General features: G+C 68.5%; 50 protein-coding genes and 2 tRNA genes (2 of these 52 cut by a window edge). 34 read left to right on the top strand and 18 right to left on the bottom strand.

Annotation, left to right across the window (positions count from 1 at the left end; genetic code table 11):
• The 7 genes in view from DMC64_RS00525 to DMC64_RS00555 are tightly spaced (at most 40 nt apart) and all read left to right on the top strand, a layout consistent with a single transcriptional unit that may run on beyond the window.
• Nucleotides 1–2,968, top strand: partial view of a toxin glutamine deamidase domain-containing protein gene (locus DMC64_RS00525; RefSeq protein WP_125732763.1) — the 3' portion only. 4,277 nt of this gene lie to the left of the window's left edge; the window shows 2,968 of its 7,245 coding nt (coding positions 4,278–7,245); its start codon lies off the left edge, out of view; its stop codon occupies nt 2,966–2,968.
• Complete coding sequence (locus DMC64_RS00530) at nt 2,965–3,411, top strand: hypothetical protein (protein WP_037334040.1); 447 nt, start codon at nt 2,965–2,967, stop codon at nt 3,409–3,411. Before DMC64_RS00525 ends, DMC64_RS00530 begins: the two co-directional genes overlap by 4 nt.
• A gap of 5 nt (nt 3,412–3,416) precedes the next feature.
• On the top strand, nt 3,417–4,886 hold the full coding sequence (locus DMC64_RS00535) for a TNT domain-containing protein (RefSeq protein ID WP_125731342.1): 1,470 nt from the start codon (nt 3,417–3,419) through the stop codon (nt 4,884–4,886).
• Nucleotides 4,887–7,133 (top strand): ADP-ribosylglycohydrolase family protein, encoded by a 2,247-nt coding sequence (locus DMC64_RS00540; protein WP_125731344.1) that lies wholly within the window; start codon nt 4,887–4,889, stop codon nt 7,131–7,133. It abuts the gene before it with no gap.
• Between the two features lie 5 nt (nt 7,134–7,138).
• On the top strand, nt 7,139–9,163 hold the full coding sequence (locus DMC64_RS00545) for a YrhB domain-containing protein (protein WP_233629522.1): 2,025 nt from the start codon (nt 7,139–7,141) through the stop codon (nt 9,161–9,163).
• Between the two features lie 4 nt (nt 9,164–9,167).
• On the top strand, nt 9,168–10,256 hold the full coding sequence (locus DMC64_RS00550) for an ADP-ribosylglycohydrolase family protein (RefSeq protein WP_037334028.1): 1,089 nt from the start codon (nt 9,168–9,170) through the stop codon (nt 10,254–10,256).
• A gap of 40 nt (nt 10,257–10,296) precedes the next feature.
• Nucleotides 10,297–12,222: a TNT domain-containing protein gene (locus tag DMC64_RS00555; protein ID WP_125731346.1), complete on the top strand. Its 1,926-nt coding sequence runs from the start codon at nt 10,297–10,299 to the stop codon at nt 12,220–12,222.
• A gap of 60 nt (nt 12,223–12,282) precedes the next feature.
• Here DMC64_RS00555 and DMC64_RS00560 read toward each other — a convergent pair whose 3' ends face one another.
• The 4 genes from DMC64_RS00560 to DMC64_RS00575 form a co-directional block, all read right to left on the bottom strand.
• Nucleotides 12,283–13,269, bottom strand: coding sequence for an LLM class flavin-dependent oxidoreductase (locus DMC64_RS00560; RefSeq protein ID WP_125731348.1), 987 nt, complete (start codon nt 13,267–13,269; stop codon nt 12,283–12,285).
• Nucleotides 13,270–13,288: 19 nt separating this feature from the next.
• Nucleotides 13,289–14,140: a class I SAM-dependent methyltransferase gene (locus tag DMC64_RS00565; protein ID WP_125731350.1), complete on the bottom strand. Its 852-nt coding sequence runs from the start codon at nt 14,138–14,140 to the stop codon at nt 13,289–13,291.
• A gap of 16 nt (nt 14,141–14,156) precedes the next feature.
• Nucleotides 14,157–15,464: a sensor histidine kinase gene (locus DMC64_RS00570; RefSeq protein WP_125731352.1), complete on the bottom strand. Its 1,308-nt coding sequence runs from the start codon at nt 15,462–15,464 to the stop codon at nt 14,157–14,159.
• 79 nt (nt 15,465–15,543) lie between these two features.
• A complete protein-coding gene (locus DMC64_RS00575) occupies nt 15,544–16,962 on the bottom strand; it encodes a CCA tRNA nucleotidyltransferase (protein WP_038522033.1) in 1,419 nt (472 codons plus the stop codon).
• Nucleotides 16,963–17,109: 147 nt separating this feature from the next.
• On the opposite strand from DMC64_RS00575, the gene DMC64_RS00580 reads away from it, so the two are divergent.
• The 9 genes from DMC64_RS00580 to DMC64_RS00625 all read left to right on the top strand — a co-directional run bounded on the left by DMC64_RS00580 (nt 17,110) and on the right by DMC64_RS00625 (nt 28,263).
• On the top strand, nt 17,110–17,634 hold the full coding sequence (locus DMC64_RS00580; RefSeq protein WP_037334014.1) for an NUDIX hydrolase: 525 nt from the start codon (nt 17,110–17,112) through the stop codon (nt 17,632–17,634).
• Complete coding sequence (locus DMC64_RS00585; RefSeq protein ID WP_125731353.1) at nt 17,631–19,772, top strand: DUF6049 family protein; 2,142 nt, start codon at nt 17,631–17,633, stop codon at nt 19,770–19,772. The genes DMC64_RS00580 and DMC64_RS00585 overlap by 4 nt, the downstream gene beginning before the upstream one ends.
• Nucleotides 19,773–20,185: 413 nt before the next feature.
• The gene (gene murJ / locus DMC64_RS00595) at nt 20,186–22,135 is read left to right on the top strand and encodes a murein biosynthesis integral membrane protein MurJ (RefSeq protein WP_125731357.1); all 1,950 of its coding nucleotides are present in this window, start codon (nt 20,186–20,188) and stop codon (nt 22,133–22,135) included.
• A 120-nt stretch (nt 22,136–22,255) separates the two neighbouring features.
• Nucleotides 22,256–23,815, top strand: a complete 1,560-nt coding sequence (locus tag DMC64_RS00600) for a protein kinase family protein (RefSeq protein WP_199754909.1) — start codon at nt 22,256–22,258, stop codon at nt 23,813–23,815.
• A 31-nt stretch (nt 23,816–23,846) separates the two neighbouring features.
• Entirely contained in the window at nt 23,847–24,506 is a 660-nt protein-coding gene (gene sigM, locus DMC64_RS00605; protein ID WP_037333997.1) for an RNA polymerase sigma factor SigM, read from the top strand.
• On the top strand, nt 24,503–25,291 hold the full coding sequence (locus DMC64_RS00610; RefSeq protein ID WP_125731361.1) for a hypothetical protein: 789 nt from the start codon (nt 24,503–24,505) through the stop codon (nt 25,289–25,291). Before sigM ends, DMC64_RS00610 begins: the two co-directional genes overlap by 4 nt.
• Before the next feature lie 215 nt (nt 25,292–25,506).
• On the top strand, nt 25,507–26,502 hold the full coding sequence (gene trxB / locus DMC64_RS00615) for a thioredoxin-disulfide reductase (RefSeq protein WP_125731363.1): 996 nt from the start codon (nt 25,507–25,509) through the stop codon (nt 26,500–26,502).
• 37 nt (nt 26,503–26,539) lie between these two features.
• Nucleotides 26,540–26,863 (top strand): thioredoxin, encoded by a 324-nt coding sequence (gene trxA / locus DMC64_RS00620; protein WP_007032253.1) that lies wholly within the window; start codon nt 26,540–26,542, stop codon nt 26,861–26,863.
• Nucleotides 26,864–27,114: 251 nt separating this feature from the next.
• On the top strand, nt 27,115–28,263 hold the full coding sequence (locus DMC64_RS00625; protein ID WP_037333990.1) for an N-acetylmuramoyl-L-alanine amidase: 1,149 nt from the start codon (nt 27,115–27,117) through the stop codon (nt 28,261–28,263).
• A gap of 287 nt (nt 28,264–28,550) precedes the next feature.
• Here DMC64_RS00625 and DMC64_RS00630 read toward each other — a convergent pair whose 3' ends face one another.
• Nucleotides 28,551–29,195 carry an N-acetyltransferase gene (locus DMC64_RS00630; RefSeq protein ID WP_125731365.1) on the bottom strand — a complete coding sequence of 215 codons (645 nt, stop codon included), beginning with the start codon at nt 29,193–29,195 and terminating at the stop codon, nt 28,551–28,553.
• A 194-nt stretch (nt 29,196–29,389) separates the two neighbouring features.
• Between DMC64_RS00630 and DMC64_RS00635 the strand changes: the two genes are divergently transcribed.
• On the top strand, nt 29,390–30,709 hold the full coding sequence (locus DMC64_RS00635) for a PLP-dependent aminotransferase family protein (protein WP_037336121.1): 1,320 nt from the start codon (nt 29,390–29,392) through the stop codon (nt 30,707–30,709).
• A 34-nt stretch (nt 30,710–30,743) separates the two neighbouring features.
• Nucleotides 30,744–31,694 carry a D-alanine--D-alanine ligase gene (locus DMC64_RS00640; RefSeq protein WP_125731367.1) on the top strand — a complete coding sequence of 317 codons (951 nt, stop codon included), beginning with the start codon at nt 30,744–30,746 and terminating at the stop codon, nt 31,692–31,694.
• A 48-nt stretch (nt 31,695–31,742) separates the two neighbouring features.
• Here DMC64_RS00640 and DMC64_RS00645 read toward each other — a convergent pair whose 3' ends face one another.
• From DMC64_RS00645 to rpmH, 10 genes are all read right to left on the bottom strand, one after another.
• A complete protein-coding gene (locus DMC64_RS00645) occupies nt 31,743–32,129 on the bottom strand; it encodes a hypothetical protein (protein WP_125731369.1) in 387 nt (128 codons plus the stop codon).
• Nucleotides 32,126–32,818, bottom strand: coding sequence for an HAD family hydrolase (locus DMC64_RS00650; RefSeq protein ID WP_370323651.1), 693 nt, complete (start codon nt 32,816–32,818; stop codon nt 32,126–32,128). Before DMC64_RS00650 ends, DMC64_RS00645 begins: the two co-directional genes overlap by 4 nt.
• A gap of 64 nt (nt 32,819–32,882) precedes the next feature.
• The gene (locus DMC64_RS00655) at nt 32,883–33,899 is read right to left on the bottom strand and encodes a ParB/RepB/Spo0J family partition protein (protein ID WP_037333982.1); all 1,017 of its coding nucleotides are present in this window, start codon (nt 33,897–33,899) and stop codon (nt 32,883–32,885) included.
• Entirely contained in the window at nt 33,896–34,825 is a 930-nt protein-coding gene (locus DMC64_RS00660; RefSeq protein WP_016338354.1) for a ParA family protein, read from the bottom strand. The genes DMC64_RS00655 and DMC64_RS00660 overlap by 4 nt, the downstream gene beginning before the upstream one ends.
• 64 nt (nt 34,826–34,889) lie before the next feature.
• A complete protein-coding gene (rsmG, locus tag DMC64_RS00665) occupies nt 34,890–35,570 on the bottom strand; it encodes a 16S rRNA (guanine(527)-N(7))-methyltransferase RsmG (RefSeq protein WP_125731373.1) in 681 nt (226 codons plus the stop codon).
• Nucleotides 35,571–35,781: 211 nt separating this feature from the next.
• Nucleotides 35,782–36,339: a R3H domain-containing nucleic acid-binding protein gene (locus tag DMC64_RS00670; protein ID WP_007032243.1), complete on the bottom strand. Its 558-nt coding sequence runs from the start codon at nt 36,337–36,339 to the stop codon at nt 35,782–35,784.
• 30 nt (nt 36,340–36,369) lie between these two features.
• Entirely contained in the window at nt 36,370–37,470 is a 1,101-nt protein-coding gene (gene yidC / locus DMC64_RS00675) for a membrane protein insertase YidC (protein WP_125731375.1), read from the bottom strand.
• Between the two features lie 4 nt (nt 37,471–37,474).
• The gene (gene yidD, locus DMC64_RS00680) at nt 37,475–37,780 is read right to left on the bottom strand and encodes a membrane protein insertion efficiency factor YidD (RefSeq protein WP_016338357.1); all 306 of its coding nucleotides are present in this window, start codon (nt 37,778–37,780) and stop codon (nt 37,475–37,477) included.
• Between the two features lie 4 nt (nt 37,781–37,784).
• Complete coding sequence (rnpA, locus tag DMC64_RS00685) at nt 37,785–38,168, bottom strand: ribonuclease P protein component (RefSeq protein ID WP_037333978.1); 384 nt, start codon at nt 38,166–38,168, stop codon at nt 37,785–37,787.
• A gap of 23 nt (nt 38,169–38,191) precedes the next feature.
• On the bottom strand, nt 38,192–38,335 hold the full coding sequence (gene rpmH / locus DMC64_RS00690) for a 50S ribosomal protein L34 (protein ID WP_005154511.1): 144 nt from the start codon (nt 38,333–38,335) through the stop codon (nt 38,192–38,194).
• A 602-nt stretch (nt 38,336–38,937) separates the two neighbouring features.
• Between rpmH and dnaA the strand changes: the two genes are divergently transcribed.
• The 15 genes from dnaA to DMC64_RS00765 all read left to right on the top strand — a co-directional run bounded on the left by dnaA (nt 38,938) and on the right by DMC64_RS00765 (nt 54,128).
• Nucleotides 38,938–40,572 carry a chromosomal replication initiator protein DnaA gene (dnaA, locus tag DMC64_RS00695; RefSeq protein ID WP_037333976.1) on the top strand — a complete coding sequence of 545 codons (1,635 nt, stop codon included), beginning with the start codon at nt 38,938–38,940 and terminating at the stop codon, nt 40,570–40,572.
• A 900-nt stretch (nt 40,573–41,472) separates the two neighbouring features.
• Nucleotides 41,473–42,606 carry a DNA polymerase III subunit beta gene (dnaN, locus tag DMC64_RS00700; protein WP_020632653.1) on the top strand — a complete coding sequence of 378 codons (1,134 nt, stop codon included), beginning with the start codon at nt 41,473–41,475 and terminating at the stop codon, nt 42,604–42,606.
• A gap of 39 nt (nt 42,607–42,645) precedes the next feature.
• Nucleotides 42,646–43,536, top strand: a complete 891-nt coding sequence (gnd, locus tag DMC64_RS00705) for a phosphogluconate dehydrogenase (NAD(+)-dependent, decarboxylating) (protein WP_037333975.1) — start codon at nt 42,646–42,648, stop codon at nt 43,534–43,536.
• Nucleotides 43,537–43,545: 9 nt separating this feature from the next.
• On the top strand, nt 43,546–44,700 hold the full coding sequence (gene recF, locus DMC64_RS00710) for a DNA replication/repair protein RecF (protein WP_125731377.1): 1,155 nt from the start codon (nt 43,546–43,548) through the stop codon (nt 44,698–44,700).
• A 274-nt stretch (nt 44,701–44,974) separates the two neighbouring features.
• Complete coding sequence (locus DMC64_RS00715; RefSeq protein ID WP_037336115.1) at nt 44,975–45,466, top strand: DciA family protein; 492 nt, start codon at nt 44,975–44,977, stop codon at nt 45,464–45,466.
• Between the two features lie 206 nt (nt 45,467–45,672).
• Complete coding sequence (gene gyrB / locus DMC64_RS00720) at nt 45,673–47,640, top strand: DNA topoisomerase (ATP-hydrolyzing) subunit B (protein WP_037333973.1); 1,968 nt, start codon at nt 45,673–45,675, stop codon at nt 47,638–47,640.
• Nucleotides 47,641–47,690: 50 nt separating this feature from the next.
• Nucleotides 47,691–50,216 (top strand): DNA gyrase subunit A, encoded by a 2,526-nt coding sequence (gene gyrA, locus DMC64_RS00725; protein ID WP_037333972.1) that lies wholly within the window; start codon nt 47,691–47,693, stop codon nt 50,214–50,216.
• Nucleotides 50,217–50,252: 36 nt separating this feature from the next.
• The gene (locus tag DMC64_RS00730; RefSeq protein ID WP_037333971.1) at nt 50,253–50,939 is read left to right on the top strand and encodes a DUF3566 domain-containing protein; all 687 of its coding nucleotides are present in this window, start codon (nt 50,253–50,255) and stop codon (nt 50,937–50,939) included.
• Nucleotides 50,940–50,986: 47 nt separating this feature from the next.
• Nucleotides 50,987–51,060 (top strand) — tRNA-Ile (locus DMC64_RS00735).
• 237 nt (nt 51,061–51,297) lie between these two features.
• Nucleotides 51,298–51,486, top strand: a complete 189-nt coding sequence (locus tag DMC64_RS00740; protein ID WP_034321928.1) for a DLW-39 family protein — start codon at nt 51,298–51,300, stop codon at nt 51,484–51,486.
• Nucleotides 51,487–51,523: 37 nt separating this feature from the next.
• Nucleotides 51,524–51,596 (top strand) — tRNA-Ala (locus tag DMC64_RS00745).
• Nucleotides 51,597–51,659: 63 nt separating this feature from the next.
• Entirely contained in the window at nt 51,660–52,100 is a 441-nt protein-coding gene (locus DMC64_RS00750) for a hypothetical protein (protein ID WP_125731379.1), read from the top strand.
• Between the two features lie 97 nt (nt 52,101–52,197).
• A complete protein-coding gene (locus DMC64_RS00755; protein ID WP_037333970.1) occupies nt 52,198–52,569 on the top strand; it encodes a hypothetical protein in 372 nt (123 codons plus the stop codon).
• A gap of 5 nt (nt 52,570–52,574) precedes the next feature.
• On the top strand, nt 52,575–53,606 hold the full coding sequence (locus DMC64_RS00760; RefSeq protein ID WP_125731381.1) for a hypothetical protein: 1,032 nt from the start codon (nt 52,575–52,577) through the stop codon (nt 53,604–53,606).
• Nucleotides 53,607–53,615: 9 nt separating this feature from the next.
• Nucleotides 53,616–54,128 carry a YbaB/EbfC family nucleoid-associated protein gene (locus DMC64_RS00765; RefSeq protein ID WP_233629524.1) on the top strand — a complete coding sequence of 171 codons (513 nt, stop codon included), beginning with the start codon at nt 53,616–53,618 and terminating at the stop codon, nt 54,126–54,128.
• Between the two features lie 15 nt (nt 54,129–54,143).
• Here the strand turns inward: DMC64_RS00765 and DMC64_RS00770 are convergent, their stop codons facing one another.
• Nucleotides 54,144–54,995, bottom strand: a complete 852-nt coding sequence (locus DMC64_RS00770) for an ADP-ribosylglycohydrolase family protein (protein ID WP_125731383.1) — start codon at nt 54,993–54,995, stop codon at nt 54,144–54,146.
• Nucleotides 54,996–55,048: 53 nt separating this feature from the next.
• On the opposite strand from DMC64_RS00770, the gene DMC64_RS00775 reads away from it, so the two are divergent.
• Nucleotides 55,049–56,242 (top strand): DNA glycosylase AlkZ-like family protein, encoded by a 1,194-nt coding sequence (locus DMC64_RS00775; RefSeq protein WP_125731385.1) that lies wholly within the window; start codon nt 55,049–55,051, stop codon nt 56,240–56,242.
• On the opposite strand, the gene DMC64_RS00780 is transcribed toward DMC64_RS00775, so the two are convergent.
• Nucleotides 56,223–57,500 (bottom strand): M14 family metallopeptidase, encoded by a 1,278-nt coding sequence (locus DMC64_RS00780; protein ID WP_125731387.1) that lies wholly within the window; start codon nt 57,498–57,500, stop codon nt 56,223–56,225. The genes DMC64_RS00775 and DMC64_RS00780 overlap by 20 nt on opposite strands.
• 94 nt (nt 57,501–57,594) lie before the next feature.
• Nucleotides 57,595–57,671: the 3' portion of a pyridoxal 5'-phosphate synthase gene (locus DMC64_RS00785; RefSeq protein ID WP_037333959.1), read on the bottom strand. The gene runs 565 nt beyond the window's last position; 77 of the gene's 642 nt are visible here — the last part of the coding sequence; the start codon falls outside the window, past its right edge — the gene reads right to left on this strand; the stop codon is at nt 57,595–57,597.

Consider the following 57,671-nt stretch of genomic DNA (forward strand, 5'->3'; position numbering starts at 1 on the left):
GCTCGCGACGCTGCCCGACGATCCGACGTCGATCAAGGCGATGCCGATGGGCGGCGGCGACGCTCCGCACGTCCACTCGCCGGAAGCACCGGAAACCACCCACACCGACAAGACCGACGAGGCCGAAACCCCGGTCCAGGAGCAGGCGCCCAAGACCGAGGTCGACATCGCCGAGCGGCTCAAGGGTCCGGAAGAGACGCCGGCGCGACTCGACGAGAGTTACCTCGGCGACGAGAACTTCCGTGGCACGCCTGAGGATCACAAGAGCCTCCGTGACCGCTACGACTCCGCCGACCTCGCCGAGCAGGCCCGCGAGAAGGCGCTGAGGCGTCTCGAAGCCAGTCCGCTGAAGGATCGCGTCTCGCCCGAAGCGGCCGAAGCGATCTACTCGTACTCGCGCGAACACGCCTACGCGATCAACGAAGCGAACCGTCGCGGCGAGTCGCACCCCGACTTCGAAAACGCCCAGCGCAGCACCCGGGCGATCGTCGGCGCGCTCAACGAGCTGCCGGACTTCCACGGCGAGGCCATCCGCGGCATCGACACCAAGGGCGACATGCAGGCCGCCGCGATCATGGCGGCGCATTACGAGCCGGGGCAGACCGTCCCCGAGCCGACGATGACCAGCTCCACGATCAAGACGTCGCCGGACACGAAGTCGAAATTCGGCCAGGACGTCGAGATCCACATCGTCTCGAAGACGGGCAAGGACGTCTCGTCGCTCGCCGAGAACCCCGGCGAGCACGAGGCCATCAACAAGCCGGCCACGCAGCTTTACGTGCACAGCAAGGAGTTCAAGACTCCGCCGCTGGTCGACCGGCCGAAGTGGGTCATCCACGCCGAAGAGGTCACTCCCGGCGACCCGCGCTACCTCGACCCCGACACCGCCAAGCAGAAGATGGACGAGCGGCGGGCCCGGCACGCCGCGGAGGCACCGGAACTCGCCCGGCTCGCCCAGGCGCAGTCGATGGCGCGCCTCGGTGGCTTCGACGAGCCGCAGACTCCGCATCTCACCGCGGAAAACCCGGCGGAGCACGGGGTCGCGGACGCCGACAAGGGTCCCGAGTACGGCGAGCAGCCCGCTCAGGACCACTCCGCCACCGACGACACGGCCGAACTGCCGGTCCCGGAGCGCGACTACTCGTCGATGGCGGTCGCGACCAACCCGCCGAGCGAACCGGCGATCCACGCCGGTTCGGCGAGCCCCGAGCAGCAGGCCGCGTACATCGCCGACCGGCACCCGCGGCTCGGCGAGGTCAACCCGCAGTTCAACGATCCCGACGCGCTGGCGAACGGCTACCGCTCCAACTGCACCCGCACGCCGGGCGCGTACATGGACCGGCTGAACGGCATCGATTCGACCGCCGATCCGCTGCTCATGCACGAGATGGACAGCCGCGGCACGCTGGAACACGTTGAAGAGCGGTTCGGCGGGCAGTTCTCCGACCGCGCCGACTACGACGCCGTCATCCGCGAGATGCGGGGCATGCCGACCGATCACCACGCGGTCGTCGCGGTGAAGTACCTCGACGAGAACGGCGTCGAACGCGGGCACGTCGCGATGGTCGCGAACACGCGTGACGGCGTCGCGTTCCTCGACCCGCAGTCGGGTGCGCTGATGAACCTGCCGCATCCGCCGCTGGGCGTGAAGCTGATGCACGTCGGCGTCCCGGAGGGCCCGGACGGCCACACCACGCGGACGGAGACCTCGTCGACGCGGCCCATCGACCCGCGGATCGCGTTCGCTCGGCCGGATCAGCCGGCGGTGGACCCGCGGATCGCGTTCGCCAGGGAAGACACGCCCGACGTGCAGCCGTCGCGGATCGGGCCGGACGGCCGTCCGATCGTCACGCCGCCGCGCGACGCGGGCTACGGCATGGCGTCCGACGAGCCGTCGCACGGAGGCCGGGCCGACGTCGAGCGGTTCCTGAACGATCCCGAGGTCGCGGCCGCGGTCGACGGACTCGACCCGGACAAGAAGCGGGCCGTCCACGAGGACGAAAACGGCGTCAAGCACGACGTCGGCCCGATGCGGGACTTCATCCGCGAGCACCTGCCCGCGCATCCGGAACTCGTCCGGCTGATGGAGCACCCCGACAACGCGTACCTGCGGGCTTCGCTGCTGAACAACCCGATGACGATCGGCAGCCTGCTGCTGCACCCGGAAGCCATCCCGATCCTCGAAGACGCCCTGCGTGACGTCGAGGAACGCGGCCACCAGATGATCGACGACGTCCACCAGGACGGTCCTGGCGACACCCCGCTGACGCAGGAACAGCGGGACCTCGCGAACGCGGCGGCGGACATCGCCGCCGACGTGGAACCGGGCGATCAGTACCACGCCGGCTTCGATCGCGCGGACAAGGGCGACACCGCGAAGATCCAGGAATTCCTGGACGCCGAGCGGGCGGCGTGGCCGCAGAACCAGGGCGATCTCAACCGGATCGCCGAGCGGATCGCGGCCGACAACAACGGCGAGTCCTCGGGGCGTCCCGGCCCGAAGGACGACGACCGCGCGAAGGCGAAGATCGAGGGCTACGACGGCGACGCGTCGAAACTCACCGACCTGGTGGGCGTGAAGATCCAGTTCGACACGCTGGCCGACGTCTACAACGCGCTCAACGCGGTGATGGCCGATCCGGATCTCCGGATCGTCAGCTTCGACGACCGGTTCGCGAATCCGCAGGACAGCGGGTACCGCGATCTGCAGATGAACGTCCGGCTGCCGAACGGGCACGTCGCCGAACTGCGGCTGCACCTGCGGCATATCGACACCGTCTCGGCCTACGAACACGCCCTGTACGAGGTCCGCCGCGACTTCCCGACGTACAACCGGACACTGGACGCGGACAACAAGAAGCGGTTGTCCCCGGAGCAGGCCCTGCTGGAAGCGGCGCTGATGGACCGGGTCCGGGAGAAGTTCATGGCCGGTCTCCGCAAGGGCCTGCCGCCGGAGGAGAGCACGTGATCCAGACACCGTCCTTCTACACGTACTTCGGGAAGACGTACCGCGTCGAGTCGACTCCCGACGGGGGCCTGACGGGTTACCTCCTCAACCTGAGCTCCGGCGAGTTCGACGAAAAGCCGGAGCACGTGCGCGAGGTCCTGCGGGCGATGGCGAGTTCGGACATCAGCAAGGTGCCCGAGGAGAAGTTCGTCCAGGAGACCGAACGCGCCCGCGCGTACGAGCTCAAGGGCGACGGTCCGATCTTCGCGCTGTACGAGACCATCGACGGCCTCTACCAGCAGGCCAAGAGCGAGAACCGGCGCGTGGAACCGCAGGAATCGGCGTTGATCAAGTCGCTGCGCAAACGCACCTTCAAGATGTGGGAGGACGAGCTGGCCCGCCGCGCCGCCGGTGAGCCGCCGTCGTTCCGCGCGGAGCCCCGTTTCCCGAACCGGGCGCGATGATTCACGTGGAACAACTCACTCCGGAACACCAGCGCGGACTGCTGGTCCAGATCGGCAGGCTCATCCTGGCGGGGATCACCGACCCCGCCCACGCCGCGGTCGCCGATTTCCGGCAGATCGGGGAGCACACCGAACTCGAAGGCCACAACCTCGCGCCCGCGCCCGAGCTGAACGAGCTCTTCGGCAAGCTCCGCACCGGGATGTACGCGACCGGCCGGGGGACCTGGCTGCAGTCGCGGTTCACGCTGAAGCCCGATGGCACCTTCGACTTCGACTTCACCCTCGACGACGAGCCGTCGTGGACCGAGGCACCGCCGTCTTCGGCGTACCCGGACGAGCTGGCCACGTTCCCGCGCGAGGACGAGCACGTGCCGGACTGGTGGCGGCTGCGCGCGCAGCTTCCGTTGCGCGTCGAGTTCCGGCACGCCCGGATCGTCGACGCGTACACCGAGGGCGAGCCGCCGGTGGTCGACAGACCGGAGCTCGACGAGTCCGAAGCGCCGCTGGTCGCGCAGTACCTCGAACGCGAACCGGCGATCCTGTCCGGCAGCGGCCTCGGCAAGGACATCTTCGATCCGGAGGCCGACGGCGACGTCCCGGAGAGCTACCACACCGACGGCACCTGGATCTGGCACGCGTCCGTGCCGCACTACCTGCGGAAATACGGGATCCCGCCGGAGCCGGAGCTGGTCGCGCACATCCGCGGCCAGCGGTTCCAGCCGCCGTACGTCGAGCATCTGGTGCGGCGGACCGCGGAAGCGGATCTGCTCGGGAAGCCGAGGCCGAGACCGGGCCGCTCCGACGTCAAGAAGACCGAGGGCGACATCGCCGCGGAGCTGGAGACGTCGCCGAATCCGGAGCTGACCGACGAAGAACTGCTGGTCGTGCTGGTCAGCAGGCTCGGCGAGCACGCCGTGTGGCCCGAGGCCTACCGCATCGGCGACCGCGCGGACGGCGCCTGGTGCCTCAACTTCACCGAGAAGGGTTGGGAGGTCGCGGCCTATTCGGACGGCGCCGCGGTCTCGCCGAAGTATTTCGACAAGCTCGAAGACGCGTCGCATCAGCTTCTCGGCGCGGTTCTGCTGCATCCGGCGCGGATGACCGCCGGACACGAGACGCCGCTGGAGACGGCGAAGGAACTCGCGGACTGGCCGGTGCAGGCGGCGCCGGGTGAGCCTCCCCTCACCTTGCTCCGCAACAAGCGCGTCAGCCGGATGGTCGCCGGTACGGTCGTACTGCGGTTCGGCGAGGAAACCGGCAATCTGGTTCACCACGGAGGGGTACGGTTCGCCACGACGTCCCTGCCGCTGGAACGGGAGCGCGTCGGTGGGACCTACCGGCTGCGACGCCCGCTCCACGTGATCATCGGTGTCACCGTCCCTTGGGCGAACATGCCTGGTGGGGCGGTGGCCTACGTGCTCCCGAGGACCATCGCCGAGCACGTGTCCGACGGCAGCCTGGAGAGGATCGAGTAGGTGGAATCGGCGGAAGCGGTAGCCAAGGTCGAAGAGTGGCTGCGCGCGGTCCACGGTCCGGACGTGTCCGAACCGGGCGGCGCCGGCCTGCGCGTGAACCACGAGAAGGTCCTGCGCATCCCTGAGGGCTGGTCGGTCCCCTACAACACGATCGCCTTCCTCGACGAGGGTCACGCCGAGAAGGAGATCTTCCCGCCGCCGTCGGTCATCGTGCGCGAGCCGGACGGCGAGCTGCGCCAGGCTCATCCACAGCCCGGCGGGCTCAGCGTCCCGGTCGCGTTCCCCGGCCAGGAGGCCTGGCGCGAGGTCGTCGACCCCGAGTACGCCAAGTCCGGTCTCGGTGACCTCGGTGTCCCGCCGGCGGTCGTCGCGGGCTGGGTCAAGGTCAACGCGGACGGCGTGCAGACCGGGGAGGAACGGGAGAACCCCGAGTACAAGGCCGGGCCGGTCCGCCGCGGTTACCCGAAGCCGGAGAACAAGCTCGAAACGCTGCTGTCGTTCGCCAGCGTCGGCTGGCTGACCAGGGAACAGCTGCTCATCGGGCTGCTGCGCTGCGAGGTCTACGTCCCGCTCGACCTGGCCTCAGGCAAGACGGAGCGGTTCTACTTCAACGAGGAACGCGCCGAGCTGCGCGTCTTCAGCTCGACGAGGAATCTCCCGTCCCGCGAACACGGGTACTGGAAGGTCGACATCGCCACCCTGGCCGGGTACGAGAGCCCGCCGAACCTCGTGATCAACGGCGGTCCCGCGACGTTCGAGGACGTCAGCGGCGCCGAGCTCGCCGAGACCGCGCAGCGATTCCCCCGCCGGGGCCCGGGTGTCGACGTCAACGAACGCTGCCCGGAAGCGGAACCGGAGCTGGAGACACTCGCCGCCGAAACCGCCGCGAAATTGGGCCTGTCCGAGCCGGTGAAGCCGCCATTGGCCGCGGCCGAGCGGGCACGCCGTCGCGGCTTCGAGCTGAGCGCCGAGGAATGCCAGAAGACCGTCCTCGGCCAGTCTTGGCTGGCCAGGCTGAAGCAGCCGGAGCCGCCCCGCGCCCGTCCGAACGACCTTCGGGCGAACGGCTTGGCGCCGGGCTACGACAACGAAGGCCAGATCCAGCCGCGTCTGGACACCTTCGGCAAGTACTTCGACCGAGACCGTTCCAGCTCGCGTTACGGCTGGCAGCGCGTCACGGGCGCGTACGTGGGCTTCGCGCTCGGTGAGGCACTCGGGGCGGCTGTCGACCGGATGCGGCTCGACGAAATCCACAACACGTACGGCCCCGAGGGCGTCACGGATCTGACGGTCGCCTTCGATCTGCCCGGTCGCGTCGGGCCGCTCACCCAGCGGCTGCTGTTCTACACCGAGGCCGTGATCCGCAGCCCGCATCGCGAGCAGCCGGAGAACCGCGACGCCGAAAAGGCGCTCGGCACGGTCGCCCGCAACTCGCTGATGCGCTGGCTGCACACGCAGGGCGCGCCGCTGGACAACGCCGACGGCTGGCTCGTGAAGGTGCCGGAACTCCGTGTCCGCCGCACCCCCGACGACGCCGAACTGAACGCGTACCACGCGCTGGCGACCGTCTCGCCGACGGCGATGCCGATGAGCGGGCCGGACGCGCTGGTCGCGGCGCTGCCGGCGGCGATGACCGCGGCCGGACCGGGGAGCGCGATGAGCGGCGGCGTCCGGCAGGCGGTGCGCGACCTCGTCGCGGTCACGCATCCCGGCGAGGTCGACGTCGAAGCGGCGACCTACCTGACCTGGTTGTTCGAACCGGCGCTGACCTCGGAGGCGTTCAGCTACCCGATCTGGAACACCTCGCGTGAGATCTTCAACGACCAGAACCCGTACCAGCGAGGGCCGGTCTGGGCGGATCTCAAGGCGATGGTCGCGGAATCGGTGCCGTTCTTCGGCAAACACGGCCTGCCCGACCTGCGGGTCCCGGAGCTGATCGGGGACGGCAAGGGCACGCTTTCCGTGCTGGGCCGCGCGTTCGCGGCGCTGTCCGGTTTCGAGAACTACCCGGAGCAGGCGTTGTTGCGGGCGGTCAACCACTCGGGCCGCAGCGCGATCACCGGCGCCATCGCCGGCGCCCTGCTCGGCGCCCGCACCGGTATCCCGGGGCTGCCGCAGAAGTGGGTCGAGCAGCTGGAACTGCGTTACCTGCTGGAGAACATCGCCACGGACGCGTTCTGGCACTTCGACCGCCACTCGGCGCTGCACGAGGTCGACGGCTGGTCCCAGCGGTATCCGCGCTGGTGAACGAAATGGGGACGATGAACGAAGAGGAAGCCGTCAGCCGCGTCGAGGAATGGCTGACGGACCGAGGCGGGGAGGGGACCGGCGCGCTGCGGGTCCGTCGCGAGTACGTCGTGCGCGCGACCGACGGCTGGAACGTCACCTACAACACCGTCGGCTGGCTCGACGGCACCGATCCCGGCGCGGGCCTGTTCCCCAGCCCGGTCGCGTTCGTCCCGGACGACGGCGGCGAGATCCGCCTCGACCTGGAGCTGATGGCCGTTTCGGCGGCGGGCGACGACCCGGACGCGTTCACCCGGTGGGCGGAGGTCGTCGATCCCGAGTTCGATCCGGACGCGGTCCCCGGTCTGCCCGTGCCGAAGGCGGCGATCCTGCGCTGGGAGCAGCACACGCTTCTCGGCGAGCCGACCGGCGCGGTCCGCGCGAACCCGGAGCACCGCCCCGGACCTCGATTCTCCGGCCGCCCGGCGCCCGAAAGCCCGGTCGAGACGCTTCTCGGGTATCTCCGCGTCGAGTGGATCACGCCGGAGGAGTTCGTCCACTGGATGCTCGACCTCGACGTGCTGGCCCCGGCGAAGGACGGCCACCTGCAGGTCCGCGACTTCGGTGACGCGGGCGTGCGCTTCGTCGTGTACACCTCCGAGGCCCAGGTCCCGTCCGAGTACACGGTGTGGCAGCGGATCCAGCCCCGCGTGCTCCTGCGCCGGGGCAAGGACAACCCCGGCGTCGGTCTGCTGGTCAACCCCGGACGTCCGGAGACGTTCAACGTCTACCCGGAGACGCTGCGGCAGGTCGCCGACCTCGAACTCCCGGCCGGGACCGAGCGCCCCGAGTCCGTCGGGCGTCCCGCCTACTTCAGCGGGGAGTACGACACTCCGGCCGTCGCGAACCTGCGGAGCCTCGTCGACCAGGCGCGCGACAACGGCTACCCGCTGAGCGGTGAAGAGCTCACCCTCTTCACGAAGGCCGCGACGCTGTCGTTCGAGCGCTCGCGGGCGAAGTACGACGGCCGTCCGCTGCCCGAACTGCCCGAAGACCTGTTCGCGAACGGGCTGGTCACGCACTACTACGACAACGGTGAGCCGCGTCCGAGCGCCTGGACGTTCGGGAAGTTCTACGACCCGACGCTCCCCGTCGGCAGCTTCGCGTACCCGCGGCTTCTCGGCGCGTACGTCGGCTTCGCGCTCGGAGACGCACTCGGCTCGGGCGCCGATCCGGCCGATGGCTTGCCGCTCGGTGGCCTGACCCGGCAGCTGCTGTTCCACACCGAATCGGTGATCCGCGGCCTGGACCCGACGCCGGACAAGCCCGAGATCCCGGCCTCGCTGCCCGCGGGCGGACGGCCGGACGGCTGGGTCGCCAAGGCCACCGCGACCGCCGGACCGGCACCCGCCGAGTTCTCGGCCATGCTGGCGACCGCGCTGGCCGCGACGGTGACCGGTGGCGTGCAGGGGCCCGCCGACAGCACCTTCTACGCGATGAAGGTGGTCCGCGAACTGGTCGGTTCCGCGGCCGGTCACGAGGTCGTCCACGGCGCCGAACTGCTGGTGAACGTGTTCCGCGCCCAGCTCGCCGCCCAGAACGGCGAACCGGCGGTCGCGAATTTCCTCGAAGGCTTCGACGAGTACAGCGGCGAGGTCGGCGAGCTGGTCAAGACGGTGCTCGACCTCCGGAACGACATCGACGGAGACGACGTCGAGCAGTTCGACAGCATCGGCGACGGCCGGACGCCGCTTTCGGTGCTCGGCCGGGCCCTGTTCGCCGCCGCCAAGCGCGGATACGACGCCGAAGCGGCGCTGACGCTTGCCGCTCGCGGCGGTTTGGTGACGGCCGCGCTGACCGGGGCGATGGTGGGCGCCAGGCTGACCGTGCCCGGCCTGCCGGCGGCCTGGCTCGCCGCGTACGCCGACCTCGGTGTCATCGACAATCTGGCGGGCGACGCCTATTACTACTTCAACCGCTTCGGCCTGCCCCGCGAGCCCGAAGAGCGACGGCGCTGGGACGCGAACCGGTATCCACGAGGAGATCAGTAGAGCAATGCGCGAGTGGCTTCAACATCCGGCGACCAGGTCGCGGCTGCGCGGCAGCCTGTTCGCCGGGGCGATCGGCGACGCGCTCGGCGCGAAGACCGAGTTCGACTCGATCGACCGCATCCGCGAGATCGCCGGCCCCGCCGGGATCACCGACCTCATCCCCGCGTACGGCGGCGTCGGGCGGATCACCGACGACACCCAGATGACGCTGTTCACCCTCGAAGGCCTGATCCGGGCCCACCACGGAACGGTGCCCGTCGAACAGTCTCTCCAGCTGGCCTACCAGCGCTGGCTGCACACGCAGGGCGTCTCGTGGGAGCGGGCCCGCGGCCCGCAGGACACGAGCACGGAACCGGACGGCTGGCTGATCACCAACCGCGAGCTGTTCAGCCGTCGCGCGCCCGGGCTCACCTGCTTCAGCGAGCTGGAGGCGTACGGCAAGACGGGCGTGCGCGCCGGCATGGACAAGCCGGTGAACAACTCGAAGGGCTGCGGCGGGATCATGCGCGCGGCACCGGTCGCGTTGTGGTCCGACGACCTCGCCGAGGTGTTCCGGCTCGGCGCCGAGAGCGCGGCGCTGACGCACGGTCACCCGAGCGGGTATCTCTCGTCGGGCGCCTTCGCGGTGATCGTGCGCGAGCTGCTGCTCGGGAAACCGCTGCTCGACGCCGTCGCGACCGCACGTATCGAGCTGGAGAAGTACCAGGGGCACGAAGAGCAGAGCGTCGCTCTCGACCAGGCACTCGCCCTCGCGAAGGAAGGTGCCCCGACGCCGGAGAAGCTCGAAACCCTCGGCCAGGGGAACATCGGCGAAACCGCGCTTTCGATGTCCGTCTACGTCGCGCTGACCACCACGGACGCGAACGCCGCGCTGCTCGCGTCGGTGAACCACAGCGGTGACAGCGACTCGACGGGGTCGATCTGCGGAAACCTCGTCGGCGCGATGTACGGCGAGGAAGCACTCAACACGGACTGGCTCGCGAAGCTGGAGCTGGCCGAGGTCATCGGAGGGCTGGCGGACGACGCGCTCGCGGAGTTCGGCGGGAGCGCACCGGGTGACGACCGGTGGTACGCCCGCTATCCGGCCCACTAGATTTACCTCCGGTTTGGGGTACTTGGGGAGGGGACACATAGTGCGTTACCGGGTTCAAGCGGCGGAGCGGCCGGATGGCCTGTACGCCGTCTGGGGGGACACCGTCTTCGCGGCCCAGCGGTCGACCGAAGACGGCACACTGCTGCTCATCGCGCCGCCGGGGGAAGCGGCGCCCGAGGGCTTCGACCGCGACTGGAACGGCCGTCCGGCCAGGGTCGTGCTCAACGGCGAGGCGGGCGCGACGTTCAGCCTGCAGTCGTACGGCCGGTTCGACGACGAGCACTTCCAGATCGCGCCGAGCACCGGCGGCGGCGATCTGACGTTGCGCTGGGCGGGCGAAGACGCGGCCCGCGCGGCCGAACTGGGCCTGACGGACTTCTCGACCACGGCCGCGCCGACGCGGCTGACGGCCCTGTGGCAGACCAGGCACGACTTCGTCGAGACGCCGGAGGCCCGGCTTCAGCCGGGTACGGGCGATCAGGGCGCGCTGCTGCGTGCCATCGGCCGGACGCTGCTGCGGGTGCTACCGCCGGGCTGGCAGCGGGTCGGCGCCCAGTTCCGGCAGGTCGGCGACTACTCCGAACTCGAGGTCCGCTCGGTCGGCGACGAGGGCAACGGCCCGGTGTCGGTGTCGATCGCGGCCCCGCCGGAGCTCGGCTCGCTGTTCGCGCGGCTGCGCGCGGCGATGCACCAGCCCGAGACCGGCACCTGGTTCCAGGGCACGTTCACGCTCGACTCGGAGTCGCACTTCGACTTCGATTTCGACGCCGACCAGGAGCCGACGTGGCGGCTCGCGCCGAACGAAGGCGGGAAGCCGTCTCCGCGCGCGTACGCGACCGAGCTCGCGATCTTCCCGCGCGACCAGAAGCACGTCCCGGCCTGGCTGTCGGCCAAGGCCGGTCTGCCGCTCGACGTCGTGTTCCGGCACGCGCAGGTCGTCGACGCGCACAACGAGGGCGAACGACCGGTCGTCAACCGGCCGCCGGTGCCGCCGGACATGATGCGTGGCGTCCTGGACTACCTCTTCCGCTCGCCGGTGGCGCTGACCCGGCCGGGCCCGCAGCCCGACATCTTCACCCCGAACGGCCCGCCGGACGTGCCGAACGCCTTCCACACCGACGGCGTCTGGATCTGGCCCGCGGCCGTCCCGCACTACCTGCGCAAGTACGGGGTGCCGCCGGAGCCCGAGCTGGTCGAGCACATCCGGGCCGCCGGTTTCCGGCCGCCGCTGATCGGCGAGCTGGTGCGGGCGACCGCCGAAGCGGAGATCGTCGGCAAACCGCGGCCACCGCAGACCGCCGCGGACCTGCCGGACGAAAGTGCCCGCACCCGCGTCGAACGCGACGGCGAACCGGCCCGCGACATCCGGGCCGTCGAGGTGCTGGACGTCCTCTACCAGCGGCTGGCCGAGCACGGCGTGGCGCCGACGGCCTACCGGATCGGCGCGAACGCGGTACCCGAACCGGGGCTGTGGACCTTGCGCCGCACCGAAAGCGGCTGGGAGGTGTCCCGTCCGCCGACCGACGAGCCGGTGGCGTTCGCCAAACTCGAAGAAGCGGCGCGGTTCTTCCTCGGCACCCTGCTGCTGTATCCGGCACGGGCCGCGGTGGGCGCGAGCGAGGAGGCCGACAACCCGGCCGACTGGCCGATCCTGCCGCTGCGGGGCGAGCCGCCGCTGAACTTCTTCCGGCGCAAGCGGATCGTCGTCCTCCCGGCGGGCACCACGGTGCAGCGGTTCGGGAACGAGACCGGGAACCTCGTGCACGCCGAATCGGCGCGGTTCATCGAGACGTCGCTGGCCGCGGACCGCGAACGGGAGCGCCGTCTCTACCGCGTCCTGCGGCCGCTGCGCGTGGTCACCGGCATCACTGCGCCGTGGAACGGGACGCCGGGCGGGGCCGTGGCCTACGTGCTGCCGCGGCCGATCGCCCAGCATCTCGAAACCGGCGCGCTTTCCCGCGTCTGACCACCCGCATTTCGTCCTCTGAATGCGATTGATCGCATTCAGAGGACGAAATGCGGGGCGCTAGAAGGCCTTCGCGACCAGCTCGTAGGAGCGGGCCCGCGCGGCCGCGTCGTACACCGGTGCCGTCAGCATCAGCTCGTCGGCACCGGTGGCCGCGGCGAGATCCTTCAGCGACCGCACCACCTTCTCCGGTCCGCCGTGCGCCTGCGCGGCGGTGAACTGCGCGATCAGCTCCTTCGACTCCGGCGTGAACTCGTGCGCGGCGGCCTGCTCCCTGGTCGGGAAGGCGAGGTCCTCGCCTTCGCCGTTGAGCAGGTACGACTTGATCACCGCGCACGGTCCGGCGACGTAGGCCGCTTCGGCGTCCGTGTCCGCGCAGATGGTCTCGACGCAGAGGATCACGTACGGCTCTTCACGCCACTGGGACGGCTTGAAGTTCTCCCGATACGCCTGCAGGACTTCGGCCGTGTTCTGCGGCCGGATGTGGTGTGCGACCGCGATCGGCAGGCCGAGCTCGGCGGCGAGAAGGGCGCCGGCCGCACTCGAGCACAACAGCCACGGCTCCGGCGTCGGCACCTCGCCGGGCAGCACCCGGATCCCGCTCTCCCCGGCGAGATGACGCAGCAGCTCGGCGACGTCGGCGCGGTAGTCGTCGTCCGTCGCCGGATCCGCGCCCCGCCGCAACGCGCGGACGATCTTCTCGTCGAACGTGCCGGGACCGCGCCCGACGCCGAGGTCGATCCGGCCGGGATGCAGTGCCGAAAGCGTCGCGAACTGCTCGGCGACCGCCAGCGGGGCGTGGTTCGGCGCCATCACCCCGCCGGAGCCGACCCGGATCGACGACGTCACCGCCGCCAGATGCGCGGCCAGCACCGGCGGCGAAGCCGTGGCGATGGCGGGCGAGCCGTGGTGCTCCGCGATCCAGACGCGGTGGTACCCCAGTTCCTCCAGTTTCGTGGTGACGGTGGCTGTCGAAGCGAGTACTTCGGTGGCCGCGCGGCCGTCCTCGACGATGGCGAGTTCGAGCGCGGAAAGCAGGATCCCCATGCCCCCAACGTAGCCAAACTCAGGACGCGGTGATCAGCACCGCGGGCGACCACCAGTAGTCCGCGAGCGGTTCGATCCGGATGCCGGTGAAGCCCGCTTCCTTCAGCTGCGAAGCCCAATCGGTGGCGGGCTGCTCCCAGTTCGTCCGGCCCGTCCCAGGTTCGACGAGGCCGAGCAGGACCGGCAGCAGGAACCCCTGCGCCACCAGCGACGCCTCCTTGCCGTACTCCGCGATCCCGCGTTCGTAGCGCGTGACCAGGGAAAGCAGGTACTCGGCGGAGTCTTCGTCGTACTCGGGCACGTCGAATTCGGCCAGCACCAGACAGGAGGTGCGGGGCCGGAGCGCCCGCAGGACCTCGGTGCGTTCCTCGGTCGGGATCGACTGAAGCGCGAAGGTCGACTGCGTCAGCTGCCACTGCTGGTCGTCGTCGCGGCCGAGGAATTCCTGCGCGGTGGCCTCCCAGGTGCGCAGGCCGCGGGTGCCGTCGAGATGCTTGCGCGTTTCCGCCAGCAGCGCGCTCGACGGCTCGACGAGATCGATCCGGCCGGGCTGCCGGTCCGCCTGTTCCAGGGCCGGGACGACGGCGAGCCCGTCTCCGCAACCGAGGTCGAGCAGGGAACCGACGGTGCCGTAGCGCCGGGCGAGCATCGCGCTGAGCTGCCGGTAGAGCTTGACGTTCCCGCCGCCGCGGATGAACGCGGTGAACGCGGCGGGCCGGTCGTAGACGGCACCACCGCCGCCCTCGGTCAGATATCGGTGCAGTTCGATGCCGAGCGTGGACCCGGCCCGCTCGGCGAGGTCCGCGGCCTTGGCCCGGTCACCGTCGCGGTACGCGGTGAGCGCTTCGGCCAGGACGTCCGTTTTCTTCATGTTCCCCTGTTTACCGTCAGAAAGGCACCCAAAGGGTGACTCTGGTGCCATTGCCCGGAGCCGACTCCACCCGCGCGGTCCCGCCGACCTCGTTCAGGCGGGCGGTGATGGACTCGCTGATGCCGAAACCGGCGGGCCGGGTGTCGAGGCTGAACCCGGCGCCGTGATCGCGCGTGATCACCGCGACGCCGCCTTCCTGCTCCTCGACCCGGACCACGACCTTGTCCGTCCCGGCGTGTTTGAGGGTGTTGCGCAGCGACTCGCGGACGGCGTCACGGATGGCGATCTGCCGCACCTCGGAAAGCGTGTCGTCGTCGAGTTCGGCGATCACGAGCTGGGCGCGCAGCCCGTCCCGCGCCATCTCCGCCGCCAGCGACGCGAGCTTCTCGCCCAGCGGCCGCGAACCGGCCTCCGACCGGTCCGAAGCCTCGTTCTCGATCGTCCGCCGCAGCTCCATCGACTGCGCCCGCGCCAGCCGCTGCACCTCGGCGAGCCGCGTGGCCGGGTCGCCCTTGTTGGCCAGCGCGATCGCTTCGAGGGTCTGCAGCACGGAGTCGTGCAGCATCCGGTGCTGGCGGGCGCGTTCGGCGATCCGGCCGTTGCGGATGCCGTACGCGAGGGCGAGCCGGGTGCCGAGGCCGATCAGGACGAGGGCGCCGCTCGCGGTGAAGAGGACACCGAGGATCGCCGGGAAAGTCGCCATGGCGTCGCCGGGCGCGGCGTGACCGGTGCCGAACACCGACGCCAGCATCCGCACCGGGAAACTCACGACGGCGAGCGCCGCCGCGGCGGGCATGCCCAGTGCCAGCGCCAGCAGCGCGACCTCGCCGAGCAGGTGTTTGCCGGGCACCGCCATCGCCTCGGTGAAGACCGAAGCCGGCACCAGCGCACCGACGGCCAGCGGCGCGAGCAGGGTGAACACGAGGTCGATCGCCAGCAGCCGGGCGGCGTGCTGCGGGCGAAACGGCGCCGAGCGCAGCATCCACCGGATCCCGTACAGCGAAAGCCCGACCGAACCGAGCGACACCAGCCCGACCGGGCCGATCCCGATCATGCCGTGGGTGGAGACGTAAACGCCGAACGCGCCGGGCACCGCGAAGAGCCGGTAGACCAGCGGGACGAGGGCGACGTAGCGGGCGGCTCTGAGCAGCAGGTTGTCGCGATGAGCCGTATCGATGGGACCGGACATCTGCTGGATCCGCCGCAGCGCGCGCATCGGTGTCGGGTCGCCGACCTCGTCCGACAGCTCGCTCGTCGCCGTCGCCAGCGCGGGCGCGCCACGGCGCAGCAAAGTCACCAGAAAACTGGGCGGCCGCTTCGCCATGGATTTTCCCCCTGCCCGGAGCACCGGCAGGAGTATCTCCGGTTACGCCGTGTGGATCCAGAGACCAACGGGGTTTATCTCAGCCTATGCCGTTCTCGGCGGCCCACTTCTTCAGTTCGGCCACCGCCTCGTCGTGCTCCAGCGGACCGCGGTCGAGCCGCAGTTCCTTCAGGTGCTTCCACGCCTTGCCGACGTCCGGCCCCGGCTTGAGGCCGAGGATCCGCATGATCTCCTCGCCGTTGAGGTCCGGCCGGACCCGGTCGAGGTCCTCCTGCGCCTGGATCGCTTCGATCCGCCGCTCGAGGTCGTCGTAGGTCGCCTGCAGCGCGGCCGCCTTCTTGCGGTTGCGCGTGGTGCAGTCGGCGCGCACGAGTTTGTGCAGCCGGGGCAGCAGATCGCCGGCGTCGGTGACGTAGCGCCGCACCGCCGAATCCGTCCATTCGCCCTTGCCGTAGCCGTGGAACCGCAGGTGCAGGAACACGAGCTGGCTGACGTCCTGGACGATCTCCTTCGAGAACTTCAGCGCCCGCAAACGTTTGCGCGCCATCTTCGCGCCGACGACCTCGTGGTGGTGGAAGCTCACGCCGCCGCCGGGCTGGAACTCGCGCGTCGCGGGCTTGCCGACGTCGTGCAGGAGCGCCGCGAGCCGCAGGATCAGATCCGGCTCGGAGGTCGGTTCGTGCGATTTCTCCAGGTCGATCGCCTGGGCCAGCACGGTCAGCGAGTGCTGGTAGACGTCCTTGTGCTGGTGGTGCTCGTCGATCGCCAGCCGCATCCCCGGCACCTCGGGGAGCACGCGATCGGCGAGGCGGGTGTCCACCAGCAGCTCGATACCGGGCCGGGGGTCGTCCGCGAGCAGCAGTTTCGACAGCTCGGTCTGGACGCGCTCGGCGGTGATCCGGTCGATCTCCTCGGCCATCGACGCCATCGCGTCGACCACGCGCGGCGCCGCGGTGAACCCGAGCTGCGCGGAGAACCGCGCGGCCCGCAGCATGCGCAGCGGGTCGTCGGCGAAGGACTCCTGCGGCGTCGCGGGCGTGTCGAGCACCTTGTCCTGCAGCGCCTGGAGACCGCCGTGCGGATCGACGAAGGTCTTGTTCGCCAGGTCGATCGCCATCGCGTTGACCGTGAAGTCGCGACGGAGCAGGTCGCCCTCGATGCTGTCGCCGAAGGTGACCTCGGGATTGCGGCCGACGCGGTCGTAGCTGTCGGCGCGGAAAGTGGTGATCTCCAGGGTCATGCCCTGTTTCGTCACGCCGACCGTGCCGAACGCGATGCCGACGTCCCACACCGCGTCGCCCCAGGCGCTGACGATCTTGAGCACCTGGTCCGGCCGGGCGTCGGTGGTGAAGTCGAGGTCGCTCGACAGCCTGCGGAGCATCATGTCGCGGACGCTGCCGCCGACCAGATACAGGCTGTGCCCCGCCTTCGCGAAGAGCTTCGCGAGCTCGTCCGCCAGCGGGGAGATGCGCATCAGCTCCGTCACAGCGTTCTGCATCGCAGTGCTCTTCCCCGCAATCGCCTGCCCGGCGACCACCTTGTTCACGACAATCCCACCACGATTTGGATGTACTACTACGGCCCGGCCCAACACGGGCACGGTGAGCCAGCGTACCCGTACCGCCGTTTGCTCTAGCATCGCAGCATGTCTGGATCAGCCGGCCGCTCCGGCGCTTCGAAGCCGGGCCGCCGGCGGAGGCGCAGGCGGGGGCGGCGGCTGACCACGGTCGACGAAACCTCGGCCGGCGGACTCGTCGTCGACGCCGAACGGGCGAACGCCGCGCTGATCGGGCGGCTCGACCGGCACGGCAGACTGCTGTGGTCGCTGCCGAAGGGCCACATCGAGGACGGTGAGACGGTGGAGCAGACGGCTGTGCGCGAGGTGAAGGAGGAGACCGGCATCTCCGCGCGCGTCCTGCAGCCCCTCGGCACCATCGACTACTGGTTCGTGGCCGAGCGACGGCGCGTGCACAAGACGGTGCACCATTTCATCCTGGAATCCACCGGCGGCGAACTTTCGGACGAGGATGTCGAGGTGACCGAGGTCGCCTGGGTACCGCTCGCCGACCTGGAGACCAAACTCGCCTACTCCGACGAGCGCAAGCTGGTCCGGAAGGCCAAAGAACTCTTCGCGCAGCAACAGCACACCGCCGAGGGAGCACCTGAGTGAAGCGGCTTGCCGCCACTGTCCTGTCGATCCTGTTCCTGGCCATGGCCGCCTCGCCCCTCGCGGTCGCGCAGGCACAGGAACAGCCCCGGCTGCGCGTGGACCTCGACCAGCTGAACCCCCGCGTGATCAGCACGACCTCCGCTTCGCTCACGGTCACCGGCCGCGTCACCAACATCGGCGACCGGCGGATCAGCAAACTGGGCGTCCGGCTGCAGCTGGGCACCAGGCTGCAGAGCGAGCAGCAGATCGGCGACGTCCTCGCCGGTGACAAGTTCAAGGACCTCGGGGCGACCGAGTTCGTCGACCTCGAACCGGACGAACTGGAGCCGGGGCAGAGCGCCGCGCTCAACCTGTCCGTCCCGCTCGGCCAGTCGTCGAAACTGCAGTTCCCGCGGCCCGGCGTGTATCCGCTGCTGGTCAACGTCAACGGCACCCCGGATTTCGGCGGCCCCGAACGGCTGGCGGCGGTCACCCTGCTGATGCCGGTGCTCGGCGTCCCCGGCAAGGCCCCCGCGTCGCGTCCCACGTCGGCGCCGTCGACGAGCCTGCTGTGGCCCATCGCGAACAGCACCGTGCACGTCGTCTCGTCCCCGCTCGGCGGCCCGCTGACCCTGGCGGACGAACGGCTCGCCGGTGAACTGGCCGCCGGTGGACGGCTCGACTCGCTGGTCGAAGCGGCGCGGGCGGCCGAGGCGGACACGAAGGTCTCGTCGTCGTTGTGCCTGGCCATCGACCCCGACCTGGTCGCGACCGTCGACGGGATGACCCGCGGCTACCAGGTCGCGGGCGGCGCTCCAGGCAAGGGCGTCGAGACCGCGAAGAACTGGCTCGGCAGGCTGAAGGCGCTGGTCGCGGGCCGGTGCGTGGTCACCCTCCCGTTCGCCGACGCCGACCTCACCGCGCTGACGAAGGTCCGCGCGGGCGACGCCACCGACACCGCGCTCATGGCGAGCGCGCTGGGCGGTGCCGGGACGATCAAGAACCTGCTCGGCATCCAGCCGCAGGACGGCGTGCTCTGGCCGGGCGGCTCCCTCGATTCGCAGACCGTCGAAGCGATCGGCAAAGCCGGCGTCAAGACCGTGCTGACCGATTCGGGCAGGCTCCAGTCCGGCTCGCCGCTTTCGGGCGGGGTGTCGATCGAGGGAACGGACCTGCGCGCGCAGCCGATCGACGCGCTGATCTCGTCGGCGCTGAACGGCTCGGGCTCCACGCAGAACGGGCTCGGCGCCATCGCCTTCCGGGCGGGGCTCGGCGGGCAGGCCGAGGGGCCGGCGCGCTCGCGGCTGCTGATCGCGCCGCCGCGGCACTGGGCCGCGAGCGGCACGGAACTCACCACGTTCCTGGAGCGGATGGGCGACTTCTACACCGCCGGCCTGATCAAGCCGGCGCCGTTGCCCGAACTGCTCGGCGACAGCCCGTCCGGGACGGCGTCGATCAACTACGACCCGCAGGATCTGACGGCCGCGACCAGCGGTGACGTCACCGCGAAGATGTCCCAGATCGACAACGAGACGCTGGGCCTGTCGTCGGCGATGACGATGGATGCCACCAAACGAGTGAATCCGGCCGACGTGATCGCCCCGGTCCGGTTCGCCCTCATCCGGGCCGCGTCGACCTCGTGGCGCGGCGCGGACGCCGCGATCGTCACCGCCAACGCCCGCGGCGACCTCGAAGCGATCCGCGGCCAGGTCACCGTCGAGCGGCCGAAGCAGACGATCGCGCTGGCCTCCGGCGCGTCGCCCCTGCCCGCGTACATCACCAACGGCCTTCCGGTCGGCATCAACGTCCGCACGGTGCTCAAGAACAACGTGGGCCTGCGTCCCACCGAAGCCGTCCCGGAGCGGACCGTCCCGGCGAACGGCGCCATCAACCAGCTGCTGCCGGTCGAGGCGCTGCGAGCCGGCCGGTTCAGCGTCGACGTGGCGCTGACCACGCCCGACGGGACCCCGCTCGGTTCCGACGCGCGGTTCGAGCTGACCTCCACGGAGTACGGCGCGATCACCATCATCATCACCATCACCGCGGCGGGTGCGCTGCTGCTCCTGTCGTCCCGGCGGATCTACCGGAGGATCAAGGACTCGCGGGCCGATCGGACGAACGAAACCGCCCAACGTGTGACCGAGGACGCACAGGTTTAAGTGTTTCCGGCCGTTCCCGATTACCCTGGGTCGAACGATGCCGCCGGGCATCACGTAGTCGAGCACCGAGGATTGGGCGCACGTTGGAAAGAGAGCCGGGTGTACCGCCCGAGCGTGCAGGCCGTCCCCGGCGCGAAGGTACTCCGCCACCGCCCCGCCGCACCGACGGACCGGCACGTCGTCCGGAGCGTCGCCAGCCGCCCCCGCAGCAGCCCCCGCCCGAACGCGGTGAGCGACCGCGGCGGGCCGTGCCGCCACCTCCCCAGCAGCCGCCGCCGGACGGCCGCCGTCAGCGGGTGGCGGGCCGTCCCGACGACGAGACGCGACGGCTGAGGCCGCCACCCCAGGGCGCGCCGCCGCGGAAAACGCCCCCCGGACAGGGGACGCCGCCTCCGCCGACCCGTCGGCAGCCGGTGCCGCCTCCGCAGGGGCCGCCGCTTCCGCAGCCGTCGCAGAACCAGGCGGCGCGCCGCCCGGCACCTCCCCAAGCACAGCAGGCCCTCCAGCAGACACCGCCCCCGCCGCATCGCGGGCGCCGCCAGCCGCCACCGGTCCGCCCGTGGCAGGTCGACCGGCGCGACGAAGCCGACGCGACGCGGTTCATCCCGCGCACCCCCGGTGTCCCCATGGGTTCGCGCTGGCCGGTCGCCGACCCCGACGTCCTCCGCCCGTACGACCAGCTCGCCACGCAGGTCATGCCGGCGATCAAGGACGCGCCGCTGGTCAAACCGCGGCCGGGGGACACCGGCGAACAGGATGTCGCCGCCCCGGCGAAGGCGCCGTCGCTCGCGAAGTCCAGCGGCCGGATGGCGATCGCGTCGCTCATCAGCCGCATCACCGGCTTCGCGTGGAAGCTGCTGCTGGTCGCGGCCATCGGCGCCCAGGTGGAGAACGACTCGTTCAACGTCGCCAACACGATGCCGAACATCATCTTCGAACTGCTGATGGGCGGCGTGCTGTCGAGTCTCGTGGTCCCGCTGCTCGTGCGGTCCCAGGACGACAAGGACGGCGGCGAGGCCTATACCCAGCGGCTGGTCACGGTGGCGGGCACGCTGCTCGTCGTCGGGACGACGATCGCCGTGATCGCGGCGCCGCTGATCACCAAGCTCTACGTCGACGACAAGGGCCAGGCGAATCCCGAGCTGGTCACCGCGTTCGCGTATCTGCTGCTGCCGCAGATCTTCTTCTACGGCGTGTTCGCGCTGCTCTCGGCGGTGCTGAACGCGAAGAACATCTTCGGCCCGACGGCGTGGGCGCCGGTGATCAACAACCTCGTCGTCATCTTCACGATCCTCGTCGTGTGGATCATGCCGGGGAACATCTCCACCGATCCGGTGTCGATCACCGACCCGAAGCTCCTGACCCTGGGCATCGGCGTGACCTCGGGCATCGTGGCGCAGTCGGTGCTGCTGATCCCGCCGCTGCTGCGGTCCGGGTTCAAGTTCAAATGGCGCTGGGGCATCGACAAGCGCATGAAGGAGTTCGGCGGGCTCGCGCTGTGGACCGTCGGCTACGTCGCGGTCAGCCAGGTCGGCTACACGATCACCACCCGCGTGCTGACCAGCGGTTCGCAGGGCGGTGTGACCGCGTACAGCAACGCGTGGCTGCTCTTCCAGCTGCCGTACGGCGTCATCGGTGTCTCGCTGCTGACCGCGATCATGCCGCGGATGAGCCGCGCGGCCGCCGACGGCGACCACAAGAAGCTGATCGGCGACCTCTCCTACGCGTCGCGGATCTCGACGGTGATGCTCGTGCCGATCTCCGCGGTGATGACCGTGGTGGGTGGTTCGGTCGGTATCGCCCTGTTCACCCTGGGCAAGGGCACCGTCGAGGACGCGTCGAGGATGGGCGAGGCGCTGGCCATCTCGGCGTTCGCGCTGCTGCCGTACGCGCTGGTCATGCTGCAGATGCGGGTGTTCTACGCGATGAAGGACGCGCGGACGCCGGTGCTGATCATGATCGTGATGACCGTGGTCAAGGTGCCGCTGCTGTACCTGTGCCCGGCGCTGCTGTCGCCCGACAACATCGTGCTCGGCGTGATGATGGTCAACGGCCTCACGTTCGTCGTCGGCGCGATCCTCGGTCAGGTCTGGCTGTGGGTGACCCTCGGAAACCTCCGGAGCAAGCGAGTGCTCGGGGTGATCCTCTTCACGGTCGTCGCGAGTGTGCTCGGGGTCGGCGCGGCCTGGCTCGCCGGGCAGATCGTGCCTGACTCGTTCGGGCCTACTTTCCATGCCTGGGTGAAACTTCTCCTGCAGACGGTGGTCGGCATCGCGGTGTCGTTCGGCGTGCTCATCGCCTTGAAGGTCGAGGAATTGAAGCCCGCCACGGCGAGGATCACCCGGTTGATCAAGCGCGGATAACGATTCACGTACGGATGGCGCGCGTTCACGGGTCGTATTCTGGGTACCCTCGGGGCGGGAGCTACGCGGGAGAGTGCGGTGGATACGAGACGGAGCGAACAGGCAGGGGAGGCGAGCCAGGTGGGCATCCGGGCCCAAGGCGGGTCGCTGGCCCCTGGCCGGGTCGTCGGTGACGGCCGGTATCGCCTGCTCGCACAGTTCGGGGTGGACGAACGGGCGGCAGCGCATCTTTGGCGTGCCCGCGACGGGCAGCTGAAGCGGGATGTCGCGCTGACGCTGCTGGTCGGCGACCCCGCGGACGCGGAAGCCGCCCGGCTCGCGCGCCGGACGCTGGAGCGTGCCGCGCACGCCTCGAAGTTCGGCCACGGCGGGGTCGCGCGTGTCCTCGACGTGCTCAGCCTCGGCAGCGGCGTCACCTCGAGCGAAGGTCTGCTCGGTGTCGTCGTGGCGGAATGGACCAAGGGCAGCGACCTGGTCGACCTCGTGGCGCAGCGTCCGGTGGCGCCCGCCGCGGCGGCCCGGATGGTGCAGGCGCTGGCGGAAGCCGTCGACCACGCCCATCAGAACGGTCTCGTCCTCGGCCTCGACCACCCGCAGCGTCTGCGGCTCACCCCGGACGGCGCGCTGAAGCTCGCCTTCCCTGGTCCGTTGCCTGAAGCGACCCTCCGTGACGACGTCAAGGCGCTCGGCGCCGTGCTGTACCTGCTGCTGACCGGCCGTTGGGCCCTTCCCGGCGGTCCGGCCGCGATCCCGGCGGCGCCGCACGCGCCGACCGGCAGGATCATCCCGCCACGTTCGCTGGTCGGAGGCGTCCCGGTCGAGCTGTCCTCGCTCGCCGTCCGCACCATCGAGGACGGCGGCCATGGCGGCATCCGCACCAGCGCGGCCATCCTGCGCGTGCTGGACCAGGTCGCCGAAGCCGAAGAACGCACCCAGCTGATCAAGGCCGTCGGCGAGGAAGAGGCCGTCGCCGAATCGGACGGCACGGTCTGGACGACGAAGAAGCCGGTCAAGGACGTCGCGCGGCGCAAGAAGCTGGCGTTCGGCGTGACCGTGCTGGTCGTCGCGACCGTGGTCATCCTCGCCTGGGGCGGGATGATGCTGATCAACCTGTTCCAGGGCGAGTCGAAGTCCAGCGGCCCGAAGATCAACGTCGCCGCGTCGTCCTCCCAGGTCGTGCCGCCTTCGGGCGAGCAACAGCCGCCGCCCGAGCAGAAGCCGCCGGCCCCCGCGGTGGGTGCGGCGGTGAAGCCGTCGGCCGTGGCCGTCTACAACCCGGGCAGCAAGGGCGACAGCCCCGGCAAGGCCAGGAACGCCACCGACGGCGACGCGGTCACCTCGTGGAAGACCGACCAGTACGACGAGCAGTTCCCGGTGCTCAAGGACGGCGTCGGGCTGGTCGTGACCTTCAAGGACCCGATCAACCTCAGCCAAATCAAGATCGACGCGGCGAGTGCCGGTTCGAAGGTCGAGATCCGCTCCGCCGACAAGAAGAACCCGAAGCTCGACGAGACGAAGGTCGTCGGGAGCGGGGACCTCGCGGCCGGTGAATCGACCATCGCGTTGCAGCAGCCTCAGCAGGGTCAGTACTTCATCATCTGGATCACTCAGCTGGGTGAAGATGACAAGGGAAAGTTCATCACCGAACTCAAAGAGCTGACGTTCCTGCCTGCGGGGTGACGTCAGACACCGGGTCAGTAGGCTCTCCCGGGTGACAGCTGCAGCTCCCACGGACGCGGATCTCATAGCGGCGCATGCCGCTGGGGACCCGCACGCGTTCAGTGAACTGGTCCAGCGACATCGAGACCGCATGTGGGCGGTGGCCCTGCGCACCTTGCGGGATCCCGAAGAAGCCGCGGACGCCCTGCAGGACGCCTTTATCTCCGCGTTCCGAGCAGCGGGCAACTTCAGAGCGGAATCGCAGGTCACGACGTGGTTGCACCGCATCGTCGTGAACGCGTGCCTCGACCGCATCCGGCGGGGCAAGGCCAGACCGACCGTCCCGCTGCCCGAGACCGGGCAGTTCAACGAGCCCGCCTCGCCGCGCGACTCGATGTCCGAGCGCGAGACGAGCCTGGTCGTCAAGGAAGCCCTCGACCAGCTCCCCGAAGAGCAACGTGCCCCGATCGTGTTGGTCGACGTCGAGGGATACTCCGTCGCCGAGACGGCGAAGATGCTCGGCATCGCCGAAGGCACGGTCAAGAGCCGGTGTGCCCGAGGTCGCGGAAAGCTCGCGAAGGTTCTCGGACATCTACGGAACCCCGATGCTATTGCGAACGTCCCAACTCACGAAAGCAAACGAGAGCGCGCTACCCCGCAACGGGGTGCCAGGCGTCCTCAGGGCACGCCGGGTGACGGGGAGGGACGATGACAGACGAGAGCAGGGGGATCGGTGGGACCGTCGGTCCACCGTGGTCTGTCGATGTGCTCGCCGACCTGCACGCAGGTGTGCTGGACGAGCGTGAGGCGGCCGAACTGTGGCCGTTGGTGAACGCCGACCCCGAAGCACTGGCGATCATCGAAGCACTGGAAGCGACCACGGCCGACCTCGCGGAACTCGCGAACGAGCCGGTCGCGCCGATGCCGGCGGAGTACGCAGCACGGATCGACGCCGCGCTGGCCGCCGAAATGCGGGCGACGCCTGCGTTTCAAGGCGCATCTGAAGGGCGGCAGGAACAGGTCGCCCCGGTGGTGGACCTCGCGGCCGCACGGCGGCGGCGGAACAAGCGGATCGGCTGGGGCGCCGGGATAGCGACCGTGGCCGCGGCGGCCATCGCGGCCGTGGCGATCGTCGTCCCGACCACCCGGGAGCCGGATTCGGGCGGTATCGCCCAGCCCGCGCCTTCGGCTCCTTCCGGACCTTCGCTCGGCGGAGACGGCGGCGGGGCCGAAGCCCTCGTCGGCAGGGCGATCGGCGTCCGCGACTTCGGCTCGCTGAAGACCGAAGAGCGCCTCGACGCCTGTGTCGCCGCGGCCGGAATGGACGCCGACGTGCGCCCTGAAGGCATCCGGCCGGTGAACGTCGCGGGCAAGGACGGCGTGATGGTGATCTACACCACAGGAAAGCTCGCCCAGTTCCGCATCGTCGCCTTCGGTGCCGACTGCGGTCCGGGCAACCCTTCGGTCCTCTTCGACAAAATCATCGGACCGAAGTAACCGGCCGAAACCTCACTGGTCCCTCGCTCCCCACCAGCCCCATTTCGGGGGGAGCGAGGGACCTTTGCTACCACGCTAGGTTTTCTAGCGGCGCTAGAGGTCGGATCTCCGCCATGGCGCAAGGCGGGAGAAAGTAGCGCCGGTCACCCCGGGAACACCGGCCCTTACGATCGTGTTGAGCCTGGTGAACAGGTCACTACGAGCGGAGGTCACGGGTGGCTGCCGAGGAGATCAGGAACCTGATCATTGTGGGATCGGGTCCTGCGGGATACACCGCCGCTGTCTACGCGGCACGAGCGCAGCTCGAACCGCTGGTGTTCGAGGGCACTCAGTTCGGCGGTGCGCTGATGACGACGACGGAGGTCGAGAACTTCCCCGGCTTCCGCGAAGGCATCCAGGGTCCCGACCTCATGGAAGAGATGCGTGAGCAGGCGAAGCGTTTCGGCGCCGACCTGCGCCAGGAGGACGTCGAGTCCGTCGAGCTGACCGGTGACGTCAAGTACGTCGTCGCGAACGGCAAGCGCTACGCGGCCCGCGCGGTCGTGCTCTCGATGGGTGCCGCCGCCCGCTATCTGAACGTGCCCGGTGAGCAGGAGCTGCTCGGCCGCGGTGTTTCGGCCTGCGCCACCTGCGACGGCTTCTTCTTCCGCGACCACGACATCGTGGTCGCCGGCGGCGGCGACTCCGCGATGGAGGAGGCGACCTTCCTGACGAAGTTCGCCAAGTCCGTCACGATCGTCCACCGCCGCGAGGAGTTCCGCGCCTCCAAGATCATGCTGGAGCGTGCCCGCGAGAACGAGAAGATCAAGTGGGCGCTCAACAAGCAGATCACCGCGGTCGAGGGTGAAGGCAAGGTCGAGGGCCTGACGCTCAAGGACACGGTGACCGGCGAGGAGTCCAAGCTCGACGTGACCGGTTTCTTCGTGGCGATCGGGCACGACCCCCGCAGCGAACTGGTGCGCGGTCAGGTGGACCTCGACGAGGACGGTTACGTGCTCACCCAGGGCCGGACCTCGTACACGAACCTTCCCGGTGTCTTCGCGGCCGGCGACCTGGTCGACCGCACGTACCGGCAGGCGATCACCGCCGCGGGCTCGGGCTGCGCCGCCGCCATCGATGCAGAACGATGGCTGGCGGAGCACGCCGGTGTCGAGACCGCCCAGGAGACGCCTGAGCTGGTCGGCGGCGGCTACGGCGCCTCCACCAACTGACTTTCCCCAGCCCGTTCACCACCCAGAAGGAGACACCATGGCCAACACCGTGACGGTGACCGACAAGACGTTCGTCGACGACGTGCTGACGAGCGAGAAGCCCGTCCTGGTCGACTTCTGGGCGACCTGGTGCGGCCCGTGCAAGATGGTCGCCCCGGTGCTCGAGGAGATCGCGGCGGAGAACGGCGAGAAGCTGACCATCGCGAAGCTCGACATCGATGCCAACCCGAACACTGCGCGTGACTACCAGGTGATGTCGATCCCGACGCTGATCCTGTTCCAGGGCGGCAAGCCGGTGAAGCAGATCGTCGGCGCCAAGCCGAAGGCCGCGCTGCTCTCGGACCTCGCCGACGTCCTCTGATCTCGCGTTTCACCTGCCGAAACCCGGGGCCCGCCCAGGCTCCGGGTTTCGTCGTTCTCCGGAATGGGTAAAACTCCCTGTCACGGGAACGCCTGGACGAGTTCCACGAACGGCGACTTGACGCACCGGCCGGGCCTCCGCGCTCACCGAGAGTTCACAGGGCACAATAGAGCACCGGGGTTCGCCCCGCAGGGTTTTCATAGTCGTGCATCGAGCTCGATCGGTGCCCCAAAGGGAAGAGCGAGGAGTGCATGCGGGTACTCCGCCGCGGTGACGCCGGACCGGACGTCGCCGAGATCAGGTCCACGCTGGCGGCGATGGAGCTGCTCCCGCCGGTGACCGAATCCGGGGAGTACGAGGTCTTCGACACGGCGATGGAACACGCCGTTCGAGCGTTCCAGCAGCGCCGTGGGCTCATCACCGACGGTCTGGTGGGCCCGGCGACCTACCAGGCGCTTCGCGGCGCGGGCTTCCATCTGGGCAGCCGCCCGCTGACCTACATGTTCTCCGCCCCCATGCAGGGTGACGACGTCTTCGCACTCCAGGAGCGGCTGACCGAGCTCGGTTTCGACGCCGGCCGCCCGGACGGGCATTTCGGCCCGCAGACCGAACGCGCGCTCAAGACCTTCCAGCGCGACATGCGCCTGGTCGCCGACGGTATGTGCGGCCCGGCCACCATCCGTGAGCTGCACCGGCTCTCCTCACCGCGTGCCCGCGGCGGCCGCCCCGTTTTCCTGCGTGAGCAGGAGCAGGTGCGGCAGGCGGGCCCCCGGCTGCGCGGCAAGCGCATCGTGATCGACCCGGGCCACGGCGGCGAGGACCTCGGTGTCGTCGCGGGCGGCCTGCGTGAGGCGGACATCGCCTGGGACCTGGCGCGGCGGCTCGAAGGCCGGATGCAGGCCACCGGTATGGAGGCGCTGATCTCGCGCGGCCCGAACCAGAGCCCGACCGAGGGCGACCGGGCGAAGTTCGCGAACGAGGCGGGCGCGGACCTGTTCCTTTCGCTGCACAACGACAAGAACCCCTCGCCCAAGGCGCAGGGTGTCGCGAGTTTCCACTTCGGCACCGGCAACGGCACCACCTCGACCGTCGGCGAGCTGCTGGCGGGTTTCATCCAGCGTGAGCTGGCCGCCCGCACCGGCATGCTCGACTGCCGCACGCACTACAAGACCTGGGAGATCTTCACCCGTACCCGCTGCCCGGCGGTGCGGATCGAGATCGGCTACCTGACCAACCCGGAAGACAGCCGCAAACTGGCGGACCCGGCTTTCCGCGACGTCGTCGCCGAAGGCATCCTGGTCGCCGTGAAGCGGCTGTATCTGCTCGGCGAAGGGGACCAGCCGACCGGCACGTTCACCTTCGCGGACGTCCTGGCCCACGAACTCGCCAAAGCGGAGTAGCCAGTCCTCCACACCCGCACGCGGGCGCACATCCCTCTGCCGACGCCCTCGGCACAACCGGTTGTGTGCCCCCTCGGCCGACCACGCCACCCCTAGATCCACCCGGCGCGCAGCCCCCGCCCTTCCCGGGGGGCGTCCCCAGGTCCAGCCTACCCATCCACAGATTTTCCACCGCTCCTAGCAGCGATCTGTGGATAACTCGGCGGGTTACCCACAGCTGTCCCCAGGCCGGGGGATGGCTGCTGCGCGCGCTCGAAAACTCTGCTAAATGGCGCCGGCGAAGAAGATCAGGCGCGGCCCAGGCTCGGCTCGGCCGTCGTGATGGAGACCTGGCCGAGCAGCCGCTCGAGGGCCGCCTCCACGTCTTCCTTCCACGAAATCGCCGACCGCAGTTCCAGTCGCAGCCGCGGCCACCGCGGATGCGGCCGCACGGTCTTGAACCCGACGCTCTGCAGGAACGCGGCGGGCAGCACACAGCTGTGCCCGCCGTCCGGATCGGTCTCGTCGGGCTTGGCGTCACCGAACGCTTCGATCGCGCGGACACCGCGTTTGGTCAGATCCTTCGCGACGGCCTGCACCAGCATCCGGCCGAGACCGCCACCTCGGAATTCGGGAAGCACCTGGAAAGCGGTCAGCAGAACCGCGTCCGGGCCGGGAGGCGAAGTCGGGAAGGCCAGCGAACGCGGCACGGCGTTCGGCGGCGCGTAAAGCACGAAACCGACGGGCAAGGTGTCGCTGTAGACGATCCGGCCGCAGGAACCCCACTCCAGCAGCACGCTGGAGACCCAAGCTTCCTTTTCGACCTCGGTCGCGCCGTATTCCTCGGCCTGCGCCTTCATATGCGGCGCCAGCTCCCAGTACACGCAGCGGCGGCAGCTCTTGGGCAGGTGCTCGAGGTTGTCCAGGGTTACGCCCACGACGCGACGCGACACAGACAAACCTCCCTGAATGACGACACCCGACGCAGCCTTGTCCCGAGCAGGGCTCACCGAAGGGGTCCGAACCGAGGATAGGCCGATGTGATGAACACCGGAAGGCCAGGGCCCCTAGAGGGAGGGTGGTTACACTCGATGGAACTACCAGTCGGTAGCGACTATGTCCACTTCGAAGCCGGGTGAAGCGCCTGATGACCGAGAATCGCCCTGTCCGGCCGGAGCCCGGCCGCCACAACCTCGACCCTCATCTCGACCGCTACGCCGCGCGTACGGCCGGGATGACTGCTTCCGAGATCAGGGCGTTGTTCGCGGTGGCCAGCCGCCCCGAAGTGGTATCGCTCGCCGGCGGGATGCCGAACCTCGCCGCGCTTCCGCTGGACACGCTGTCCGCGCAGGTCGGCGAGCTCATCGCCGAAGACGGCCTGGTCGCGCTCCAGTACGGCTCAGCGCACGGCGTCCCCGCCCTGCGCGAGCAGATCTGCGAAATCATGGCCCTCGAAGGCATCAAGGCCCACCCGGACGACGTCGTCGTGACGGTCGGCTCCCAGATGGGGCTCGACATGGTCACCCGGCTGTTCTGCGATCCGGGCGACGTCATCATCGCCGAGGGCCCGTCGTACGTCGGCGCGCTCGGCTCGTTCGCCGCGTATCAGGCGGACGTCGTCCACGTGGCGATGGACGACCACGGCCTGGTCCCCGACGGACTGCGCGCCGCGCTCGCGGAAACGCGGAAGGCCGGCCGCAGGGTCAAGTTCCTCTACACGATCCCGAACTTCCACAACCCCGGCGGCGTCACGCTGGCCGTCGAGCGGCGCGCGGAGATCGTGGAGATCTGCCGCGAGAACGACATCCTCATCGTCGAGGACAACCCGTACGGTCTGCTCGGCTTCAGCGGTCAGACGTACCCGGCGCTCCGCTCGATCGACCCCGACAACGTCGTGTACCTGGGCTCTTTCTCGAAGACGTTCGCCTCGGGCCTTCGGGTCGGCTGGGTGCTCGCACCGCACGCCGTCCGGGAGAAGCTCGTGCTCGCGGCCGAGTCCGCGACCCTTTGTCCGCCTACGCTTAACCAGTTGATCGTGTCGCGATACCTCTCGACTCACGACTGGATGGGTCAGATCAAGACCTTCCGCGAAAACTACCGGGAGCGCCGGGACGCGATCCTGTCCGCGCTCGAACAGCACATGCCCGCCGGCTGCAGCTGGACCAAACCCGACGGCGGTTTCTACGTCTGGATGACCGTCCCCGAAGGCGTGGACACGAAGGCGATGCTGCCGAGAGCCGTCACGGCCCGGGTCGCGTACGCCTCCGGAACCGGTTTCTACGCCGACGGATTCGGCAGCAGACAGCTTCGTCTTTCCTACTGCTACCCGACGCCCGAACGGATCCGCGAAGGCGTCCGGCGGCTTGCCGCGGTGCTCGAGTCCGAAATGGACCTGGCGCGTACCTTCGGTAACGCGAGCCCACGCTCGATCTCGGGGCCGCAGAACCCCTCTCCGGACACGGTCTGATCGACCGGACGTCCCCAAGCACAAAGGAGTCTCGGTGGTCGACCGCACCGTTGCCGTACTCGCAGGCGGCCTTTCCCACGAACGCGACGTCTCTCTCCGCTCCGGGCGTCGGCTCTCGGTCGCGTTGCGGGCGGAAGGCCTCGTCGTCGAAGAGTGGGACACCGACGCGGGTCTGCTCGAACGCCTTCGTACCCAGCGGCCCGACGCGGCCATCGTCGCCCTTCACGGTGGTGAAGGGGAGAACGGCGCGGTGCAGACGATCCTGGAGATGCTCGACGTGCCTTACGTGGGCACCAGTTCGCGGGGCTGCCGTCGCGCGTGGGACAAGCCGACGGCCAAGGCTCTCGTCGCCGACGCGGGCTTCACCACGCCGGACTGGGTGGTGCTGCCGCACAGCACCTTCCGCGAGCTCGGGGCGCAAGCCGTGCTGGACTCGATGGTCGACACGCTGGGCCTGCCCATGATCCTGAAGCCCGACCAGGGCGGGTCTGCGCTGGGCGCCCAGGTGGTCAAGGACGCCGCGGAAATGCCCGGCGCGATGGTCGGCTGCTTCGCTTACGGCGACACCGTCCTCGCCGAGAAGTTCGTTTCGGGCGTCGAGGTGGCCGTCACGGTCATCGAAGGCGAAGATGGACCCGAAGCCCTGCCCGCGGTCGAGATCGTGCCTGAGAGCGGCGTGTACGACTACACCGCCCGCTACACCGCCGGACTGACCGATTTCTTCACCCCGGCACGGATTCCCGATGACGCGGCCAAGGCGGTCGGTGAGCTGGCCGTCGCCGTGCACCGGCAACTCGGCCTTCGCGACATCTCCCGCACCGACGCGGTGATCACCGAAGACGGCACGGTCCACTTCCTCGCGGTGAACCCCTCGCCTGGTCTCACCGAGACGTCGATCGTGCCGGTGGCGATCGAGGCGGCCGGTTCCACCCTCGGCTCGGTCTTCGCCGACCTCGTCGGACGGGCGATTTCCCGCAAGAGCTGAATCGGATTCAAAGAAGGGGACTTGCCCACGGCGGGCGAGTCCCCTTTTCTATTTCCGGGCCACGACGACGATCTGGTGCTCATCCTCGTAGATGACCTGTCCCGGGTTCGCCGACCAGACGGTTTCGCACGGAACGTCGTGCGTCTCCAGGATCGACAGGTAGCCATCGACTCGGTCGATGAAGACACGAGCGGTCGCTTTGAACCACGCCGCGGCGCCGGGATTGACTTCCGCGTCGTAGACGCTCGGGTCGGCGTGCGCTGGGTTGGTGAAGTTCGCGTCGTACCAGTCGTTGTTCGTCCGCCGGAACGCTTCCTGCTCGACGGTGAGGCGTCCGGCGCGGGCGAGCCCGTTGACGAGACCGAAGACCCCGGTGAAGTTTCCTCGTGCGTCGCGGGTCGGGCTCTGGAAGCGGACGAAGGGGAGCACGGTCATCGGCGAGGCCACCCGCGCACCCAGGACAACAGCTCTTCGTCGCGCAGGGATCCGATCACGACGTCCGCGGGGAAGTCCTGGTGCTTCAACGTGGGAACCCCGATGACGGGCACGCCGGCCGCTCGCGCGGACCGAAGGCCGGTCATGGAGTCCTCGAACGCGAGAGCGTCGGCGGGCTCGACGTCCAAGAGGGCACAAGCGGTCAAGTACATCTCGGGGTCCGGCTTCGGCGCGGTTACCTCGTCGGCGGCCAGTTTCACGGGAAACATTGCCGCCAGGCCGCCGCGAGCGAGTGCGGCGTCCAACAGGGCTCGGGGCGAGTTGCTCGCGACGGCGACCGGGACGGCGGCGGCCGTCAGTTCGACCAACTCGCGCGCGCCGGGCATCGCCTCCGCCTTCGCGGTGACGACCTCGGTCACCAACCTCAGCAACTCGTCCGCGATCTCGGCGCCGGCGTCCGGTTCACCGAACGCCTCCGCCATCGCGTCGGCGGCGGCCGGGAGCGACTTGCCGATCACCAACGCCTTCTCGTCCGCGCCGAAGGGGAGCCCGCGCCGCGCGAACAGTTCGGTCTCGGCGACGGACCAACACGGTTCGGTGTCCATGAGCAATCCGTCGCAGTCGAAGACGACCGCGCGCGGATTTCGACCGCCGAAGAGCCCCTTCACACTTGCCCCCAGTTCAAGCACTTAGCGTCACTGATTCATCAGCACTCAGCTATCGTCACCGTGACAAAACGACCCGGGATGATCCCTAATCGGTTTCCGGTGTCTGATTTGCCTGATTTTGATCCATGAGTGCCACGATGCGTTCAAGATCGTCAACCGAGCCGAATTCGAGGGTGATCCGCCCCTTGCGGCGCCCCAAGTCGACCTTCACGCGGGTGTCGAACCGATCCGAAAGCCGGTTCGCCAGTTCCTGGAGACCGGGCGCCTGGATCGGCTTGCGGGGAGCGGGCTTCGGCTTGGCCGGCTTTTCACTCTTCTTGAGCGTGACGGCTTCCTCGGTCGCGCGGACCGACATGCCCTCCGCGACGATCCGCGCGGCCAGCTCTTCCTGACTGTCGGCGTCCTCCAGAGAGAGCAGCGCCCGCGCGTGGCCCGCCGAAAGCACTCCGGCAGCGACCCGGCGCTGGACCGCGAGGGGGAGTTTGAGCAAGCGGATCGTGTTCGTGATGACCGGGCGGCTGCGCCCGATCCGGCTCGCCAGCTCCTCGTGTGTGACCGCGAATTCGTCGAGCAGCTGCTGATACGCGGCCGCCTCTTCGAGCGGGTTGAGCTGAACGCGGTGGATGTTCTCCAGCAGCGCGTCGCGCAGCATCGCCTCGTCGGCGGTCTGCCGGACGATCGCCGGGATCGCCTCCAGCTCCGCCAACTGGGAGGCGCGCAGCCGCCGCTCGCCCATGACGAGTTCGTACTCGTCGTTGCCGAGCTCCCGGACCACGATGGGCTGCATGAGCCCGAACTCGCGGATCGAGTGCTCCAGCTCGTTGAGCGCGTCCTCGTCGAAGACCTGCCGCGGCTGCTTCGGGTTCGGCTTGATCTGGCTGACCGGCACCTCGCGGTAGACCGCGCCGGCGACCGATCCGCCGTGCGAACCGGCCGCGCCGTTGGCCGCGAACCAGCCCTTGTCGTCCGGCCCCGCGGGCTTGCTCGCGGGAGCGGAGGGGACCGGGGAGCCGTTCTCGGCGGGAGCCGCCGAACCCGCCGGAGGGCCGGTGGGGATCAGGGCGGCGAGCCCGCGCCCGAGCCCTCCTCTGCGCTCGCTCATGCCGTACCGCTCCTTTCCTTCATCTCCACACCGCGCTGGGCGATCTCCTTCGCCGCGTCGACGTAGCTCATCGCGCCCCGTGAACCCGGGTCGTACGCGAGGACGGTCTGCCCGTATCCGGGCGCCTCCGAGACCTTCACACTGCGCGGGATCACCGTCTTGAGAACAGTGTCCCCGAAGTGGTTCCGGACCTCGTTCGTCACCTGATCGGCCAGCTTCGTCCGGCCGTCGTACATGGTGAGCAGGATCGTGGAGACGCTGAGTTCGCGGTTCAGGTGCGCCTGGACGAGCTCGATGTTGCTCAGCAGCTGTCCCAGACCTTCGAGCGCGTAGTACTCGCACTGGATCGGGATCAGCACCTCCTGCGCGGCGACCATCGCGTTGACGGTCAGCAGACCGAGCGACGGCGGGCAGTCGATGAAGACGTAGTCGACGCCGATCTCGTCGAGGATCTCGGACGAGAGCGCCTCCTTGAGCCGCATCTCGCGGGACGCCATGGAGACGAGTTCGATCTCGGCACCGGCGAGGTCGATGGTCGCGGGCACGCAGTAGAGGTTGGGCGACTGCTCGCTCTGCGCCGCCGCCTCGGCCAGCGACACCTCACCGATCAGCACCTCGTAGATCGACGGCGTGCCGGAGCGGTGGTCGATGTCGAGCGCGGTGCTCGCGTTGCCCTGAGGGTCCAGGTCGATCACGAGCGTCTTGAGCCCGTGGACGGCGAGGGCGGCGGCGAGGTTCACCGTGCTCGTCGTCTTGCCGACGCCGCCCTTCTGGTTGGCGACCGTCAGCACTCGCCGACGGTTCGGCCGGGGGAGCGCACCCTCCTTGGGGTGCAGCACGCTGGCGGCGCGGACGGCTTCTTCGGCGATGGGCGTCCAGCCGAGTTCCTGGCCGGCGCTCGCAGGGTCGGACGGCGGGGGAGTCACCGGTCTCGAGCCTCCTCTGTAGTGGACGTGAGAGTCGTTCTGCGTTGTTTCACGTGGAACCGGTCTAGCTGCGCCTGCCGCGCGGTCGAGACGGTTTCGGGGGCAGACGGTGGATCACGACGACCGTGCTCGGAACCTCGAGCACCTGGGTGCCGCACTCGAAGACTTCCGGTTCGCCGCCGCCGGCCTTCCGGACGGCGGCGCGATCGCGTTCGATTTCCTCTCCGGCGCTCGCTCCTTTGAGGGCGACCAGAGCACCTTGGGAACGCACGAGCGGGAGGCACCAGTTCGCGAGCCGGGCCAAGGGAGCGACCGCCCGGGCGGTGACGACATCCGCGCCACCGAGCTCCTCACGTACCTGCCGCTCTTCCGCGCGCCCGCGGACAACGGTGATGGGGAGTTCCAGCTTCTCGGCAACCTCGGCCAGCCAGTCGACCCGGCGAGCCATCGGTTCGAGCAGAACGATATCGAGGTCCGGTCGGCTGATCGCGAGCGGTACACCCGGAAGTCCCGCACCCGAGCCGACGTCGACCACGCGGGCGCCGTCGGGGATACGCTCACCGATCACGGCGGAATTGAGGACGTGCCGCTCCCACAGCCGGTCGACCTCGCGGGGCCCGATGAGCCCGCGCTCGACGCCATGCCGCTCCAGGAGTTCGACGTAGCCGGCGGCTTGCTCGACGCGGTCTCCGAATACTTCCGACGCCGCACTCCGTACCGATGCGGCGACCCCGTCCAAGCCCACTCTCGCTCCTCAACCCTCGACGCCGTTTCACGTGAAACGCGCTCCACTGATTGTCCATGACGCCGAGCGCAAAGCGGGGAGACAGTCCGAAGTTGTGGACAACTCCACTCGCCTCAGCGCGTTTCACGTGAAACGCCACGCGTGTAATTCACCCCGCAAACGAAGAAGCGGCCCGCCGGATGACCGGCGGGCCGCTTCCTTCGAGTAATCGTCAGGCGGGGAAGATGACGACCCGGCGCTTCGGGTCCTCTCCTTCGCTCTCGCTCTTGACGCCGTCCACGGCGGCGACCGCGTCGTGCACGACCTTCCGTTCGAACGGGCTCATCGGCTGCAGCCGCACGCGCTCGCCGGAGGAGACGACCGTCTCGGCGGTCGAGCGACCGAGCTCGCGGAGCTCCTCGCGACGGTCCGCGCGCCAGCCCGCGATGTCCAGCATCAGCCGGCTCCGCGAACCGGTCTCCTGCTGCACCGCCAGCCGCGTCAGTTCCTGCAGCGCCTCCAGCACGGTGCCGCGGGGACCGACGAGCTTCTCCAGGTCCTCGCCGCCGTCGATGCTGACGATCGCGCGGCCCGCTTCGACATCGAGGTCGATGTCGCCGTCGTAGTCCAAAAGGTCGAGCAGCCGCTCGAGGTAGTCGCCGGCGATGTCGCCCTCCTTGACGAGGACGTCGTCGTCGACACCTCCCTTGCGAGCGGTCTCTTCAGCGGCGCCCTCAACCTCGGCCGCGCTGTTCTCCTCGGCGTCGATCGTGTCGATCGTCTCCGCCATTACTGGTCTCCTCTCCGGCCCGGATCGGCGTCAGCGACGCTTCCGGTCCGATTTCTTAGTCGAGTCCGAGATGAGACCGGGCACGTCCGCACCGTTCTCCTTCGAGCCGTTCGTCGACGACTCGGCTGTTGCGTCGTTGGCGTCCTTCTTCTTCGCGGAGGAACCGGTCTGGGCGAAGCCGTGCGGCGAGCCCGCCTTCTTGACCTGACCACCGGAGGACGGCTTGTTCTTCTTCTGCTGGACCGGCTTCTGGCCGGGGCGGGGCGCGGTCGGCTTCTGGCCCGGCTTCGGACCGAGGTTCGCGCGCTTCTCCTTCTCGGCTTCCTTGCGGGCCTCTTCTTCCTTGTCGATCCGCGTGTAGACGAGACGCTGCTGCATCAGGGTCCAGCCGTTGTTGGCGAGCCAGTAGAAGAGGAGGCCGACCGGGAACAGCGCACCGAAGATGAGGACACCGAGCGGGAAGATGTACATCGTCAGCTTGTTCATCATCGCGGTCTGCGGGGTGGCCGACTCGGGGTTCTGGCGCTGGACCGAGTGACGCGCGGTGAGGTGCGTGGCGATGCTGGCGACGATCATCAGCGGGATCGCGACCGGGGCGACGTACCAGTGGAAGCCCGCGGGAGCGTTGCCGCCGCTGACCATGTCGACACCGGTGTAGATCGCGTCGCCGAGGTTGACGCCGAACAGCTTCGCGTGAACGTACGACTCGACGCCGGCCTGATCGAAGAAGTAGTTCTCGGTCTTCGGGCCGCCGTACGGGTTGATGGTGAACATCCGCAGGACGTGGTTCAGACCGATGAAGACCGGGATCTGAAGCAGCATCGGCAGGCAGCTGCCCAGCGGGTTGACGCCGTGCTCCTTCTGGAGCTTCTGCATCTCCATCGCCTGGCGCTGCCGGTCGTTCGCGTACTTCTTCTGGATCTTCTTCATTTCCGGCGCGAAGTCCTGCATCTTCTTCATCGACCGGACCTGGTTCACGAACGGCTTGAACATGATGCCGCGGACCGTGAACGTCAAGAAGATGATCGCGAGGATCCAGGAGACCGCGTTCGCCTCACCGAACACGAGCCCGAAGACCTTGTGCCAACACCACAAGATGAAGGACACGGGGTAGTAGATGAAGTCGAGCACTGAGCTACTCCTCGATCGGTGTTTCAGGTCGGCGGTGGCGCCACGAGAACGTCTCGGGTACCGGATCGCGGCCGGGCATGGTCCACGGGCCACAGCGCAGCAGCCGCCGGACCGCGAGGTAAGTGCCGCGGCCGGCGCCGTGCCGGGTCAGTGCCTCGACGGCGTACGCGCTACAGCTCGGGTAGAACCTGCACGCCGGAGGAAGGAAAGGGGAGATCGCCTTGCGGTACAGCTTGATGGGCAGGAGCAGCACCCATGCCACCGGGCCCGGGCGGGCGTCTTCGGTGGTCTCGTTCTCGGTGGCTCGCATGCCGTTACACCGCTGATCCGTGGTCGGGTGGACGCGTCTGGCGGGACAGCCCGAGACGCCGCAACGACGCGTCGAGGTCCGAGCCGAGTTCCGCGCTGGACGCGTCCGCGGCCGGAGGTAGTGCCCGTATCACCAACGAGCTGCCCGGCGGCAGTGTTCCGATCCTGGCGGAAACGAGATGCCTCAACCGGCGGGTGACCCGGTGGCGGACCACCGAATTGCCCACGGCCTTGCTCACCACAAAACCCGCCCGCGCCGCTTCGGCGGCATCGGGCGGGTCCGTGGTCAACGCATGGACGACGAGGCGGCGCCTGCCTGCCTTGGCCCCACGCCGCATCACGGCACGGAAATCCTCACTGCGCCGCAACCTCGCGGCGGCCGGCAGCACGACGTCCCTCGACGACGGCCGGATCAGGCGGACAGCGCGCCGCGGCCCTTGCGACGGCGAGCCGCCAGGATGGCCCGGCCGGCGCGGGTCCGCATGCGCAGCCGGAATCCGTGGACCCGGGCGCGGCGGCGGTTGTTCGGCTGGAAGGTGCGCTTACCCTTGCTCACGACTAACTTCTCCTGTTTCTCGGCCGCCGGGAACGGTTCGACCCGTTCCTGGCGTGTCGTGCTGACGCACGGCAGTCTCTGGTGTCTCCTACCAACGTGTGGCCTCGTCACGTCGAGCGACGACAACGTGGGCACGCGAAACGCCCCCGCTGTATACGGGAGACCTTACGAGGGTACGCACCCACCACCCGGGCCCGGCAGGCACCCCCTCGACCACGGACCGCGACCGTACGTGGAGAGTGATCACCGACGACGCGAGGGCATCGAATGGCAACACGCCGTACACCGTGAAATGCTTGCGCGCGAGGACGCCTTGTGGCAACGAGCGGGGCTTGTTAGCGTGCCCCTCCCGGGTTTTCGCCGAGGTGGAACGGTGCAGGCGCCCGGGTGTCCTTGGGGATGTGGAGGCATCCCGTCGGCATACGACGATCCCGCAGGTGGCGTCACCGCGGGCCGCCGTACATTAGTGCACAGCTGTGGACAACTATGTGGATATTTGCTGTGCGCGCGAGCCGACCGGGCCATGATGACGCTCGACCCGGCGTTCGGGCCGCTGAGTGATCTCGCCGCAGCGCACCGACGAGGGGAGGGGAGTCAGGCAGGTGTCCGATCACCAGCACAATCTTGGCGTCATCTGGGAACAGGTCGTGCGCGAGCTGTCGGATGGCACCCTCTCCCCGCAGCAGCGCGCCTGGATGCGGGTGACCCGGCCGATCGGCCTCCTCGACGGCACCGCGCTCCTCGCCGCCCCCAGTGACTTCGCCAAGGAAGCGATCGAACGCGCCCTGCGCGGAGCGATCACCGAAGCCCTTTCGCGCCGGCTCGGCCGCGCGGTCTCGCTCGCGGTGAAGGTCGACAGCACCGAACCCCACACTTCGATGCCCCCGCCCTCGCCGGGGCCTCGCTACGAACCGACGTCACCCAGCCGGGTGGAAAACGGGTCCGGCCCGGTGCCGGGTCCTCCTCCGTTGCCCGAGGGTGACGGCATGCTGTCCCCGACCAGGCCCCGGCCCGAGCCTCCGAAGCCGAGGCCGCCGAGGCAGCAGCCGGTGGACAACAGCCTCAACGATGGCGATGACAGCGATGAAGAAGTCGACGAAGAGGGCGAGGCCCTCGCCGCCGTGACCGAGATCTGGCCGACGTTCTCCGGTCAGCCGATCGCGGGCCAGCCCTATACCGCGCCGGCGCAGCCGCAGACGTCGAAGACGAAGCTCAACGAGAAGTACACGTTCGACACCTTCGTCATCGGCGCGTCGAACCGCTTCGCGCACGCGGCCGCGGTCGCCGTCGCCGAAGCACCGGCGCGCGCGTACAACCCGCTGTTCATCTGGGGAGAGTCCGGACTCGGGAAGACCCACCTGCTGCACGCCGTCGGGCACTACGCCCAGCGGCTGTTCCCCGGCATGCGCGTGCGGTACGTGTCGACCGAAGAGTTCACCAACGACTTCATCAACTCGCTGCGAGACGACCGCAAGGTCGCGTTCCAGCGCCGCTACCGCGACATCGACATCCTGCTCGTCGACGACATCCAGTTCCTGGAAGGCAAAGAAGGTACGCAGGAAGAGTTCTTCCACACCTTCAACACCCTCCACAACGCGAACAAGCAGATCGTCGTCTCCTCCGACCGCCCGCCGAAGCGCCTCGAAACGCTGGAAGACCGGCTGCGCACGCGGTTCGAGTGGGGTCTCATCACCGACATCCAGCCGCCGGAACTCGAAACGCGTATCGCGATCCTTCGCAAGAAGGCGGCTCAAGACCGGCTCGCGGTTCCCGGCGAGGTCCTGGAGTTCATCGCTTCGCGCGTCGAGGCGAACATCCGGGAACTCGAAGGCGCGCTCATCCGCGTCACCGCCTTCGCGTCGCTGAACCAGCAGCCGGTCGACGTGGCCCTCGCCGAAATCGTGCTCCGGGACCTCATCCCGGATTCGCACGCGCCGGAGATCACCGCGCCGACCATCATGGGTGTCACGTCCGAGTTCTTCGACGTGACGCTCGACGACCTCTGCGGCCCCGGCAAGACGAAGGCGCTCGCCACCGCACGCCAGATCGCGATGTACCTCTGCCGCGAGCTGACCGACATGTCGCTCCCGAAGATCGGGCAGACCTTCGGCGGCCGCGACCACACCACGGTCATGCACGCGGACAAGAAGATCCGCAAGGAGATGGCCGAACGAAGGCGCATCTACGACCAGGTCCAGGAGCTGACCTCCAGGATCAAGCAGCGCGCCAGGCAGTAATCCTTTAGTACACAACGCTTTCAGGGGCTCTCACCGTCCAGGTGGGAGCCCCTTCTTCGTGTCCACATAGGCCCGAAAACGCGTGTAGAGCCGCGAAGCACGGGTACATGAGGAGAAGCGGCGAAGGGCGCGAAGGAGGCGAAGCGCGCTTGAGTCGCCTTCGCGTTTTTCCTTGTGTACAAAGGAATCCACATGCTGTGGGCAGCTTGTGCACAACTCCGGTGGTCGACGGACCAGCGGCGACGGGATTTCCGTCCACATCGCACTCACAGGCAATCCACAGCATTTCCACACCAAGATCCACACGCTGTCCCCAGGTTGCCCACATCTTGTGCACAAGGGTGATGCGGGCTGCATCAATCACTCTCCCGAGCGATTCCGGTCACGAACGCCGCCCACAACCCTGGGTACAAACCGCCCCACAACTGGGGATAACCGTGGGGACAACTGTGGATGACTGTGGACAGATCGAGCGCCGCCCGAATCCATCCACGGACGCCCCCAGCTGTCCACCGTCCGTACACACCCGGAGTCCACAGGCTCGGAGGCGCTCGGACCTGCGCGAACGGGCCTTGTCCACACAATCCACAACACCTATTACTACTGCTGTCTTTTCTTCTTCTCTAGAAGAGAACAAAACAAAAACAGGCGAAGGACGAAGTTGGGGACAGCCGGGGAGCCGTGTCGTCTTGTCGACAAAAGCAAGGGGAGGCCGAGGTGACGTGGACCCCGGGGACGGCCTAACGTGGGTCCCTGCACCTGGTCTGCGTGTCGACGTGCGTTCGCGTCCTCGCGCGGACCGAACACACCTGCGAGGCACCTGGCCATCGCGCTCTCCGGCCGAGGTGACCCGTTGAGCTTTCGAGCCGTCAGGGGCTCGGCTGTCGAAAGGAAGCGCGCATGAAGATCCGCGTCGAGCGTGACGGGCTGGCCGACGCCGTCGCGTGGGTGGCGAGAAGCCTCCCGTCGCGGCCTCCGGTCCCGGTTCTGGGCGGTGTCCTGCTCGATGCTGGATCCGACGGGACGAGTGACGCCCTCACCGTCTCCGGATTCGACTACGAGGTCTCCGCCACGGTCGGCGTCCCGGCCACCATCGCCGACGGCGGCCGTCTGCTGGTCTCCGGCCGTCTGCTGGCCGACATCACCAAGTCGCTGCCCGCGCAGCCGGTCGAGATCTCCGTCGACGGCGCCCGCGCGACCATCACCTGCGGCTCCGCGCGCTTCTCCCTGCCGACCATGCCGGTCGAGGACTACCCGCAGCTCCCGTCCCAGCCCGCCTTCGCCGGTGAACTCACCGGTGACGCGTTCGGCCAGGCCGTCACCCAGGTCGTCGTCGCCGCGGGCAAGGACGACACCCTCCCGATGCTGACCGGTATGCGCCTGGAGATCTCCGGCTCCTCGCTGACCCTGGTCGCCACCGACCGCTTCCGGCTCGCGATGCGCGAGTTCACCTGGGAGCCCGCCGAGGGCCTGTCCGACGCCGCCGTACTCGTCCCGGCGCGCACGCTCGCCGAGGCCGCGAAGACGCTCGGCGCCAGCGGTGCCAAGATCCGGCTCGCGCTCGCCAGCGGCGAAGGCCTGCTCGGTCTCTCCGGTTCCGGTCGCTACACCACGACGCGCCTCCTCGACGCGGAGTTCCCGCCGTACCGGCAGCTGCTGCCCGCGCAGCACACGTCGCGCGCGGTCATCGAGGTCTCCGCGCTCGCCGAGTCCATCAAGCGTGTTTCGCTCGTCGCCGAGCGTGGCACCCAGGTGCGGCTGGAGTTCAACGACGGTTCGCTGCGGCTCTCCGCCGGTGGCGACGACGAGGGTTCGGCCGAAGAAGAGCTTCAGGTCGACTACGAGGGTGAGCCGGTGACCATCGCGTTCAACCCGGGTTACCTCGTCGACGGGCTCGGCGCGCTGAACGCGAACCGGGCGGAACTGACGTTCACCACGCCGAACCGGCCGGCGCTGATCAAGCCCGCCGACGAGGAGGGCAACGTCGTCCCCGGCTACCTGTACCTCCTGATGCCGGTTCGCCTCCCGGGCTGACCGGCCTCCACTTCCTGTTTCGCACCAAAGGGGATCTTCATGGCTCAGCTGGGACTCATCGGCCTCGGCAAAATGGGGTTCAACATGCGTGAGCGGCTGCGCGCGGCCGGTCACGAGGTGGTCGGCTACGACCGCAACCCCGACGTCACCGACTCCACCTCACTCGAGGACATGGTGTCCAAACTGGACGGTCCCAGGATCGTCTGGATCATGGTTCCCGCCGGCGAGCCGACGCGGCAGACCGTCGCGGAGCTCGGCAACCTGCTGTCCGAGGGCGACCTCGTGATCGACGGCGGCAACTCGAAGTACACCGACGACCGGATCAACGCGGACCTGCTCGCCGCGAAGAAGGTCGGTTACCTCGACTGCGGCGTTTCCGGTGGCGTGTGGGGCAAGGACAACGGTTACGGCCTGATGGTCGGCGGCGCGGCTTCGGACGTCGAGAAGGCCATGCCGATCTTCGATGCGCTTCGTCCCGAGGGCCCGCGTGACGAGGGCTTCTCGCACGCCGGCGCCGTCGGCTCGGGTCACTACGCGAAGATGATCCACAACGGCATCGAGTACGGCATGATGCAGGCCTTCGCCGAAGGCTTCGAGCTGCTCGAAGCCGCGAAGGTCGTCGAGAACGTGCCCGCGGTGATCAAGGGCTGGCAGCGGGGGACCGTCGTCCGCTCGTGGCTGCTCGACCTGCTGGTCCGCGCGCTCGACGAGGACCCGGAGCTGGACGACCTCGAGGGCTACGTCGAGGATTCCGGCGAAGGCCGGTGGACGCTGGAAGAGGCGATCAACAACGCGGTCCCGGCGCCGGTCATCTCGGCCGCGCTGTTCGCGCGGTTCGCCTCGCGCCAGGAGGACTCCGCCGCGATGCGGGCCGTCGCCGCGCTGCGCAACCAGTTCGGCGGGCACTCGGTCAAGAAGGCCGGCGACTAGGCAAGCGGGTTGTACTTAAGACATCTGCAGGTCACCGACTTCCGGTCCTGGCCACAAGCCGATCTCGCGCTCGAACCCGGCCCGACCGTCCTCGTCGGACAGAACGGCCGCGGCAAGACGAACCTCCTCGAGGCGATCGGCTACATCGCGACCCTGGGCTCGCACCGCGTCGCGACCGACGCGCCGTTGGTGCGGCACGGGTGCGAACGCGCGCTGATCAGGGTCGCGGTGGTCAACGAGGACCGCGAGCTGACGGTCGAGCTGGAGATCACGCCCGGCAAGGCGAACCGCGCGCGGGTCAACCGCGGCGCGGTCGGCAAACCGCGTGACGTACTCGGGATCCTGCGCACGGTGCTGTTCTCCCCGGAGGACCTGGCACTCGTGCGCGGGGATCCCGGGGAGCGCCGTCGGTTCATGGACGAACTCCTCGTGCTGCGCGCTCCCCGGTACGCCGGGGTCCGCGCCGATTACGAGAAGGTGCTGAAGCAGCGGAACGCCTTGCTCAAGACGGCCGGTAAGCGGCGTACGGGGCGCGAAGACCCGTACGCGTTGTCGACGCTCGACGTCTGGGACGACCACTTGTCGGTGGCGGGGGCCGCGTTGCTGGCGGCCCGGCTCAACCTCATCGCCGACCTCGCGCCGTACGCGGCCTCCGCTTACATGGGGGTCGCGCCCGATTCGAGACCGGCGAAGATCGCGTACAAGTCGAGCCTGGGCGAAGCGATGCCAGAGGGCTACGGCGCTCCGGACGGCCCTCGCGCCGACCAAGCGGTCCTCAAGGAAGTGCTGGTCGAAGCGCTGAAACGGTCGCGGAACCTGGAGCTCGAACGCGGGGTGAGCATGGTCGGCCCGCACCGGGACGAACTCGATCTCATCCTCGGCGAAGCACCGGCGAAGGGCTACGCGAGCCATGGGGAGTCCTGGTCGTTCGCCCTCGCGTTGCGTCTGGGAAGCTACGAGCTCCTGCGTGGCGAGGCCGGGGAACCGGTGCTTCTGCTGGATGATGTGTTCGCCGAGCTGGACCGGCGTCGCCGCGCCCGGCTGGCGGAGGTGGCGGCAGGCGCCGAGCAGGTGCTGGTGACCGCCGCCGTGGACGAGGACGTGCCCGCCGAACTGGCCGGACACCGCTTCCTCGTGGCGGATGGTGAGATCAACCGAGGGTGATCCCGCGAAGCGGACACCCCGGGTGATCGGCGCCACAGCAGTTGCCCACCGATCTGGGGACAAACCTGTGGACAGTGTGGATAACACCGTGAACGCGTTATCGCCCCGCGTGACCAAGGGGCCTGATAAGCGGCTTGACACCCCTCACCCGGGTGGTAACCCGAGTGAGGGAGCCTTGTTCGATACGCGGAGTGATCGCCCCTCGGTATCGAACGGCGCAACCGATACTGAAAGCAAAGAACCGACTACTGGTCGTGACCTCGCCCGGGCGGCTTTGGACGCCGCGAAGGCCAAAGCGAAGGCCCGCGGGGTTGAACCGGGCGTGCGCCGCGGCCGTATCACCGGTGGGGGAGCCGCTTCGGTCGGTCAGAACCCGCGACGTCGTCGCTGGTCAGGGCCGGGAGCCGACGCCCGCGACCCGCAGCCGCTCGGCAGGCTCGCCTCCCGGATCGCCGTCGACCGCGGCTGGAACACGCGGCTGGCGAACGGTCAGGTCTTCGGCCACTGGGCCCGCCTGGTGGGTGAAGAGGTCGCCGAACACGCTCAGCCGGTGGCCTTGAAGGACGGGGAGCTGACCGTCCGCGCGAGTTCGACGGCGTGGGCGACGCAGCTTCGCCTGCTTCAGGGGCAGCTGCTGGCGAAGATCGCCAAAGGCGTCGGGAACGGCGTCGTGAAGAAGATGCGGATCCAAGGGCCGACGGCGCCCAGCTGGCGGAAAGGGCCGAGGCACGTCCCGGGACGTGGTCCGCGTGACACGTACGGCTGACCCGAGTTGCGCTTCGCCGCGACAGTGCCCATTAAAGCGCCGAGAACGCGTCCAGAGTGCTTCGCGAACGTCAAGACTCTTCTTCGAACGAATTAGCGCGCCTGTGAGCAAATCAGGGGTGTCCTTGCCGCATGTCTGCGGACGCGGCCAAGTACACTGGGGATGAGCGAGCGTCCGCTCGGGCGAGACGAGGAGAATCAACGCCTGTGACCGAGAACAAGAGCGAGTACAACGCGTCGTCGATCACGGTGCTCGAAGGCCTCGAAGCCGTCCGCAAGCGTCCCGGTATGTACATCGGTTCCACCGGTGAACGCGGCCTCCACCACCTCGTCCAGGAGGTGGTCGACAACTCCGTCGACGAGGCGATGGCCGGCTACGCGACCAAGGTCGAGGTTACCTTGCTGGCCGACGGCGGGGTGCGTGTCGTCGACGACGGCCGCGGCATCCCGGTCGACATCCACCCCAAGGAGCAGAAGCCGACCCTGGAGGTCGTGCTCACCGTGCTCCACGCGGGCGGCAAGTTCGACAGCGATTCCTACGCCGTCTCCGGTGGTCTGCACGGCGTCGGCGTCTCCGTGGTGAACGCGCTCTCGACCAAGCTGATCGCGGAGGTCAAACGCGGCGGGCACAGCTGGCGCCAGGTGTACACCGACCAGATCCCCGGCGAGCTGGAAGACCTCGGCCCGGCCGAGGACACCGGCACCACCATCACCTTCTGGGCCGACGGCGACATCTTCGAGACCACGACGTACAACTTCGAGACGATCTCCCGGCGTCTCCAGGAGATGGCCTTCCTCAACAAGGGCCTGACCCTTTCGCTGCGCGACGAGCGCGTCGCCGACGAAGAGACCGAGACGGACGCCTCCGGCCAGGCGGCGCGGGTCAAGGAGAAGACCTACTGCTACCCGGGCGGTCTCGAAGACTTCGTCAAGCACATCAACGGCAGCAAGGACCCGATCCACGCTTCCGTGATCTCCTTCGAGGCCAAGGGAACCGGCCTCGAAGTCGAGGTCGCGATGCAGTGGAACAACGGCTTCACGCCGTCGGTGTACACCTTCGCCAACACGATCAACACGCACGAGGGCGGTACGCACGAAGAGGGCTTCCGCGCCGCGCTCACCCGCGTCGTCAACGCGTACGCGCGCGAGAAGAAGCTGCTCAAGGAGAAGGACGCCAACCTCTCCGGTGACGACGTGCGCGAGGGGCTCGCCGCGATCGTCTCGATCAAGCTCTCCGAGCCGCAGTTCGAAGGCCAGACCAAGACCAAGCTGGGCAACAGCGAGGCCAAGACGTTCGTGCAGCAGACGTCGAACGAATGGCTGGCCGACTGGTTCGAGCGCAACCCCACCGAGGCGAAGACGATCATCAACAAGTCGATCTCCTCGGCACAGGCGCGGATGGCCGCCCGCAAGGCGCGGGACCTGGTCCGCCGCAAGGGCGCGCTGGAGATCGGCGGGCTGCCCGGCAAGCTCAAGGACTGCCGCTCGACCAACCCGTCGGAATGCGAGCTCTACATCGTCGAGGGTGACTCGGCCGGCGGTTCGGCCAAGGAAGGCCGCGACTCGATGTACCAGGCGATCCTGCCGATCCGGGGCAAGATCATCAACGTCGAGAAGGCCCGTATCGACCGCGTCCTCAAGAACACCGAGGTCCAGTCGCTGATCACCGCGCTCGGCACCGGTATCCACGAAGAGTTCGACATCGAGAAGCTGCGCTACCACAAGATCGTGCTGATGGCCGACGCCGACGTCGACGGCCAGCACATCACCACGCTGCTGCTCACCTTCCTGTTCCGGTTCATGCCGCCGCTGATCGAGCACGGGCACGTGTTCCTCTCGCGCCCGCCGCTGTACAAGATCAAGTGGCCGCGGCAGGACCCGGAATACGCCTACTCCGACAGGGAACGCGACGCCGTCATCCAGGCGGGTGTCGAGGCCGGCCGGAAGCTGCCGAAGGACGACGCGATCCAGCGCTACAAGGGTCTCGGCGAGATGAACGCCGAAGAGCTGTGGGAGACCACGATGGACCCGGCGAACCGGCTGCTCGGCCAGGTCACCCTGGACGACGCCGCGCAGGCCGACGACCTGTTCTCCGTCCTGATGGGCGAGGACGTCGAAGCGCGCCGTTCCTTCATCACGCGTAACGCCAAGGACGTGCGTTTCCTGGACGTCTAGACGTCCCCGCTCTTTTGTCCCCTTAGGACTGCTCCCACGAGAAGGACCTCATGACGGAAACCTTGCCGCCCGCTCCGGACCACGACCGGATCGAACCGGTCGACATCCAGCAGGAGATGCAGCGCTCCTACATCGACTACGCGATGAGCGTCATCGTGTCGCGGGCGCTGCCGGACGTGCGGGACGGCCTCAAGCCGGTGCACCGCCGCGTGCTGTACTCGATGTTCGACTCCGGCTTCCGCCCCGACCGCGGGTACAACAAGTGCTCCCGCGTCGTCGGCGACGTGATGGGCAACTACCACCCGCACGGTGACTCCGCGATCTACGACGCGCTGGTGCGGCTCGCCCAGCCGTGGTCGCTGCGGTATCCGCTGATCGACGGCCAGGGCAACTTCGGTTCGTCGGGCAACGACCCCGCCGCCGCCATGCGGTACACCGAGTCCCGGCTGGCGCCTCTCGCGATGCACATGCTGCAGGACATCGAAGAAGAGACCGTCGACTTCTCCGACAACTACGACGGCCGCACCCAGGAGCCCGACGTCCTGCCGTCGCGGTTCCCGAACCTGCTGGTCAACGGTGGTTCCGGGATCGCGGTCGGGATGGCGACGAACATCCCGCCGCACAACCTGCGCGAGGTCGCCGACGGCGTCAAATGGGCGCTGGAGAACTTCGAGGCCAGCGACGACGAGCTGCTCGCCGCGCTGCTGGTCCGGATCAAGGGCCCGGACTTCCCGACCAAGGCGATGATCCTCGGCAACTCCGGGATCGAGGACGCCTACCGCACCGGCCGCGGTTCCGTGCGCATGCGCGCGGTCGTCGAGGTCGAGGAAGACGCCAAGGGCCGCACGATCCTGGTCGTGTCCGAGCTGCCGTACCAGGTCAACCCGGACAACCTGGTGGAGAACATCGCGAACCTGGTCCGCGACGGCAAGCTCACCGGCATCTCCGACATCGCCGACGAGTCCAACAGCCGCAGCGGGATGCGGATCGTCGTCACGATCAAACGTGACGCGGTCGCCAAGGTCGTGCTGAACAACCTGTACAAGCACACCCAGCTGCAGCAGAACTTCGGTGTCAACATGCTGGCCCTGGTCGACGGCGTGCCCCGCACGCTGCGCCTGGACCAGATGATCCGGCACTACGTGAAGCACCAGATCGACGTCATCGTCCGCCGGACCCGGTTCCGGTTGCGCAAGGCCGAGGAACGCGCCCACATCCTGCGCGGTCTGGTCAAGGCGCTGGACATGCTCGACGAGGTCATCGCCCTCATCCGGCGCTCGCCCTCGGCCGAAGAGGCCCGGCCCGCGCTGATGAGCCTGCTCGACGTCGACGAGATCCAGGCGACCGCGATCCTCGACATGCAGCTCCGCCGCCTCGCGGCACTGGAGCGGCAGCGGATCATCGACACCCTGGCCGAGATCGAACTCGAGATCGCCGACCTCAAGGACATCCTCGAGAAGCCCGAGCGGCAGCGCGCGATCATCGCCGAGGAGCTCCAGGAGATCGTCGACAAGTACGGCGACGACCGGCGCACCAAGATCATCCCGTTCGACGGCGAGGTTTCGGTCGAAGACCTCATCGCGGTCGAGGACGTGGTCGTCACGATCACCCGCACGGGTTACGCCAAGCGAACGAAAACAGATCTGTACCGTTCGCAGAAACGCGGCGGCAAGGGCGTCCAGGGCGCGACCCTCAAACAGGACGACATCGTCCAGCACTTTTTCGTCTGCTCGACGCACGACTGGATCCTGTTCTTCACGAACAAGGGCCGCGTGTACCGGGCGAAGGCGTACGACCTGCCCGAGGCCAACCGCAACGCGCGCGGCCAGCACGTCGCGAACCTGCTCGCGTTCCAGCCCGACGAGCAGATCGCCCAGGTCATCGAGATCCCGAACTACGAGGTCGCCCCGTACCTCGTGCTCGCGACCCGCCGCGGCCTGGTGAAGAAGACCAAGCTCACCGACTTCGACTCCAACCGCGCCGGCGGCCTCATCGCCGTCAACCTGCGCGAAGGCGACGAGCTGGTCGGTGCGGTCCTCGCGGCCGCCGAGGACGACCTGCTCCTCGTGTCCGCGGAAGGCCAGTCGATCCGCTTCCACGCCACCGACGAAGCCCTGCGCCCGATGGGCCGCGCGACGTCCGGTGTGCTCGGCATGCGGTTCAACGACGGCGACGAACTGCTCGGCATCAACGTCGTCCAGCCCGACAAGTTCCTCCTCGTCGCCACCGGCGGCGGCTACGCCAAGCGCACCCCGACCGAGGACTACCCGGTCCAAGGCCGCGGCGGCAAGGGTGTGCTCACCATTCAGTACGACCAGAAACGTGGCAGGCTGGTGGGCGCGGTCATCGTCGACGCCGAAGACGAGCTCTACGCGATCACCTCCAGCGGCGGGGTGATCCGGACTTCGGCCGGACAGGTGCGCAAGGCGGGCAGGCAGACGAAGGGAGTGCGGCTGATGAATCTCGACGAAGGAACCACTCTTCTCGCGGTCGCACGCAACGCGGACGAGCCCTCAGACGTCGCCACTGCAGGTAGTACTGAAGGAGAAGAAACCCCGGCGTCGGAGCAGGAATAGACGACGCCCCACGTACTGGGTAAGGACTGACACCTCGTGACACCATCCGAGAAGCCCGAAGCAGGCGGCGCGCAGGCGGGTTCGTCGAGCCCGCCTTGGCAGCGCGACAGCGGCGCCGGGGAACCCGAAGGCTCCAGCGAGCAGACGGTCTCGGTGTCTTCGGTCGCCACCGAAGACGTGGCCCACTCGGACCCGAAGCGGGACGCGACAACCGTGACCGACTATCACGGGGTAAGCGGCACAGCCGCGAAGAGGCTCTTCGGCGACAGCGGAGAGGGCGAGCCCGCCCCCTCCGCCATCCCGTCGGCCTCCCGCACCCGTGCCGCCCCCACCGCGCTCCGCCGCCCCGGCCGCGGACCGCGTCGCGCCAGCCTGCAGATCAAACGCTTCGACCCCTGGTCGGTGCTGAAACTGTCCCTCGTCCTCGGCGTCGCGCTGTTCTTCGTGTGGCTCGTCGCCGTCGGCGTCCTCTACACCGTCCTCGACGGCATGGGCGTCTGGGACAAACTCAACGGGACCTACTCCTCGCTCGTCGGCGGAGAAGGGGCCGACGCGCCGGCCGACCCGTTGATCAGCGCCGGCCGCGTCTTCGGGATCGCGGCCATCCTCGGCGCCATCAACATCGTGCTGATCTCGGCGCTGGCCACCGTCAGCGCCTTCATCTACAACGTCTCCGCCGACCTCGCGGGAGGCCTGGAAGTGACCCTTTCCGAACGAGAGTGACCCGGTTGCAGGGCGCCGAAAGGCGTCCTGTAATCTTCTCCTCGTTCGGGCCCATAGCTCAGGCGGTTAGAGCGCTTCGCTGATAACGAAGAGGTCCCAGGTTCAAGTCCTGGTGGGCCCACCCGGTTGGCCCGGTTGTATCTGCACATAGCGCAGATGCGACCGGGTGTTTTTCATTTCGGGGGTCGAACCCCCGAACCCCCGCCAGGGAGGGCTTCGCCCCCCTGGACCCCCCAACGTTGGGCGCGTGGCCGTTGTCGGTGCGGGCCCATTGCCGTGGGGCTCGGTTCCACGTGGAACGTGGTGCAGTAGCATCGGTGGGTAAGCGGAGCAACTCGGCGGAAAGAGGGGGCTTCTGATGAAGAAGCTGTTGGCACTCGCGGTCATCGCGGGCGGCGTGCTGTTCGTGATCAAGCGCAACAAGGCCGCCAAGGCCGAGGCCGACCTCTGGCGTGAGGCCACCGCTCCCACCGAGCGTCCGCTGGGATCCGCCTCCACCAACGGAAGCGCTCCGGCCAAGGCCGCGGACGCGTCCCGCAACAACTGATTTCGGCGCAGGCGGTTATCATGATCGCCTGCGATCCGGGGCTGTAGCTCAATTGGTAGAGCACTGCCTTTGCAAGGCAGGGGTCAGGGGTTCGATTCCCCTCAGCTCCACATAGAAAACGAGAAGGCCACCCGTACCTCGGGTGGCCTTCTCGTTTCCACCAGAATGCGCGCATGGGTGTTCTCTTCGACTACTTCGCCGCGCCGGACAACGAAGCCGCGGCCGCCACGATCGACCTCGTCGGAGGCCCGGCCGAGGCGTCTCTGCCGACCTTCCAGCTCAAGGGTGTGGACCCGTTCGTGCAGCTGGGCACGCTGGAGTCCTTGCTGACCGGGGTCGACTACGACACCGTCATCGGGCGCTCCATCGAACCTGTCGCCATGGCCGACGACGGCGCGCTTCTCGTCGTCGCGCTGACCGAAGAGCTGGCCGCCGCACTGTCCGACGCCGACGAGGCGCGCCTGCGCGAGGTGGCCGAACCCTGGTCCCGCACCGAGGAGTTCGGCGGCGAGGTCGACCCCGCAGACTTGGCCAATGTGCTGACCGGCCTCGCGGAGCTAGCCCGCGACGCCAAGACCCGGGGTGATCACCTCTACTGCTGGGTCTGCGTCTGAGTGGTGACGTTCGTCACCGTACGCGGATGACAAAGTCGCACGCCCAGCCAAGTCAACGCTGCTTACATGGGGGTGGAATCCGGACAGCGAGGTGAACATGGTCAGTTTCGAAACCGACCTCGACGATCTCAGGTTGTCGAGCAAGGAACTGCAGAATGCCGCGGACATCGTCAGCGCCGCACACACCGGCGTGCGAGGGCAGGACGTGCCGGCTCCCGACCCGGTCACGGGAGCTCTGGTCCCCGGCTTTTTCGCGCCGGACACCGCGTTCGGGAAAACGCTGGGCATGCGCGGGGTTTCGGCGGCGTACGAGGAACACCGCCAGGCCGTCGAGAAGATGCTCGCAAAGCTGCTCCGCAGCACCGAGGACGCCTCACAGGCGCTGGCGAGGGTCGCCGAACTTTACGAAGCCGTGGACGAGGACAACAAGCAGCGAGTGAACCGCGCGGCGTACGGGAACCAGGGGTAAGCGGCGTGGACGGGTACTTCAACGCACTGGACGCGGAGACCACCTCCGGCTTCGGTGACAACAGCAAACTCCTCGAGGGGATCTCCGACGATCTCACCGCGGGTGCCGAAAAAGCCTTCACGGCATTGGACCTCCTCTACCCGCCGTTCTTGGGTAGCGACGTCGACTTGAGCGGCGGTCTGAAGGAAGAGGTCCGCGACTTCTTCATCGAGTTCTCCGACGCGCAGCTCGTCGGCGAGAACAGTCTGCAGCCCATGATCGAGGCCTACGAAGGTCTCTGGAACGCTTTCCAGGACACGAAAGCGCCGCTCGACCGGTCCCTGGTCCTGCTTCTCAAGTGGCGCGGTGAAGGCGCCGAGACGGCCAAGAGCTACATCCAGGGTCTCGTGAACACCTATTCCCGCGTGGGTACCAAACTCACCGTGCTGGAAGCCGACATCGTGGCCGCGCGGGATGCCATCGCGACCGCACGGGCCGACCTGAGCACGCTCGCCGCCTCCTTCCTGACCGCCGCGGAAAAGTACCGGGACGACAAGGAACGGCAGAACGAATCCGCCTTGGTGAAGGCGTTGGCCGCGACCTTCGCCGCCGCTGTCACCGCTCTGCTCGTGGCGGCCGCGCCACCGGCGGGGCTCACCGCGGCGACGTTCTTCACCACGGCGAACGGTGTGCAGGTCGCCGGCGCGGCGGCCGGTGCCGGGCTCTCGACCCTGGCCTCCGAGAACGCCGCGATCGTCGGGGACAGCCCCGAAATGATCTACAACAGCTTCCACGACGGTGTGGTCAACATCCGTGAAGCCATGTTCCGCGCGTCGGAATCCCTGATCTCGAAGATCAACGTCGAGATCAACAACCTGCCGATCATCCCCGAACCGCCGGACGTCAGCCCCGGCGAGACCTTCGATCCCGGCAACTTCGAAACCGAAAACACCGACAAGGGAACGGAAAAGCGGGTCCGGGACAAGAACGTCGACATCTCGAACGACGGCAAGTTCCAGGAACCGCCGATGGAACTTTCCCCGCTGCCGACCGACTGACGGAGGATCGTGGCTGACAAACCGGCGGCCAAGAAGCCGCCAGCCGACCGGCAAGCGATGCTCGAGGCGCTGGCCGCCCTCTCGGTCGACGCGTCCTCACCGGACGGTGCCGTTTCCGTTTCGGTCAATACCGACGGCGTGATGACGCGGCTCAGAGTGGGCGAAGCCGCGTCGCGGATGTCGCCCGCCGAGATCGCGGACACCGTCATGCGGACCTATCAGGAAGCGCAGCAAGGATCCGCGAAACGCAGCGCGGAACTGATGGCGCCGATCGGCAACGCCGGGTACATCACGGACAGGCTCCGCTGGCGGCTCGGGTTCACTCCTTCGTTCCAACAGGAGGGGGAAGCCGTCGCGCCGTCGGTCCCGGTTTCGCGCCGTCCGCCCGCGAGCACCGAGAACGTGGTGCTCAAGGACCGGTCGGAGGAACCGGCGGGGCCCGGTCAGGACGAGCAGCCCGAACCGGTGGAATCCGACGACCAGTACTACGAGCAAGGCCTGCGGTACCGGCCTTCGTGGTGAGCTCCACCGGCGACGTCAAAGGCGCAGCAGCCGCTCGTCGAGTTTCGCCAGACGGTCGCGGCCGAACTCGCCGTTCTCCAGGTCGCGCCACAGCACCGGCGGCAGATCCTGTGCCACCTCGGGCGAGCGTGAAGCGGCGGCCAGCGCGATCGTCGCGACGGTGTCGACGTCGCCGGTGAGCGCGACGGCGGAATGCAGCATCCGGGCGAGTCCTCCGCCGCCGGTCAACACGGTCAGCGCCGCGCGCACGCTCATCCACCCTTGCGGCCCGACCTTGCCCGACCACGGCCGCGCCCAGCCGCCGTGCCCGACATCCTCGGGGAGGATCCCTTCGATCCACCTCGCGATCTCGGAAAGCGGCCCCACCCGATGGTGGCAGTAGTGCACGGCCAGCGCGGCCGCCTGCGCCGCGGCGATCCCGGCCGGGGTGTCGTGCGTGATCCTGGCCTGCAGTTTCGCGTGATAAAGCACGTCGTCGACGGTCGGCAGGACCCCGATCGGCCCGGCGCGCATGGCGGCACCGCTCTTGTCGCTCTGCGGCCGGAGCCGTCGCAGCAGCTCTTCGCCGTCGCGAACCTCGCTGAGCAGCTGATGGAAACGCGGCGCGTAGCCGTCGTGCGGATCGCGGTGATACGCCCGCACGAACTGCTCGGCGAGCAGCAGGGGCGTCCATCGCAGCCCCGAGACGAGCACCTCGGCGATCGCGATCGTCATCTGCGTGTCGTCGGTGTAGCGACCGGCCGGGGCGCCGGGCTGCCCGTGATGCGGCACGTAACCGGTCAGGTTGTTGTGCTCCGCGACGAAGCTCGGGTACGCGTGCTCGAAGGAGCCCCCGTACGCGTCGCCGATTGCCAGCTCGACCAGCATCCGTCCATCGTGCCAGGCTGCGGGGTGTCACCGGATGCCCATACCGTGGACTCATGGCGACCGACAAGCTGCGCGCGTGGTGGGCACATCGGCAGGGTCTCGACGGATCGCTGCTCGGGTCCTCGGTGGCCGAGGTGCTGGAACGGACCGGCTGGATGCGCTCGGTCGGCGGTTCGGCGCCCTATCTCGGGCTGTTCGCCAGAGCCCGCCTGGATCGCGAGACGGTGGACGCGGACGTCGCCCGGCTGGCCATCCACGAGCTGCCTTCGGCGCGCGGCTGTACTTACGTCCTGCCGTCGGCGGATTTCGAACTCGGCCTGACCGTCGGGGCCGGGGCACCGGCGGGTGAACTCGTGGCCGCGGAGAAATATCTCGGCGTCACTCAGGCCGAGATCGAGCAGCTGTGCGTCACCGTCGCCGATCTGCTCGACGCGTCGGACGAACCGCTCGGCCCGGCCGCGATCAAGGACGCCGCCGGGTCCGCCGTGCGTGGTCTGGGGGAGGCGGGCCGCAAACGCGGCACCACCACGACGTTGCCGCTCGCGCTCGGCCTGCTCCAGGCGCGCGGCGAAATCCGCCGCGTTCCGGTCAACGGCCGGCTGGATCAGCAGCGCTACGGCTATGTCCGGTGGACGCCGTCCCCGCGTGGCGGACTGTCCGATATGGACACCGCACGCACCGAACTCGCCCGGCGGTACTTCTCGTGGGCGGCTCCGGCGTCGCTCAAGCATTTCCGCTGGTTCTCCGGTTTCACCGCGTCGAGCGCGAAGAAGATCGCGGAGCAATTGGAACTCGTGCCGCTCGACGGCACCGATCTGGTGATGCCCAAGGAACTCGCGGACGAGTTCGCCGCGTTCACCGTGCCGTCGGAGCCGTCGTACGCGTTGCTCGCGGGGATCGACGGCATCCACCTGCTGCACCGCGAGATGTCGCGGCTGCTCGCCGACGCCGACGTCGAACGCCCGGTGCCCGGCGGACGGCCGGGGGAGACGCTGGGCGGACAGGCGGATCCGCCGAGTCACGTGATCGTCGACAGGGGCCGCATCGCCGGCCTGTGGGAGTTCGACACCGAAGCCGGGAAGATCGTCTACAAGTTCTTCGGTGAAGAGGACGCCGCGTTGCGCGAGACGATCGCGAGGACCGAGGAATTCGTCCGTGACCAACTCGGCGACGCCCGGAGCTTCAGCTTGGATTCGCCGAAGAGCCGGGCGTCGCGAGTGGCCGATCTCAGGCCTTCGCCTCGTTGACGATGATGTCGACGGCCTTGTCGTTGCGGGCGGTCTGCTCCGGGATCACCGAAGCGGGCGGGTAGAAGCCGTCGATCCCGCCGTCCTTCGGGTACATCTCGAAGGTGTAGCTGAGGATCTTGTGCTTGCCCCACGCCCAGTCGTTGATGTCGCCGTCGGTGACGTACAGATCGCTGGACTGCTCGGGCGTGTAACCGTTGGTGCCCGCCATCTGCTTGCCGACGTCGGCGAAGCGCTTCGCTTCCTCCTCGTTCATGCCCGTGTCGGTCTCGGCTTTCGTGTAGCCGTAAGGCCAGAGCACCAGTTCCGAGAAGGTGTGGAAGTCGATGTGCGTCTTGATCTGCTGCGCCCCACCGACCACGCGGGAGTCGATGAACGCCGCGACCGCCTTGGTCTCGGACTCGGAGAACGCCGACGGACCGTGGTAGTCCTCGGCGGACGGGCTGTTGCTCGACCCGCCGCAGCAGTTCCACTTGTAGTCCCAGTTGCGGTTCGGGTCGGTGCCGACCGCGCTGCTGCCCGGCACGGGTTTCCGCGTCTTGCGCCAGCCCTGGTACTCGCCGCCGGTGATGTCGTACTCGGAACCGTCCGGGTTGACGTTCGGGATCACGTAGATCTCGTGCTCGTCGACCATCTTCTTGATGGCCGGGTCGCTCGCGTACCCGCTGGTGAACCGCTGCACGATCCGCAGGCACATCTCGGTGGTGAGGTGCTCGCGCGCGTGCTGGTTGCAGGTGAACAGGACCTCGGGTTCGTTCTCGTCCGTGCCCGCGTTGTCGCTGATCTTCAGCAGGTTCAGCTCACGGCCTTCGTAGGACTTGCCGACACTCGACAGCGTCGCGATGTCGCTGTGGTCCTTCGCGGCCTTTTGCAGCTCCGCGGTCGTTTCGGCGTAGGTGTGGTACGCCTCGTCGCCCGGCGGGAAGTCGCCCGCGACGGCCGCGGTGCCCGCGCGGCCACTGCGTTGTTTCAGCATGCTGTCGAAGTCGCCGAGCGGCTTCAGGCCGAAGCCGTTCGCGCGCAGGGCCGCGGCCTGTCCCGGTGTGGCGACGACGGTCAGCGCGCCGCCGCGCGAGCCCGCGACGTCGACGCCGGTGCGGGCGACCTCGGTGCGTTTGTCGGGGGTGGACGCGCCTTCCACCGAGTACAGCCCTCTCGCCGGGTCGCCGGTCTGGGCGCTCGCGACGGGCGTCGTGACGGCCAGCAGGGCGAGCCCTGTGGCGGCCAAGGCGCCCCCGATGCGACGGCGTGTGGACATTTCGCCTCCGAACGATCTGGGGACAAGGTGGGGTTCACCGTCGCCGAAGTGAATCGTCCACGACAACCCGACGATCGTCGTTCCCAGTTACCGTTTACGGCCAGAGACGTTCTTTGTGCCAGGTCCCGTCCGCACGCCGGTAGCGGAGCCGCCGGTGCCGCCGGTCGTGGC

It is taken from the genome of Amycolatopsis sp. WAC 04197 (assembly GCF_003947475.1).
Taxonomy (GTDB): domain Bacteria; phylum Actinomycetota; class Actinomycetes; order Mycobacteriales; family Pseudonocardiaceae; genus Amycolatopsis; species Amycolatopsis japonica.

Bases quoted from the DNA above. Each gene is read 5' to 3' on its own strand.
- gyrA (WP_037333972.1), top strand. From the start codon at position 47,691: ATGACGGAAACCTTGCCGCCCGCTCCGGACCACGACCGGATCGAACCG.
- DMC64_RS00625 (WP_037333990.1), top strand. From the start codon at position 27,115: ATGCGGGTACTCCGCCGCGGTGACGCCGGACCGGACGTCGCCGAGATC.
- DMC64_RS00740 (WP_034321928.1), top strand. From the start codon at position 51,298: ATGAAGAAGCTGTTGGCACTCGCGGTCATCGCGGGCGGCGTGCTGTTC.
- DMC64_RS00560 (WP_125731348.1), bottom strand. From the start codon at position 13,269: ATGGGGATCCTGCTTTCCGCGCTCGAACTCGCCATCGTCGAGGACGGC.
- yidD (WP_016338357.1), bottom strand. From the start codon at position 37,780: ATGCGAGCCACCGAGAACGAGACCACCGAAGACGCCCGCCCGGGCCCG.
- trxA (WP_007032253.1), top strand. From the start codon at position 26,540: ATGGCCAACACCGTGACGGTGACCGACAAGACGTTCGTCGACGACGTG.
- DMC64_RS00635 (WP_037336121.1), top strand. From the start codon at position 29,390: ATGACCGAGAATCGCCCTGTCCGGCCGGAGCCCGGCCGCCACAACCTC.
- gnd (WP_037333975.1), top strand. From the start codon at position 42,646: ATGGCTCAGCTGGGACTCATCGGCCTCGGCAAAATGGGGTTCAACATG.
- DMC64_RS00575 (WP_038522033.1), bottom strand. From the start codon at position 16,962: ATGCAGAACGCTGTGACGGAGCTGATGCGCATCTCCCCGCTGGCGGAC.
- DMC64_RS00770 (WP_125731383.1), bottom strand. From the start codon at position 54,995: ATGCTGGTCGAGCTGGCAATCGGCGACGCGTACGGGGGCTCCTTCGAG.
- DMC64_RS00565 (WP_125731350.1), bottom strand. From the start codon at position 14,140: ATGAAGAAAACGGACGTCCTGGCCGAAGCGCTCACCGCGTACCGCGAC.
- DMC64_RS00655 (WP_037333982.1), bottom strand. From the start codon at position 33,899: ATGAGCGAGCGCAGAGGAGGGCTCGGGCGCGGGCTCGCCGCCCTGATC.
- DMC64_RS00775 (WP_125731385.1), top strand. From the start codon at position 55,049: ATGGCGACCGACAAGCTGCGCGCGTGGTGGGCACATCGGCAGGGTCTC.
- DMC64_RS00645 (WP_125731369.1), bottom strand. From the start codon at position 32,129: ATGACCGTGCTCCCCTTCGTCCGCTTCCAGAGCCCGACCCGCGACGCA.
- DMC64_RS00570 (WP_125731352.1), bottom strand. From the start codon at position 15,464: ATGGCGAAGCGGCCGCCCAGTTTTCTGGTGACTTTGCTGCGCCGTGGC.
- DMC64_RS00550 (WP_037334028.1), top strand. From the start codon at position 9,168: ATGCGCGAGTGGCTTCAACATCCGGCGACCAGGTCGCGGCTGCGCGGC.
- DMC64_RS00545 (WP_233629522.1), top strand. From the start codon at position 7,139: ATGGGGACGATGAACGAAGAGGAAGCCGTCAGCCGCGTCGAGGAATGG.
- DMC64_RS00780 (WP_125731387.1), bottom strand. From the start codon at position 57,500: ATGTCCACACGCCGTCGCATCGGGGGCGCCTTGGCCGCCACAGGGCTC.
- DMC64_RS00670 (WP_007032243.1), bottom strand. From the start codon at position 36,339: ATGGCGGAGACGATCGACACGATCGACGCCGAGGAGAACAGCGCGGCC.
- DMC64_RS00610 (WP_125731361.1), top strand. From the start codon at position 24,503: ATGACAGACGAGAGCAGGGGGATCGGTGGGACCGTCGGTCCACCGTGG.
- DMC64_RS00580 (WP_037334014.1), top strand. From the start codon at position 17,110: ATGTCTGGATCAGCCGGCCGCTCCGGCGCTTCGAAGCCGGGCCGCCGG.
- DMC64_RS00755 (WP_037333970.1), top strand. From the start codon at position 52,198: ATGGTCAGTTTCGAAACCGACCTCGACGATCTCAGGTTGTCGAGCAAG.
- dnaN (WP_020632653.1), top strand. From the start codon at position 41,473: ATGAAGATCCGCGTCGAGCGTGACGGGCTGGCCGACGCCGTCGCGTGG.
- DMC64_RS00750 (WP_125731379.1), top strand. From the start codon at position 51,660: ATGGGTGTTCTCTTCGACTACTTCGCCGCGCCGGACAACGAAGCCGCG.